Origin of the sequence: Sulfitobacter dubius, assembly GCF_027214245.1 — a bacterium.
GTDB classification, from domain to species: Bacteria; Pseudomonadota; Alphaproteobacteria; order Rhodobacterales; family Rhodobacteraceae; genus Sulfitobacter; species Sulfitobacter dubius_A.
Genome location: NZ_JAPWHM010000003.1, coordinates 281345 through 337530 on the forward strand (window position 1 = coordinate 281345; position 56186 = coordinate 337530).

The following is a 56186-nucleotide window of genomic DNA, read 5'->3' on the forward strand; positions in this document are numbered from 1 at the left end:
CATCAGTCGCGCATCGGGTGTTCTGGGCGATGCTGGTGCTTTGGGGCGCGGTCGCCACCATGCGCCTGCCGCTGCCGCGCGACCCGCGCATCTGGGCGGCCTTTTTGCTGATGGGGCTTTTGAACAATGTGATCCCCTTTTCACTGATGGCATGGGGACAGCTGCACATCCCCTCTGGCCTGACCTCGATCCTCAACGCCGCCACGGCGATCTTTGGCGTCTTGGCCGCCGCGATCTTTCTGGCGGATGAGCGGATCACCCCGCGCAAGGCGATTGGCGTCTGCCTTGGCTTTGCCGGGGTCAGCACCGCCATCGGTTTGGAAAACCTCACAAACTTCGATCTCGGCAGCCTTGCACAACTCGCCGTGCTGGGCGGGGCAATGTCCTATGCCATGGCCGGGGTCTGCGCGCGCAAACTGCTGCCGGGCCAACCGCCGCAACTTGCCGCCGCCGGGATGCTGACAGGGGCCACGCTGATCATGCTGCCGTTGGCATGGGCCGTCGAAGGGCCGCTGACGCTCGACCTTGCCCCGGCCACGCTCATGGCCATCGCCTATTATGCGCTGGCCGCCACCGCGCTGGCCTATCTGCTCTACTACCGCGTGCTGGGCATGGCGGGCAGCAGCAACCTGATGCTGGTAACGCTGCTGGTCGCCCCCGTGGCGATCCTGCTGGGCGCATGGCTGCGGGATGAGACCCTGCGCCCCGCCGCCTATAGCGGTTTCACCCTTCTCGCGCTCGGGCTTCTGGTGCTCGATGGCCGCATCTGGCGTCTGGTGAAACACTGGGGTAGTCAGGGGAAACGAAGTACTTAACCTTGGTGATACATGCTCTACCCCACGGCTGACGATTGGCGCGCGGCGCCGCGCCGCAAAGTTCTGATCTTTGGCATGTCGGGTCTGGGCAAGACCCATCTGTCCAGCCTGCTACGCGCCAGCGGCGATTGGTTTCACTACTCCATCGACTACCGCATCGGCACCCGCTATCTGGGCGAGCTTATCGCCGACAACGCCAAGGCCGAGGCGATGAAGGTGCCGTTTCTGCGCGATCTGCTGCTCAGCGACAGTATCTACATCGGCTCGAACATCACCTTCGACAATCTCTCGCCCGTGGCCACATGGCTGGGCAAACCGGGCGATCCGGCGCGTGGCGGTCTGCCGATGGAGGAATACGCCAAACGGCAAGGGGCCTTCCGCCGGGCCGAGATCAGCGCCCTTCAAGACACCGCCTATTTCGCCACCCGCGCCGAAGCGCTCTACGGATATCCGCATTTCATCTGCGACACTGGCGGATCAATCTGCGAATGGGTCGATCCCGAAGACCCGGACGACCCGTTGCTGCGGCAATTGGCCGAGGAATGCCTGCTGGTCTGGATCAAGGGCGACGAGGCCCATACCGAGGAACTCATCCGCCGTTTCGACAAAGCGCCCAAGCCAATGGCCTATCAGCCCGAATTCCTCGCCCGTGCATGGGCCGACTATCTGACCGAAAAGAACATCACCGAGGATGCGGTGAACCCCGACGATTTCATCCGCTGGACCTATGCCGCCGCCCTGTCGCACCGCCAACCGCGCTATGAGGCGATGTCGAAATGGGGCGTCACCATCACCCCTGCCGACATCGACACACTAAAATCTCCCGAAGACTTTACCGAGCTCATTGCCCGCCACCTGCCCGCGGGCGGTTGAACCCGCCCCGTCCAAGATTATCTGACTGCACTGGCTACCCCTGAAAGACCTGTCTCATGCCCATCAAGATCCCCTCCCGCCTGCCCGCCTTTGACGTTCTGCGCAACGAAGGGGTCATGGTGCTGGATGAGGAACTGGCATCGCGGCAAGACATTCGCCCCCTGCGCATCGCGCTGCTGAACCTGATGCCCAAGAAAATCCAGACAGAAAACCAGTTCGCCCGGCTGATCGGTGCCACCCCCTTGCAGATCGAACTGAGCCTCATCCGCATGTCCGATCACCAAGCCCGCAACACTGCCGCCGAACATATGGAAAGCTTCTATCGCCCTTTTGAGGAGATGAAGGCCGAAAAATTTGACGGGCTGATCATCACCGGCGCCCCGATTGAGCATCTTGAGTTCGACGAAGTGACCTATTGGGACGAGCTGCGCGAGGTGATGGAATGGACCCAGACCAACATCCACTCCACTTTTGGCGTCTGTTGGGGCGGCATGGCGATGATCAACCATTTTCATGGGGTGAAGAAATACATGCTGAGCGAGAAAGCTTTCGGCTGTTTCCGCCACCGAAACCTCGCGCCCGCCTCGCCCTATCTCCGCGGCTTTTCGGATGATTGCACCGTGCCCGTCTCCCGCTGGACCGAGATGCGCCAAGACGAGGTGAACGCGCACGCGGGCCTCACCACGCTTCTGGGCAGTGATGAGGTCGGCCCCTGCCTGATCGAAGACCCCGCGCACCGGGCGCTCTATGTCTTTAACCATTTCGAATACGACCGCGACACGCTGAAACAGGAATATGACCGCGACGTGGAAAGCGGCGTGCCGATCAACGTGCCCTGCAACTACTACCCCGAGGATGACCCCTCGCGCACCCCGGTGAACCGCTGGCGCAGCCACGCGCATCTGCTTTATGGCAATTGGATCAACGAGATATACCAGACCACCCCCTTCGATATGAATGAGATTGGCCATTAAACTGCTGCTTGCCCTCCTCCTCGGGCTGGCGCTGCTCACAGCGCTCGTCCAATGGCGCGCCGCGCGGCATGAGGCGCGGGCCGAGGCGAGCCATCCGCCCGAGGGCGAGATCATCACGGTGGATGGCCTGCCGGTCCATGCCAAGGTGATCGGCAGCGGGCCTGATCTGGTGCTGATCCATGGGGCCAGCGGCAACCTGCGTGATTTCACCATGGGCTTCGCGGAACGGCTGAGCGACCGCTACCGCGTCATCATGTTTGACCGCCCCGGCATGGGCTATACCGCCCGCTTGCCCGGTGCGCGCGGCGCGTGGAACCCACTGGGGGAATCGCCGCAAGAGCAAGCCGCGCTGCTGCAAAAGGCTGCCGACCAGCTTGGCGTCGAAAACCCCATCGTGCTGGGTCATTCCTTTGGCGGCGCTGTGGCGCTGGCTTGGGGGCTTCAGCGCACCAAGGACACCGCCGCGCTGGTGCTTGTATCTGCCGTGTCAGAGCCTTGGCCGGGCGGGCTGGGCTGGCTTTACAACGTCAGCGCCTCACGGCTTGGCGGTGCGCTGTTTATCCCTGCCGTCACCGCCTTTGTCCCCGAAAGCGTGGTACAAAGCAGTATTGAGGCGATCTTTGCCCCGCAGCCCGCGCCCGAAGGCTATGCCGATCACATTGGCACCGGGTTGACCCTGCGCCGCAGCGCCAGCCGCGCCAACGCCCAGCAGGTGCACCAGCTTCGCCCACATGTGGTTGAAATGGCCGCACAATATGACCGTCTGACCATGCCGGTAGAGATCATCCACGGCGATGCCGATACCATCGTGCCGATGCATATCCACGCCGAGGAACTCATCAAAGACATCCCCAACGGCGCGCTCACCCGACTGCCCGGCATGGGCCATATGCCCCATCACGCCGACCCGCAAGCGGTGGTCGACACAATCAACCGCGCCGCCACCCGTGCGGGTTTGCGTTAAGCGCCTTAACATCCCATATTGAAACAAGAACACCCGCGAGGAGCGCCCATGGACCTGCCCTTTGACGGCGCGATCAGCGCCTTTTTCGACAATGACGTCCCCGAGGACATTCGCCAAGCGATCCAGCGGGCCGACAAGGATGACATCCTCTCGCCCTCCTACCCGCATGACGAGCGCCTGTCGCGCAAGACCTATGAGCGCGACTACGAGCGGCTCCAGATCGAAATGGTCAAACTGCAATCTTGGGTGCGTGAGACCGGCCAACGGGTGGTCATGGTCTTTGAGGGGCGCGACGCTGCCGGGAAAGGCGGCACCATCCGCCGCATGCGCGAGAACCTCAGCCCCCGTTCCGCCCGTGTCGTCGCCCTGTCAAAACCGACTGAGACGGAACAGGGTGAGTGGTATTTCCAACGCTACATCAAACACTTGCCCACGGCGGGCGAGATGGTCTTCTATGACCGCTCGTGGTACAATCGCGGCGTGGTGGAAAAGGTTTTTGACTTCTGCACCCCCGCGCAACGTGCGCATTTCTTTGAACAAGTCACCCCGTTTGAGCAGATGCTCGTCGAAGATGGCATTCACCTGATCAAATTCTGGCTCAACGTGGGCCGGGCCGAGCAGTTGCGCCGCATGTTGTCGCGCGAATCCGATCCGTTGAAACAATGGAAACTCAGCCCCATCGACGTCAAAGGTCTTGCCAAATGGGAGGAATATTCGAGCGCCATCGCCGAGACCCTGCTGCGCAGCCATACAGATGAAACCCCTTGGACGGTGATCCGATCCGATGACAAGCGCCGCGCGCGGCTGGCCGCCATGCGCCACCTGCTGAACCGCTTCGACTATCCCCAGAAAGACGCCAAAGCGATTGGCAGAATCGACGATGAAATCTGCGGCGGGCCGGACATCTGGGATGCCTAAACGCGGCTACCATCACGGCAACCTGCGCCAAGCCTTGATTGACGCCGCCCTTGAGTTGATCGAGCAGCGCGGCCCCACGGGCTTTACCCTCTCCGAGGCTGCCAAACGCGCGGGCGTCACCCCGGCGGCAGTCTATCGCCATTTCGAAGGCCGCGAAGACTTAATCGCCGAGGCCGCGCATCAAGGCTATGATATCTTTGCCGAATTGATGGAATTCGCTTACGAATCCGGCCAACCCTCAGCGCTGAAGGCGTTTGAGGCCACGGGCCGCGCCTATCTCGCCTTTGCGCGCAAATACCCCGGCCATTACATCGCCATGTTTGAATCCGGCATCTCGGTCAACCGCACGCCGGAATTGGCCTATGCCGCCAACCGCGCTAATGGCGTGCTCGAACGCGCGGCATCCGACCTAAGCCAGCATATCCCCGAAGACAAACGCCCGCCAGCTTCGATGTTTTCGGCCCATATTTGGGCGATGAGCCACGGCGTGGTCGAACTTTTCGCCCGCAACTCCCCCGGCCGCGCCTCGCCCTTCCCGGCGGACGACTTGCTGGAAACCGGGATCGGGATTTACCTGCGCGGGCTGGGATTGGTCAGCCCCGACGAGTGAGGGCGGCGGCCCTCAGGCCGCCACCTTCATGTCTTGCATCACATCCGCCGCAATCTCAAACGAGCGCAACCGCGCCGCGTGATCGTGGATCTGCCCGGTTAGGATCACTTCATCAGGGCGGTGCTGTGTGATCAGCGCCTCTAGCTGGCGTTTCACCGTCTCAGGGCTGCCCACGGCGGACACGCGCAGCGCATGATCCACCCCCTGCCGCATCCCTGCGCCAATCTCGGCATCAATGTCGCGCACCGGCGCTGGCAGCTTGCCGGGACGGCCTGTGCGCAGACGGGCGAAGGCTTGCTGCATGGTGGTGCGCAGATAGGCGCCCTCTTCATCCGTATCGGCGGCGAATACGTTGACCGCCAGCATGAAGCGCGGCGCGGGGCAGGCTTCGGACGGTTTGAAATCACGACGGTAGATGGCCGTGGCCTCCTCCAACGCATCGGGCGCAAAGTGAGAGGCAAAGGCGTAGGGCAGCCCGAAATGGGCCGCCAGTTGCGCGCCGTATAGCGAAGAGCCGAGGATCCAGATCGGTACATGCGTCCCCTCACCCGGATGCGCACGGACGGGCGAGCGCGGATCGGCGTCGCCCAGATAGGCCATCAGCTCGGCCACATCATCGGGGAAGTGATCGCCGCCACTCATGCCCCGGCGCATCGCGCGTATCACCGCCTGATCGCCGCCCGGCGCACGGCCCAGCCCCAAATCGATCCGGTCGCCATGGATCGCAGCCAAGGTCCCAAACTGCTCGGCAATCGCCAAAGGCGCGTGATTGGGCAGCATCACCCCGCCTGCCCCAACGCGAATATGCTGCGTGTGATCCGCCACATGCCCCAGCAAAACCGATGTCGCCGCCGAGGCGATGCCCGGCATGTTGTGATGCTCTGCCATCCAGAAGCGGTGATAGCCTTTGGCTTCGGCCAATTGGGCCAATGCGACGGAATTGGCGATGGCGGTGGCGGTGTCTGACCCTTCGGGCACCGGGGCAAGGTCTAGAACTGAATACTGCATGACTGTCTCCTGTGTTGCGCTTGATATAGGCAGGGGCCGCCCCGCCCGGAACCACGGGGGCTGAGAAAAACCAACGACTTGGGCGAAATTTCCGTCGTTCACAATGTTATGTTCTAACGCATGCCAGATATGCGCAAACAGACCTTGCCGCCCCCCTATGGCGGGCCTATCCGAAGGGCCTTCACAACCTGACCTCGCCAGTCGCAGACAAGCCATGGTCCAACACTAGGCAAATGCCATGAATATCAAACACCTTATCGGGTTCGGCCTCACCGCCGGGCTGCTCTCTTCCGCCGCCTATGCGCAGGACAACATCACCACCGGTTTCGACCCGGTGATCGAAGACCGCGCCATGACCTCCATGATTGGCTGGACCGCAGGCGTCTCTGCCGCCACACGTTTCAACACGTCGGATGATTTCGATCACCTCGAAAACGAAGTCGAAGGCTTTGTCGAGCTGACTTACGGCGGCTTCCACACCGGCCTCAGCGCGACATCGCTCTACCAAGACCCGACAGATGACGTCGAGTTCGAAGCAAACCTCGGTTATGGCGCGGACTTCGGTCAGGGTCTCAGCTGGGATCTGACCTATGGCTATATCTGGCTGAACGATTCCGAAGACCACAGTGAAGAGATCACCGCGACGCTTGGCTTCCCCATCGGGCGCGACGCCTCGGGCGCATTCGCCGTGATCATCGACCCCGACAATGGCGAAAGCGATCAGGAAGTCGCGTTCGAAGCGCCCCTGTCCGAGCGTTGGACCGCCGTTGGCCTCATCGGCAACAGCGACCGTGACGACAACATCTATGCCGAAGCCGGTGCGGTTTACGACTTTGGCGATGGCGTCAGCTTTGAAGCGCTCTACGAAGACACCAACGATGGCGACGGCGTGTTGGGTTTTACCGTGAGCTACGAAATCGGCGGCTAAGCCGTTTCAGGTTCATGCGATCCCGGATCAGAGGCCGTTGCGGGAAACCGCAGCGGCCTTTTTCATGTCCAACAGCCACACATGCCAGCCCACAAACGAAAAAGGGCCACCCCGGAGGGCAGCCCTTTCGCAAAGTTGATCGGTAAGCTTAGCGCTTGGAGAACTGGAAGCTCCGGCGCGCTTTGGCCTTACCGTATTTCTTCCGCTCGACGACGCGGCTGTCACGGGTCAGGAAACCTGCCGCTTTCAGCGCACCGCGCAGGGAGGGATCATAAAGCTGCAGCGCCTTGGAGATGCCGTGCTTAACCGCACCCGCTTGACCGGACAGACCGCCGCCTTTGACAGTTGCGAACACGTCGAACTGACCTTCGGTGTTGGTGATGCCGAAAGGCTGCGCGAGGATCAGCTGCTGCACGGGGCGTGCGAAGTATTCGTTTTGCGGCTTGCCGTTCACGATAACCTTGCCGGAGCCGGGCTTGATCCAAACGCGGGCGACCGCGTCTTTACGTTTGCCGGTGGCATAGGCGCGGCCCAGTTCGTCACGAACCGGCTCACGCGGGGTCATTTCGGTTTCGGTGCCCTGCACGCCGCCGATGTTCTCGGTCACGGCTGCTTCGAGACCGTCGAGGGATTTGATTTCGTCAGCCATGCTCATGCACTCCGCGTGTTTTTCTTGTTCAAGGATTTAACATCCAGAACTTCGGGGCTCTGCGCCTCATGGGGGTGATCGCTACCTGCATAGACGCGCAGGTTGGTCATGATCTGGCGGCTCAGGCGGTTGCCGGGCAGCATGCGCTTGACCGCTTGGGTCACAACACGCTCAGGATGCGCGCCCTCAAGGATCTGTGCCTTGGTGCGCGACTTGATGCCACCGGGGTGGCCGGTGTGCCAGTAGAAGTGCTCTTCGCGCTTCTTGCCGGTCATCTGCACCTTGTCGGCGTTGATGACGATCACGTTGTCGCCGCAATCCATATGCGGTGTGAAGGACGGCTTGTGCTTGCCGCGCAGGCGCGTGGCGATGATCGAGGCGAGACGGCCCAGCACGACGCCTTCGGCGTCGATGATGATCCATTTCTTGTCGATATCTGCCGGTGTCGCAGAAAAGGTTTTCATGGATGAATTCCCGTTTAAGGTTGGTCGGAACGAGGAATCCCCGCCCGGTGTCTGATGGAGGGGTTATAATCACCTGCATCGCCGGGTCAAGCGCAGCAATCACGGATTATAATAGCGAAAACAACACTTTACAATTTAGGTATAATAATACCCCATATTTCTACACGCTGATCTGCTCTGGCGGATTGTCCAAGAGACAGCGCAGCCGCTGCATTGCCGCCTCGAAGGAGCGCAGCGAGACATGGGCGTTCACCGCGATACGTACCGCATGGGGCGCGCGGCCATCGCGCAGGGCGAATTCATCGGCGGAGCGGATCTGCACCCCCTGCGCCTCTGCCGCGCGACAGAACCCCGCCGCACGCCAGCCGGGCGGCAGTTGCAGCCATAGAAAGGGCACATCGCGCGACCATTGCAGCTCATGCCCGCCCAGATGGTTGACGGCAACCTCTACATATTCGGCCAGTCTTTCGCGGATGTCGGCACAGATGCCCTTTAGCCGCGGATCGGTCAGCAAAATGCGCGTCGCCTCGGCCAAGGGGCGCGCAAGGCCGAAATATCCGTATTCCGCCACCCGCCGCAGGTCCGCCGACCGCCCTGCCGGGGCCAGCGCAAAGCCGACTCGCAGTGCGGGCGTCAATTCCTTTGAGATCGACGAGACGTGCCAGACATGCTCAGGCCAGAGCGAGCGATAGCTCGGTGCGCGGGCTGCGCCCATGCGGTAGCAATCGTCCTCCAAAATCTCTAAGCCGTGCCGCTTGGCGACCTTCAGCAGCGCGCGCCGCCGTTCAAGGCTGGTGTGGCTGCCCGTGGGATTGTGCACTTCCGGCGTGGTGCAAAACACCTGCGCTCCGCTGTCGCGCGCGGCCTTGTCCAGCGCCTCGGGCAGCACGCCGTCTTTGTCCATCGCCACGCCGACCACTTCGGCGCGCAGCACCTCCGCCGCCCGCCGGAACCCCGCGTAGGAGAGGTCTTCGACCAGCATCACCGGTTTCGGCCCCGACAGGATGGCCTGAAGTACCAATACAATCCCACTTTGCCCGCCGTGCGACAGCACAACGTCGCGCTCACTCAGCGGGCCAAGGGACAGGTGCGACAGCCAGTCGACCACCGCTTGGCGCACCGGGGCATAGGCATCGCGGGTGGGATAGTTCATCAATTCTTCGCCCGGCACATCCGCCACCTGCCGCAGGGCGCTGCGGATCAGGGCCACTTGCCCCATATCCGGCAATCGTGGACTAAAGAGGCTCACCGCATCCGTATCTGAAATCTCTAACTCTTTGATCCAGCTATCTTGTTCGCGATTCCAGACATCTTCGCGGATGGCTGCCTGCGGCGGGGCGACAAAAGTACCCCGGCCCACTTCGGCCTCCAGCAGGCCCTCGTCAGTCAGAATGGTATAGGCGCGCGCCACGGTGCCGGGGGTGATCCCCAATTGCCACGCCAATTCCCGCACCGGGGGCAGCTTATCGCCAACCGCCAGCGCGCCGGAATTGATACCCTCGCGAATGGTCAGGGCCACGAGTTTGTACTTCGGTCCCTGCCCTTCGGCAAGGGTTGGCTGCCAAATTGTACCCATTACAATATTCCTGTGGTCAAATTGTATCGCACTTTGTACCCTTGTACCTGTAGGCTTTCTACACTTTGTGTCAATACAATTTCGCCAATACAAATTCAAGGAGTTCTCCCATGACACAGGCTCGCCCTATCAGCGCCGATGCAATGACATTGATGACATACCGCGCCCTGCCGGTCCCTGCGATGATCGCGCTGCGCTTTGCGGCGGTCGTGACCACATGGGCGGCCCGCCGACGCACCCGGATCGCGCTTGCCGCGCTAGAGCCATGGGAGCTTGAAGATGCGGGACTTACACCGGAACAGGCCTCGGCCGAGGCTTCCCGCGTGTTCTGGCAGGCGTAACTTCCCTGTGGCGTTCGCCAGACCTCTTCCTGGGCCGGGTTTTTCCCGGCCCTTTTTTCGTGTAAACCTAGGGCCATTGCCTGCCCGTGGGTCGGCGAACCAACCCCGGCTTGTACCACTTTATCTCTCAGCTATGATGAGCGCTCTCTAAGTCGAGCATAGGCCAACCAAATCGCCTACCCGCCCGAACGGGCAGGCGATGGCCCGGCGCCTGCGGCTTGTTCCGGCCCTTCGTCACCCCATAGACGCAGGCGGAATCGCATAGGTCAGGCTCGCCCGCGCCACCGGCTTATCCGACCCCTCGGAATAGATCAGCACATCCGTCACCGACAATTGCCGCCCCAGCTTGAGCAGCTTGGCATGAGCGACCAGCGGCACATCCGCCAGCGGCTTGCGCATGAAATCAATCGAGCAATTCGTCGTCACTGCCAACGCTTTGGGCCCGATCATCGCAAGCGTAACCAGATAGGCCGCCACATCCGCCAGTGCGAACATCGACGGGCCCGAGACCGTCCCGCCGGGCCGCAGATGGCGGCGGCTGGTCAGCAAACGCATGGTGATCTCATTCTCGGCGACGTGATCCACGGCGAAATCATCCGCCACCTGATCGAAAACCTCCCGCATGAAGGCTTCCAACGCCTCTGCATCCATCACCACGGCCATACTTGTCCTCCCTGTTGTCCTCGGCGTAACGTTGGCGCGACCAGCTTGGGAGGGCAAGGTGACAATTCTTGACGTTACGGCACAAGGGCCAATCACCCACCTGCGCATGAACGCACCCGAGCGATTGAACGCCCTGTCAGACGAAATGCTGGCCGCCCTGCACAGCAAACTCGACGCTTTGGCCGAAGATCGGCAAACCCGTGTCATTATCCTATCGGGCGCGGGCAAAGCCTTTTGCGCGGGCCACGACCTGCGCCAGATGACCGCCATGCGCCAAGCTGAGGATGGCGGAGCCGCCGCCTTCAAAGACCTCTTCGACCGCTGCGCTGCCCTCATGGCCCGCATCCAAAGCTTGCCGCAGCCCGTCATCGCCCAAGTCCATGGCATCGCCACTGCCGCAGGCTGCCAGCTTGTCGCCACTTGCGACATGGCCATCGCCGCCGAGGACACCCGCTTTGGCGTCAACGGCGTGAACATCGGCCTCTTCTGCTCGACCCCCATGGTCGCCCTGACCCGCAGCATCCCGCGCAAGCAGGCGTTTGAGATGCTGACCACCGGTGATTTCATTTCAGCCCCCCGCGCTGCAGAACTGGGCCTGATCAACCGCGCCGTACCGGGCGACCAACTGGCTACTGAGACCAACGCCCTAGCCGAAAAGATCGCTGCCAAACTCGGCACCGCCGTCGCCCACGGCAAAGGCGCCTTCTACCAACAGATGCACCTGCCCACGGACCAAGCCTATGCCTTCACCGGCGACGTTATGGTGCGCAATATGCTTGAGGCAGACACCCGCGAAGGCATCGACGCCTTCTTGGAAAAACGCGCGCCCGACTGGCGGCAGTAATTGTTTCCAAATCCGCGCAACAGTGTTGCCGCGCGGGGGCTGGCAAATCTGGCAAAATCGGGGCACTGTTATATTAGGGTACAGAAACCCTGATGATTTTGGGTCGCCGACGGCGGAAGGTCCCTCCGGGTCAGCCTCTCACTGACCGACCATTCCCGCAGCGGCGACCCCAAAACCATGCCCGGCCAAGCGCGCGTGCCGCGATATTTCAGCGCGCATCAGCCCGCCCCCGCTCTTGCCTGTTGCGCGCGAACCCGCCCTGCCCTACATCGCCCCCATGACAGATACATTGCACATCATCGGCGGCGGCATGGCCGGATCAGAAGCGGCTTGGCAAGCAGCGAACGCGGGCGTGGAAGTCGTGATCCACGAGATGCGCCCCAAGGTCGAGACCTTTGCCCACCAAACCGGGCTTCTGGGCGAGATGGTCTGCTCCAACTCCTTCCGCTCGGACGATGATGAGCAAAACGCCGTGGGCCTGCTGCATTGGGAAATGCGCGCCGCCAACGGCCTGATCATGGCCTGCGCCGACAAAAACCGCCTGCCCGCTGGCGGCGCACTAGCGGTAGACCGCGACCCCTTCGCGCAGACCGTCACCGACACGTTGCTCGCGCACCCCAATATCACCGTCGAATACGGCGAGATTTCTGAGTTGCCAAAAGACGGCAAATGGATCATCGCCACCGGCCCGCTGACCTCCGGCGCGCTGGCCGAAGCCATCGCCGCCGAGACCGGCGCCGAAGCACTGGCCTTTTTCGACGCTATTGCCCCCATCGTCTATTTCGACAGCATCGACATGTCCAAAGCCTGGATGCAGTCGCGCTATGACAAGGGCGAAACCGAGGAAGAGCGCACCGCCTACCTCAACTGCCCCATGGACAAGCAGCAATACGACGATTTCATTGACGCGCTGCTTGAGGCCGACAAAACAGAATTCCGCGAAGGTGAAACCGCCGGCTACTTCGACGGCTGCTTGCCCATTGAAGTGATGGCCGAACGGGGCCGCGAAACCCTGCGTCACGGCCCGATGAAACCGGTTGGCCTGACCAACCCCCACCAGCCCGAGATCAAGGCTCATGCCGTTGTGCAACTGCGCCGCGACAACAAGCTGGGCACGCTTTACAACATCGTCGGCTTCCAAACCAAAATGAAGTACGGCGCGCAGACGGATGTTTTCAAACGTATTCCGGGGCTTGAAAACGCGCGCTTTGCCCGTCTTGGCGGCATTCACCGCAACTCTTTCATCAACTCGCCCACGTTGCTTGACGACCAAATGCGCCTGCGCAGCCGCGACAATATCCGCTTTGCCGGGCAGATCACCGGCGTCGAAGGCTATGTCGAAAGCGCCGCGATGGGCCTGCTCGCGGGTCGCATGGCCGCCGCTGAGATCAAAGGCGGCAGCCTGCCAACCCCGCCCGACAGCACCGCCATGGGCGCGCTGATCACCCACATCACCGGCGGGGCGGATGCGAAAACCTTTCAGCCGATGAATGTGAACTTCGGCCTATTTCCGCCGGTCGAAGGGCTTAAATCGGGCCGTCGCGGCCGCAAAGACCGCTACAAAGCCTATACCGACCGCGCCAAGGCAGATTGGCAGGCATGGCTTGATCAAGGTTAATCCGTCCCGCGTTAACACTGGATCCTCCTGCCCATCCCCCATATCCTAGGGGAATGACAAAACATTATTTCGACAAAGCCTACGCGGCGCGGGACACGCAGGTGATCCGCAGCCTTTATGACGAATGGGCTGGCAGCTACGACGAGGATATCAAAGCGCAGGGCTATGCCGCGCCCGACCGCGCCGCTGCCACGCTCGCTGAATTTCTAGATGACAAAGACGCCCCGATCTTCGATATCGGCTGCGGCACAGGGCTGTCTGGCGCGGCCTTGAAACAAGCGGGTTTCACCACCATCGACGGCGGCGATGTCTCTGCCGCCATGCTGGCAGAGGCTCGAAAAAAAGATATATACCGCAATCTGTTAGAGCTCGAAGTTGATGCTCCTCTCCCCTTCGCGCCCGGCAGCTATGAGGCGATCAGCGCCATCGGCGTGATCGGCCCCGGAGCCGCGCCGATCACATTGTTCGACACGTTGATGCATGGATTACAAAAGGGCGGTAAGCTTTTGTTTTCCCTTAACGAAAAAGTGTTCGAAGATCGCGGCGCCTTGGGCATGATTCATGAGTGGACCGACTGCGGCGCGGCGATCCTGCTCTTTGCAGAGGAAGGCCCGCACCTGCCCGGCATCGACTTGAAGTCTACAGTCTATCTGATTGAAAAGAATTGACACTTACCACCAGATTTGCCCCATCCCCGACCGGTCCGCTGCACCTCGGCCACGCCTATTCGGCCCTCTTGGCCCATAATCTGGCCAAAGCAGCGGGGGGAAAGTTTCTGCTGCGGATCGAAGATATCGACCAATCCCGCGCGCGACCCAAGTGGGAGGCGCAGATCTACGAAGACCTCGCATGGCTTGGTATTGACTGGCCGCAGCCTGTGATGCGCCAATCCGACAGGATGGCGGCCTATCGCGGCGCCCTTGATGACCTCTGGGCGCGCGGCCTCGTCTATGCTTGCACTTGCAACCGTCGCGACATCGCCGCCGCCACCAGTGCCCCGCAGGAGGGCGCAGAGCCCGTCTATGGCCCCGACGGCCTGATCTATCCCGGCACGTGCCGTGACGCGGGCCACCCAAAAGCCTCCGGCGCGCTGCGGCTTGATATGCGTAAAACTTTGGCTTCTTTGGCTAATCGCGCGCTAAGCTTCACTGAAAACGGCCATGGCCCGAATGCCGAAACCGGAGCGATTACCGTCTCCCCGGATCAGCTTATCGCCACGGTCGGTGATGTGGTCTTGGCCCGGCGCGACATGGGCACGTCCTACCACCTTTCCGTCGTGCTCGACGATGCCGCGCAGGGGGTCACTCTGGTCCCGCGCGGGGCCGACCTTTTTGAGGCGACCTATATCCATGTTGTGCTGCAGGCTTTGCTCGACCTGCCAACGCCGCATTATCACCATCACCGTCTGATCCGGAATGAGGGCGGCAAACGGCTCGCCAAACGCGATGACGCCCGCGCCATCGCACTCTACCGTGAGAATGGAAGGACGCCCGAGGATATTCGTTCTATGGTAGGGCTTTAGCGAGCGGACTTAATCCACCGGCTTCATCAGTTCGACTTCTTCACCATCCTGAATCCCGGTGTAAAAGCAACTGCGCCGCCCTGTGTGGCAGGCGGGCCCGGTCTGGTCCACGAGCACCAACAGGCAATCGCGGTCGCAATCTATCCGCATCTCAACCAGTTTCTGCACATGGCCACTGGTTTCGCCCTTTACCCAGAACGCCTGCCGCGAGCGGCTCCAATAGGTCACCTTGCCGGTCTCAAGGCTGCGCGCGATGCTCTCTGCGCTCATCCAGGCCAGCATCAGCACCTCATGTGTCTCCGCGTCCTGCGCGATGGCGGGGATCAGGCCCGCCTCGTTGAACTGAAGGCTTGCAGGATCGAAAGTCATCGGGCACCTCGTGGAAATATTTGCATCTGTCTCTGCGGCGCTTATGTAGGGTTTCAGTACGAAAAGGAACAGCCCATGTCGGATGAGACGGACCTCATCAAGCTCTACTCCGCGCGTATCTTGGCGCTTACCGCAGAGATCCCGCATCTGGGCCGGATGGAGGCCCCGCAGGCCAGCGTGAAGCGCCGCTCGCCGCTGTGCGGTTCGACCGTAAGGGTCGATGTGCGCGTTGAGGAAGGCCGTCTGGCCGAGATGAAACAGGACGTGAAAGCCTGCGCCCTGGGGCAAGCGGCTGCGGCCGTTGTGGGCGGTGCAGCACCCGGTGCCTCGCTCACGCAGATCACAACTGCCCGCGATCAACTGCGCGCCATGCTCAAGGGCGAAGGGCCAGTGCCGGACGCCCCCTTTGACGGTTTCGAAGTGCTTACCCCTGCCACGGCCTATAAAAACCGCCATGCCTCCATCATGCTGAGCATCGAGGCACTGACAGAGGCGATGCAACAGGCCGAAGCCGCGGCGGAAGCTGGCGAGCGCTAAGCGCAGCCTGCCGCAGCCCACCTCCCCCAATATTAAAAAAACGCCGCACATCCTACGAAGGATGGCGGCGTTAGTCGGCGTTCCTCATGTTGGGACCCGCTTTGCCAGAGGCCGACGCGGACAGGCAAGTCGGTGCATCAAATTGGGACGGATGCAGCAGACAAAGCGGCATGAGAGCCTTTGGCAGAACTCAGATAAAGGCGGGCAGATGTAACCCAACGACCAGCATCACGATCAAAGCGGCGGCCCCTGCTGCATCTTGCAGCAATGTGGCCTGCGATCTGAGGGCGATAGATTTCAGGGCAGTGTAAGTCATCATCAGTACCTCCTTATCTTTGTTGCTCCTTTGTTCTCATTTTTACCCTTCCATGTAAAGAACTTTTTGCGAACATTCGCGAACATAAAGAGAGTACAGGCGCTAACCCACTGTTATCAAACGGATCGCCTCGTCCTGCCGCATAAGCCATAGCAGCAGCCTTACCGCCCTGCCGCGCGGCCCTTCGAGGGTGGGATCATCCATCAAAAGCTTTCGGGCATCCGATTGCGCCACCGCCATCAGGCCCGCTTGACGCTCCAGATCGGCCACGCGAAAGCGCGGCACGCCCGACTGCGCGGTGCCGATAAGATCGCCCGTGCCGCGCATTTCCAGATCGGTTTCGGCAATGACGAAACCGTCTTCGGATTCGCGCAGCACCTCAAGCCGTTGCCGGCCCGTATCGCTGAGGGGGGCTTGATACATCAAAAGACAGGTCGACGCCCCGGTGCCCCGTCCAACGCGGCCGCGCAGCTGGTGCAACTGCGCAAGGCCGAAAATCTCGGCCCGTTCCACCACCATGATCGTCGCATTGGGCACGTCCACGCCGACTTCGATCACCGTGGTGGCCACCAGCACCTTGGTCTCTCCCGCTTGAAAGGCACGCATCGCCGCGTCTTTTTCGACGGGCGGCATCTGCCCATGGACCAAGCCAACGACCCCTTCGCCCAACGCCGCGCGGAGCCGTTTGAACCGGTCTTCCGCTGCCGTCAGGTCGCTGACTTCGCTCTCTTCCACCAGCGGGCAAACCCAGTAGCATTGCCGCCCTTCGCTGATGGCGTGACGCATCCGGTCGATGACCTCATCCATCCTTGAGGTCGAGACCAGCGCCGTACGAATGGGCTGCCGCCCGGGGGGCTTTTCGTCGAGGATGGAAACATCCATATCACCGTATTGCGCCAGTGCCAAACTGCGCGGGATCGGTGTGGCGGTCATCACCAGCACATCGGCCAGCCGCCCCTTGCGGCCCAATTCCAGCCGCTGCCGCACGCCAAAACGGTGCTGTTCGTCGACCACCGCAAGGCGCAGATCGGCAAAGCTCACATCCGCCTGAAACACCGCATGGGTGCCGACGAGGATCTGAATATCGCCGCGTTCCAGTGCCGCGAGCTTGGCCCGCCGCTCTGCCCCTTTGTCGCGCCCGGTGAGGAGTTCCAGCACCACGCCCGCCTGTTCCGCCAACGGTTGCAGCCCCATAAGGTGCTGACGCGCAAGGATTTCCGTCGGCGCCATCAGCACCGCTTGCCCGCCCGCCTCAACGGCGCGCAAAAGCGCCATGAAGGCGACCAGCGTCTTGCCCGCCCCCACATCGCCCTGCAACAGCCTGTTCATGCGGGTCTCGCGACCCATGTCGGCGGTGATCTCTTCGACGGCGCGCTGCTGTGCGCCGGTGGGCCGATAGGGCAAGGAAGACAGTACCCGCTCTTGCAATCGCCCGTCGCCCCGGTTCGCCCGCCCCATCTTGCGCCGCTCATTCTGCCGCGCCAAGGCGAGGGTCACCTGATGGGCAAAAAGCTCATCATAGGCCAACCGCTCCCGCGCCGGGGCCGTGGCGGTGAGGTCTTGGGCGTTTTGCGGGTCATGCGCGGCCTCTGCGGCGGCGGCGAAATCGGGCCAAGCGGCCTGCGCCACCTGCCCGGGATCGGCCCATTCCGCCACCACCGGCAGCCGTTTCAACGCACCCCGGGTGGCCTTGTACATTAACTTTTGCGTCAGCCCAGAGGTGAGCGGATAGACCGGCTCAAAGTCAGGAATATCGCCCGCTTGATCTTCCGGCACGGCGAAATCCGGATGGACCATCTGCGCCATCCCGTCAAAAAACTCCACCCGGCCCGAAACAATGCGGCGGCTGCCTTCGGGCAATTGCCGCTGCCAATAGTCGCCGCGCGCGTGGAAATAGACCAGTTGGAAACTGGTCTGCGCATCCTCGACCGTGATGCGGTAAGCGCCGCCTTTGCTGCGTGCCGGACGGTGCGCGCCGATGGTGACGGCCACGGTGAGTGTCGCAGGCAAATGCGCGTCTTTCACACTGTCGCGCAGACGGCGGTCGATACCGGAGTGCGGAAGGGTAAAGATCAGATCGCGCGGCGCTTGGATGCCCAATTGGCCCAGCAATTGCGCTGTCTTTGGCCCCACCCCTTCGAGCGTTTCGAGCCCCGCAAAAAGCGGGAAAAGCTGTTCCGGTCTGCCGCTCATTTGCCTTCGATCAAGGCGAGCCAGCCATCTTCATCCATCGTCTCGACCCCCAGATCGGCGGCCTTCTTGGCCTTGGACCCCGCCCCCGGCCCGGCGACCAGAATATCGGTCTTGCCGCTGACCGAGCCTGAGACCTTGGCCCCCAAACGCTCCGCCCGGGCCTTGGCCTCGGCCCGGCTCATCTTCTCCAAAGTGCCGGTAAAGACGACGGTCTTGCCTGCGACGGGGCTGCCTTCGGTGTCGGGCCGTTCCGCCGGGATCACGGTCAGATGCGCCACCAGCCGGTCGATTGAGGCGCGCTCTGCCTCTTGCGCAAAGGCCGAAACCAGCGAACCCGCCATGACGCTGCCGACACCATCGACGCCGATCAGATCATCCCAAGCGGGGCCGTCGAGCCCGCGCGCCTCGGCCATGGCGGCCTCAAAACTGTCCCAATCGCCGTAGTGCAGCGCGATCAGGCTCGACGCCGCCTCGCCCACATGGCGGATGCCAAGGGCAAAGATCAGACGCGCCATGGGTATTTCACGGCGATCTTCGATGGCTTGAAACAGGTTATCCGCCGATTTCGGCCCCCAGCCTTCGCGGTTTTTCAACTGCTGCACGCCGCTGCCGTAACGCTCTTTCAAGGTGAAAATATCCGCAGGCTCCGCGATCCAACCGTCATGGTAAAACTGTTCGACCTGCTTGGCCCCCAGACCGTCGATATCAAATGCCTTGCGGCTGACGAAATGGATAAGCTTTTCGACGGCCTGCGCCGGGCAGATCAACCCGCCGGTGCAGCGCCGCACCGCATCGCCCGGCTCCCGGATCGCATCCGACCCGCATTCGGGGCAGGTGGTGGGATAGACAAAAGCCTCGGCATCAGAGGGACGTTGCGACAGGTCCACGTCGGCCACTTTGGGGATCACATCGCCCGCGCGGTAAATCTGCACCCAATCGCCGACGCGCACGTCCTTGCCGCCGCGGATTTCGGCGCCCTTGCTGTCGAGCCCTTTGATGTAATCTTCGTTGTGCAGCGTCGCGTTGGAGACGACGACCCCGCCCACCGTGACCGGCTGCAACCGCGCCACGGGTGACAAGGCACCGGTGCGTCCAACTTGAATGTCGATCCCCTCAAGCCGGGTCCAGGCCAATTCGGCGGCGAATTTATGGGCCACGGCCCATCGCGGGGTGGTGGAGCGAAAGCCAAGCCGTTCCTGAAGCGCGAGATCGTCGACCTTGTAGACGACGCCATCTATGTCATAGCCCAGCGTGGCGCGCTGCGCTTCGATCTTTTCGTAATGGGCGATCATATCGCTTGGCCCGTCACAAAGTGCGGTCAGAGGGTTGGTCGAAAATCCCAGTTCCGCCGATCGGTCAATCGCGCCCTTTTGCGTCTCAGCCAAGGGTTCCGAGAGCGCACCCCAAGCATAGGCGAAAAACTGCAATGGCCGGGCGCGGGTAATCTCTGCGTCGAGCTGCCGCAGGGAACCGGCGGCGGCATTGCGCGGGTTGGCAAAGGTTTTGCCGCCCCTTTCGGCCTGCCGCGCGTTCAGGGCCGCGAAATCGGCATGGCTCATATAGACTTCGCCGCGCACCTCCAGCAGGTCCGGCGCGTTCTTTAACTTTTGCGGGATGTTTTCAATGGTGCGGGCGTTGGCGGTAACATTTTCGCCCACCGCGCCATCGCCCCGCGTGGCGGCCTGCACCAGCACTCCCTTTTCGTAGCGCAGGGACAGCGACAGCCCGTCGATCTTGGGCTCAGCCGTATAGGCCAGGGGCGCATCCGCCCCCAGCCCAAGGTATTTGCGAATCCGGGTGTCGAACTCAGTGACTTCCTCCGCGTCAAAGGCATTGGCGAGCGAGAGCATCGGCACCGCATGCCGCACTTTGCTGAACCCTTCGGCGACCGGCGCGCCAACTTGCTCTGACGGGCTGTCAGCGCGCTTGAGGTCGGGGAAGCGCGCTTCGATCGCGGCATTGCGCCGTTTGAGCGCGTCATAGTCCGCGTCCGAAATTTCTGGAGCATCTTCCGCATGATAGGCGGTGTTCGCCGCGCTCAGAACCTCGGCCAGCCGGGCCAGCTCCGTCTCTGCCTGCGCTTTGGTCAGCGCTTTAACCTCGATCTGGGATGTCACGATCTGCCCCCGATATTGTCACCTGTGGCTTAGATAGGTGGCGATCAGGGGCAGGTCTAGCGATTTCAGGCTCGGTTGTTGGCAGTTCAGGCGCTGGCGGCCAGATCCATCTGCGCCGGTTCGGGATCGCGCAGCACATAGCCCCGGCCCCAGACAGTTTCGATATAGCTCTCTCCGCCTGTGGCTTGGCTGAGCTTTTTGCGCAGCTTGCAGATAAAGACATCGATGATCTTCAGTTCAGGCTCATCCATGCCGCCATAGAGGTGGTTGAGAAACATCTCTTTGGTCAGGGTCGTCCCTTTGCGCAGGCTCAGCAGTTCCAGCATCTGATATTCTTTACCGGTCAAATGCACGGGGCTGTCGTTCACGCTGACAGTCTTGGCATCAAGGTTCACGGCGACTTGCCCCGTCTCAATCACCGATTGGGAATGGCCTTTGGAACGGCGGATGATGGCATGGATCCGAGCCACCAATTCTTCGCGGTGAAACGGTTTGGTCAAATAATCGTCGGCACCAAATCCAAAGCCCCTGAGTTTATTTTCCGTATCGTCGGACCCCGACAGGATGAGGATCGGCGTTTCAATCCGCGCCAGCCGCAATTGGCGTAGCACATCATGGCCGTTCATATCCGGCAGATCGAGGTCGAGCAGGATCAAATCATAGTCATAGAGCTTGGCCAGATCGATTCCCTCTTCGCCTAGGTCGGTGGCATAGACGTTAAGATTCGCATGGGTCAGCATGAGTTCAATACTGCGAGAGGTCGTCGGGTCATCTTCAACTAACAATACACGCATTCGGTTTCTCCGGCTCATCTAGGACGATTGGCTAATCTTGAGCAAAAAAAGGTTAACTACCCGTTACCGATACTGGATAGGCTAGCTTAACAACTTAAAGTTGTCGATACTTTTTCAAGGAAGTGGCCTTTAGCGCGGCCTCTCCATGCTCTGTAACCGCGTGTAACCATTCCATAAATTCATCATCACTAATGCCATAACGCTCCAGCGCTTCGGATTGGGTGATCAGCCCATAGACCACCCCCCGCACCACCGCCGCCTTGCGCGAGGCGACCCACCTTCGCGTATCTGCACCGGGCAAATCGGCGCGCGACATCACGCTCCCGTCAGCGAGGGTAACAGACCGTGGCCCATCGACTTTTTTCAGGTACATCGCATCATCCGCCATTGTTCTGGCGGCCAATAACCCCCATCTGCCTTAACGCGGCGTGAAGCCTGCCCTTGTGACTAGGTAGGATTTTCCTATATTCGCGCACAAACTCCGGAGAGACCCATGGCCCTTGATCAGACACCGCCGCTCAATTCGCTTGGCTTTGCCAAGGCGCCCGCCGATACGCGCGTCGTCGTGGCGATGTCGGGCGGTGTGGACAGTTCCGTCGTGGCGGCCATGCTCAAGGACGAAGGCTATGACGTCGTGGGCGTGACCCTGCAGCTTTACGACCACGGCGCGGCGCTGGCCAAGAAAGGTGCCTGCTGCGCGGGGGTTGATATTCAGGATGCCCGCCGCGTGGCCGAGGAAATGGGCTTTCCGCATTACGTGTTGGACTATGAAAACGTCTTCAAGGACGCCGTGATCGATGAATTCGCCGACAGCTACCTTGGCGGTGCGACACCTGTGCCCTGCATCCGCTGCAACGAACGGGTGAAGTTCAAAGACCTGCTGGAAACCGCCAAGGATCTTGAGGCCGACTGCATGGCCACTGGTCACTATATCCAGCGCAAGATGGGCGAGAACGGGCCGGAGCTACACGCCGCTGCGGACGGCAACCGCGACCAGAGCTATTTCCTGTTCTCCACCACCGAAGAGCAGCTTTCCTATCTGCGCTTCCCGCTGGGCCATCTGCCCAGTAAGGATGACACCCGCAAGCTAGCCGCGAAATACGGGCTGGAAGTCGCGGATAAGCCCGACAGTCAGGACATCTGTTTCGTCCCCAATGGCGACTATGCCGCGGTGATCCGCAAACTACGCCCCGAGGCCGCCGATCCGGGCAATATCGTCGATACCGATGGCAATGTGTTGGCGAAACATGAGGGTGTGATCCACTACACCATCGGTCAGCGCCGGGGCTTGGGCATCGGCGGTCTGGCGGATCCGCTTTATGTGGTGAAGCTGGATGCTGAGCGCAAAGAGGTCGTCGTCGGCCCCAAATCCATGCTCGCCACCCGCAAGATCCCGGTGCGTGAGATCAACTGGCTGGGTGACGAGCCCCTGACCTCCCGGTCAGAGTGGAACATCGCCGTGCGCGTGCGCTCTACCCGCCCGCCGCGCGACGCAATCCTGCGCCCGATTTCCGAGACTGAGGCTGAGGTTGAACTGCTGACCGCCGAGGAAGGTGTTTCGCCGGGTCAGGCTTGTGTGTTCTATGACCCTGAAAGCACGCGCATCTTTGGCGGCGGCTGGATCCACCGAGGCTAAGCCTCCCTACAGCCGCGCCAAAACCGCGCGCGCGGCCCGCAGGCCCGGCGCCTCACCACCCTGCCCCAAGCGCTGCATCGTCAACGCCATCGCGTCCTTTTGCGCGCCCGGTGCCCGCAACACCTGCAAAACGCCTTCGGCAATGGGTCCGGGGCGGCAATTGGCACCGATGAATTCCGGCACCACGCGGGTTTCGGAGACGAGGTTAACCAGTGTCACCGTATCCACCCGCAGCATCCGCCCGATGATCTGGCGGCTGATCCAGTTCATGTCATAGGCGATGACCATTGGCGTGTTCACCGCAGCCAGCTCCAGTGACACGGTGCCCGAGGCCGCCAGCGCCACATCCGCCGCGCGGAAGGCGGCGCGTTTGGTGGCGGTGAACTCTTCGGACGCCATATCACGCGGGTCCAGCACCAGCGGGTTGCCTGCCCAATTGCGCGTCACCTGTTTGACCAAGGCCGCCACGGGGGCCGCCGCTGGCACCACGACGCGCAAGGCCGGCTCCGCCTCGACCAGCCGCGCGACAACCTGCTGGAACACTGGTGCCAGCCGGGTGACCTCGCCCCGGCGCGAGCCGGGCAACGCCAGCAACAGCGGTGCATCCGCAAGACGATGCTCGGCGCGAAAGGCCGCTGCAGCAGCATCGTCAGCAGTCGGCTCGGCCACCACCGGGTGCCCGACGAAATCGCAGGCCATGCCCGCCGCTTCCATATAGGGCGGCTCGAAGGGGAAAAGCGCCAGCACATGATCGACAGATCGGGCCATCTTCTCAGCCCGGCCGGGGCGCCATGCCCAGACGGTCGGGGCCACGTAATGCACTGTTCTGATGTCGGATTTCTCCTTCACCTTACGCGCCACGCGCAGCGAAAAATCGGGACTGTCGATGGTGATGAGCACATCTGGCTTGGTCTCAATCACCGCCTGCGCCGTCTCATTGATCCGGGCCATCAGCGCGCGGTATTTGGGCAGGATCTCCGCCAGCCCCATGACGCTCAACTCGTCCATGTCGAACCGGCTTTCCAACCCCTGAGCCATCATCATCGGCCCGCCGATGCCGTCGAATGTCACCTCGGGGCAAAGCTCTTTCAGCCCCGCCATTAGCGCGCCGCCCAACCGATCGCCCGAAGGCTCGCCTGCCAGAATGAACACCCTCATACCGTGTCTTCCTCTCGGACCCAGAGCACCAGACCAAGCTCATCAGCCAGCGCCACGCAGGCGTCACGTTCCAGCAGCATCACACCGCCCGCCTTAACCACCACGCCAGCCAGCCCCGCCGCATGGGCGGCGCGCAGCGTATCAGGGCCGATGGTGGGCAGGTCGATCTCGCGGATTTGGCCAGCCTTCGGGCCTTTGCAGAGCACTGCGCGCGCGCCCTGCATAGCCTCCGGCAGGGTTGCAAGCAGGTGATCCGTACCCCCGATGGCCTCGACCCCATAAACCTGGTCACGCCCGATCACGCAGGCCTGTCCGATGTCCAAGCTTGCCAAACCGTCCAGCACCGCCATGCCGCGCGCCGCATCCCGGCGCATTTGTTCGTCGGGCAGTTCGCGCGACAGTACACCGCTGTCGGCCAGCAGGTCGGGCACCAATTCGTCGGCCCCGACCACCCGCAGACCATGATCTTCGAAAATTGTCTTAATCACCTCAAGTGCGCCATTGTCGCCCGCTGCCAGTGCCTGTTTGAACTGCGGCACCAAGGGCGCTGTGCGCATGTCGAGCTTTGCCGGATCAAGCGTTGGTCGGTCGATTGCGCCGCAAAGGCAAACCTCGCGGATGCCCACGCCCAAAAGATGCGCCAGAAGGCTGCCCAGCGTCTCCAATCGAAAGGTCAGATCCGCCTTCAACCCATCCGGCGCACAGCCCTCATAGGCGCAGACCAAGGGCGGCTCGGCCTGCGCTGCCGCCACCCGTGCGGGCAAGCCGCCGCGTCCGGCGATCAGCGCAAGGCTCATTTCGGCGTCAGGAAATGGCGGCCCGTGTCGGCCATGACGAAATCAACGATCTGGCGGACATAATCGCTTTGGGTTTCATCCCCCAAACGCCGCGCCCGGTCCGAGAATGTCCCCTCGCCCTGCGCCAACATCTGGAACGCTGCCCGCAGCGCCGTGATGTCGCTACGTGCCACACCGGCGCGCTTCAGCCCGACAAGGTTCAACCCGTCCAGATCCCCGCGCGGCGCTTGCACAAGGCCGTAGGGGATCACGTCGTTCGTCACCATGGTCACAGCACCGATGATCGCACCCTGCCCGATGCGCACCCATTGGTGGATGCCCGACAGCCCGCCGATGATGACGTCATCCTCAAGCACACAGTGGCCCGCGACAGCGGCGGAGTTCACCACAATGACCCGGTCGCCCACAATCGCGTCATGCGCGATGTGACAGCCCGCCATGAACAGCCCGTCGTCGCCCACACGCGTCACGCCGCCACCGCCTTCGGTGCCGCAGTTCATGGTGACATGCTCGCGGATGCGGTTGCGCTCGCCTATGACCAGACGGCTGGCTTCGCCCTTGAACTTCAAGTCCTGTGGGATTTCACCGATCACGGCGAAGGGGAAGATCACCGTGCCTGCGCCGACCTCGGTCTGGCCGGTGACGATCACATGGGATTTAAGCTCCACATCCGCCTTCAGCACAACCTGTGGCCCTACCACGCAGAAAGGGCCGATCTTGACCGAAGGGTCGATCTGCGCGCCCTCTTCGATCACGGCACTGGGGTGAATATTGCTCATGCTGCGTCCTGTGGCAGGTCCAACATCGCCATGAACTCGGCCTCGGCGGCCATTTCACCATCAACGGTGGCCACACCGCCGAATTTCCAGATCTTCGCACCCGGCTTGCCGCGCAGAGTTTTCAGGTCCATCCGCAGCACATCGCCGGGGCCAACCTTGCGGCGGAACTTACATTTGTCGATGGACATGAAATAGATCAGCATGTCGCGGTCCTGCATGCCAAGGGCGGTGCCCACCATCACGCCTGCCGTCTGGGCCATGGCCTCAACAATGGTGACGCCCGGCATGATCGGCGTGCCGGGGAAATGGCCCTGAAAATGCGGCTCGTTCATGGTGACGTTTTTGTAGCCGACAGCACTCTCGGTGCCCTTGATCTCTTCGACCTTGTCGACCAGCAAAAACGGGTAGCGGTGCGGCAAGATGCGCTGGATCAACTGGATATCGGCGCGCAGCAGCTCTTCGGTCATGGACTGTCCTTTGTCTCAGAAGGTTGCTGAATGGCTACCAATTCAGGCGGCTGGGGGCAAGCATCCCCGCGGAGCGCGCGGATCAGTCGGCGTCGGTCAGCCCGGTTCCGATCGCCTCATCCAGCAGGGCAATCGCTTCATCCGTGACCTCAATCACCGAGGAAGAGACAAAGACCCGCCGCCGCTCAAGAATGACCGCCGCGTCGGAATTGCGCATCAACTGCTCAAGCACCGGGGCCGCGGCAGACAGGAACCGCTCGCGCTCAAGATCCAACGCCTCGCTCAGCGCCCGGTTTTTCGCCGCCTGCTCTGCCCTTGTGCGCTGGACCTTCTCGTCAAAGGCATCGGCCAGAAGCCGGAACTGAGCGGGCTTCATCTGCGACCGTTTTTCGGTGAGTTCGCGTTCTTCCGCCTCTAGGGCCGCCTCAATCTCGCGGTTTTCGGTGGCCAGCTGCTCACTCTCGGCTTCGATCTCGCGGGTGACGCGCTGGCCAAAGGCACTGTCGCGGAACAGGCGCTCAGAATCGATGGTCAGCACGGGGCTGATCACACCGCCCCGCGCGGGGGCTGGCGTGTTTGTTTGCGGCTCTGCCACAGGGGCCTGCTGCGCGAGGCCGGGGGTGACCCCGGCCAGCATCACCACCAAGGGGATGAGAGCGCGGCGCATGGGCTTAGAACGTGGTCCGCAGCGTGACCTCAAAGCTTTGCTCTTTGTCAAAGCTCTCTTTTTTCAGCGCGTCGGAGACGTTGAACTGAAGCGGGCCAAGCGGCGTGTCCCAGAAGACCGAGAAGCCAATCACGTGACGGAAAGAGCCGCCTTCACCGACGATGGTGCCGCCCGTGGTGTCAACATCGCTCAGATCCCACAGGTTGCCCACGTCATAGAAAACACCACCAGAGATGCCATATTCCTCGGGCAGACCCAGCGGGAATTCCGCCTCGAAACGGGCCACGGCAAAGAGGTTGCCGCCAAGTGCGTCGTCAACACCGTTGCTCTGATCGCGTGGGCCGATGCCGCCCGGCTCAAAGCCGCGCATGATCGACGGGCCGAGGATGAAGCGGTCAACCGCGCGGTTGGTGCCGCTGTTCCACGCCAGCGCACCGCCCTCAAGCGTGGCACGCAGGGTCACTTCCTCGTTAAAGATGCGCTTTTCGCCCGCGATCTTGGCAGTCGTCTTGATAAACTCGTTATCCCCACCAAGCCCGGCAAAGTCCTGCCCGAACTCGAACAGGATGCCCTGTGTCGGGTCCAGCCCGGTGCGGCGGGTGTCATAGGTGTAGGTGTAGCCGAGGGAGGAAGAGAACAACGCGCCTTCCGCGATTTCATTCGCGATGGTGGCGCTGTTATCCTCATCATCACGCTCCAGCATCTCGATCCCTTCGAGGGTATAGCGCGTCGACAGACGGCCATTCTCGCTTACCGGGAAGGTCAGGCTGGGCTGGAATACCAGACGTTCGGTGTCATAGCTGGTGTAAGACGAATTGGTTTCCGCATAATCAAGCTTGAGACCAAGCGCCACGTCACGCCCCAAAAAGCGCGGCTCGACAAAGGTCACGCCATAGCGCGTGGCATCTTCGGCGGTGGAGATCGACAGGTTCAGCCGCTGGCCGCGCCCGAGGAAGTTTTCCTCTTGGAAGCTGACTGCCACTCCGAAACCGTCGTTGTTCGAAAAAGAGCCGCCAAAGTTCAGCGAGCCTGTGGGCTTTTCTTCTACATCCACATCGATCACAACCTGCTCAGGGCTGGAGCCTTGGCGGGCGTTGACCTCTGCCGTCTCAAAATACTGCAGCGCGCGGATACGTTCTGCGGCTTGGCGAATTTCGCGCGGGTTGAACGGGTCACCCTCCACGCTGTCGAACTCGCGGCGGATCACCCGGTCAAGCGTGGTGGTGTTGCCTTCGATGTCGATCCGCTCAACAAAGATACGCTCGCCACGGGACAACTTGTAGGTCACGTTGAGCGACAGGTCACGGTCGTTGCGGTCGATCACCGGCTCGACGCGCAGGAAATCGACACCATCGCGGATCGCTTGGCGCTCGATCCGGGCGATGTCATTCTCGATCAGAGTGGGCGAGTAGATCACGCCGGGGCGGATCTTGAGCAGGTCACGGTACACGGCGGCGTTCAGACCCGGCACTTCGGACTCGACTGACACGTTGCCGAAACGGAACTGCTGCCCCTCGGTGATGTTATAGGCCACGAAGACGCCATCACGTTCTTCGGTCAGTTCGGCGTTGACCGCTTCGGTGCGCATGTCGACATAGCCGCGCGACAGGTAGAAATCCCGCAGCATCTGCTTATCGGCTTCAACCCGGCCTTCGACATAGGTGTCACGTTTGACCAAACGGCGGAACAGACCCGCCTGTTTGGTACCCAACACGCGGCGCAGGCGACGGTCGGAGTAGACGCGGTTGCCGACAAAGCTCAGACGCTCGATCTCGACGTTGTCGCCTTCGAAGATTTCGAACACCAGATCGACGCGGTTTTGATCGCGGCGGATGATGCGCGGCTGCACGCGGGCCGACAGACGGCCTTCGTTGCTATAGGCCTCGGCGATGGCGGCGGCGTCTTGCTCGGCTTGGCTGGGGTTGAACACCCGACGCTCGGTAGAACCGATAAGTTCGGCCAGCATCTCATCCTTGATGCGGCGGTTGCCCTCAAAGCTGACCCGGTTCAGCGTCGGCAGTTCCACCACCGTGATGACCAACGTGCCGCCCTGCGGCTCGATAGAAACGGATTCGAAAAGGCCCGAATTTTGCAGGTTCTGGTAGGCGTCGTTCAACTGCCCGCCCGACACCGCCTGCCCGCGCCCGATGCCAGCCCGCCGCAGAATGGCGCTGTCGCCGATCCGCTCGTTGCCTTCGATGACGACCGTGTTGAACTGGTATTGCTGCGCCTGCGCTTGGCTGCCCGGCACGAGCCATGCAACGGACAACATGACACAAAGCGATGCGCCCCGAAGGGTCTTGCCAACATTGCTGCGCTGCGCCCACTCGATGGGCATTCTGCCCTCGTTCCTCAGTCCCATTACACCGACCCGTTTTTTTACGACATTGTTGTCAACCTGACTACGCAGGTTAACGGGGTTTGTCAAAAGCAACGGCCGAGAAAATATACCATATCATGCGGCAAGTTGGGCCAGAATGACATCATGAGCCAAGATCGTGCAGCAGCACCCGATAAGGCACTCTATCACGTGCTCGCAAGCATTCAGAGAGAGGCGACAAAGGCCCCGGCAGAGAGCGCCGCTGCAATGGCCGCGGCAAAGAACGCACGGTCCCAGTTAAGGTCCAAAAGCAGGCTTAGGCCGCGGTATGATCCTTGTAACACGTGCATCACGGGTTCCTTCTTGATGAAAGATGACCATAGCCAAGGATTGCGGCACGATTTTGTTCAATTATGGCCATTTCAAGGCATTACGCCCTGCCCGTAAGGGCAAGGCGCAGGATGTCGTTCACTCTCAAGGGCGGCCCGGCCCTATGGGCAGAACAAGTCGTTCCCAAGCGCAAAGAGCATCAGGGTCAATACCAAGGCGATGCCCATGGTCATCAAGATCCGCAGTGCGCCATCGCTGGGCGGTTTGCCGGTCACAGCCTCATAGGCGTAAAACACCAGATGCCCGCCATCCAAGGCCGGGATTGGGAAAAGGTTCAGCAGACCGACCGCCGTGCTCAGCACCGCGATGAAATAGATGAAGGACTGCGCCCCTTGGCTCGCCATCGCGCCCGAGGTCTGGGCGATGCCCACCGGGCCGCTCAGGTTGCAGGTGCTGATATTGCCGACGATCATCTCGCGCAGGCCCGAGATTGACCCTGTGATGATGCGCCAAGTATTATCTAGGCCCGAGCTAAGCGCCTCCCCCACGCCGGGCGTATCGGTTGCGGGCACAAAGGCCATGCCGCCAACGATGCCGATGCGCAGATTTTGCTTGAAACTGCCGTCAGGCTGCGGCTCATCCGTGGCTTTGGGAACGAGGGTGAAAGGCAGGGTCTCGCCATCGCGCCAGACGGTCAACTCCTGCGGCGCCCCTTCGGAAGCCTCAACCACCTCTTTCAATTCCCCGAAGGCCACGATCTCTTGCCCATTCACCGCGGTGATCACATCGCCGCTGCGCAGACCGGCCTCTTGCGCCGCAGATTGCGGGGCGACGTTGCTGACCAGCGGCGGCATCAGATAGGGGCCGGGCACGGTCAGTTCTTCGCCATCGCGGGTTATGTCATAGCTCAGAACCGCTTCCTGCGGCAGGTTGGTCAGGAAATCGCCATAGCCTCCCCCGGCAGAGAGTGACGGCACCGGGGTGCCTTGGACTGCCCGCAGCACATCGCCCGGTTCCAACTCATATGCCGCATTCGGCAGATCGCGCAGCTCGCCCACGGTGAGCGGATCACGGGCGGTGCCTGCGGTCATCGCCACGGCGAAGAAGATAATGATCGACAGGGCAAAGTTGAACACCGGCCCCGCCGCGACGGTCAGCGCGCGGGCATAAAGCGGCGCGCCATGCATCGTGTGGCGCAGCGCCTCGGGGTCTTCGGCCAGCGCCTGCATCGCGGTTTCGTCCTTGCTGGAAGCCGCATTGGAATCGCCCGCGAATTTCACATAGCCGCCAAAGGGCAGCAGCGCGAACTGCCAGCGCGTGCCGCGCTTATCCATGCGGGAAAACAGCACCGGGCCGAAGCCCAGACTGAAGACATCCGCCTTGATCCCGGTCCAACGGCCAACGATGTAATGGCCGTATTCGTGGATCGCCACGATCACCGAAAGCGCCACGACAAAAGCCAATATCGTCCAGATCAGCCCGCCGAACTCCGGCAATAATCCCATGATGTCCAACCTGCTACCCTGCCCTTTTTTGAATTGCGGCCTCAGCAGCCTTACGTGCGAAATGGTCGGCTTGGCCCACCAAATCAAGTGTCATATCGTCGCTGCCCCGGCCCAAAGACGCGTCGGACGCGCGCGCGTCCAACACTTCCTCGACGATCTCGGCCATCTGGGTAAAGCGCAACTGCCCGCCGATAAAGCCATCCAGCGCCACTTCCTTGGCCGCGTTAAAGACCGCGCCCATGAGCCCGCCTGCCGCCATAACCTCCCGCGCGAGGCGCAGCGCGGGCCAGCGGGCGTCATCGGGGGCGGTGAAATCGAACCGGCCGATCTTGGTCAGGTCCAGCCGTTCCACCGGCAGGGGCGCGCGCTGCGGGTGGTGCAGCGCATAGCCGATCGCATGGCGCATGTCTGGCGGGCCGACGTGCGCCATCAGCCCACCGTCGCAAAACCCTACCAGCGCATGGATCATCGACTGCGGATGCACCAGCACTTCGATAGCCTCAGGCGATACGCCGAAAAACTCCCTTGTCTCAATGACTTCCATCGCCTTATTGAACATCGAGGCAGAGTCGATGGTGATGCGCTGCCCCATGTCCCAGTTCGGATGGCTCGAGGCTTGGTCAAGCGTCGCATTGGCGAGGTCTTCCAGCGGCCAATCCCGAAACGCCCCGCCGCTGGCAGTGATGATAACGCGCTCAACGGCGGCCATGTCTTCGCCGACCAACGCCTGAAACACGGCGGAATGTTCGCTGTCGACCGGCAGGATCGTCGCGCCATGGCGCTTGGCCTCGCCCATGATCAGCGCTCCGGCGCAAACGAGCGATTCCTTATTGGCCAGCGCCAGCGTGCCGCCTTGGCGCAGGGCGGCCAGACCCGGTGCCAGCCCTGCGGCACCGATGATCGCGGACATGGTCCAATCCGCCGGGCGCGATGCCGCCTCTGTAATCGCCTCGGACCCCGCCGCTGCCTCGATCCCACTGCCGCTGAGCGCGTCGCGCAGATCGTCCAACAGGTCTTCGCGGGCAGTGACCGCGACCTCGGCCTTCAACGCTTTCGCGTCCTCGGCCAGTTGCGTGATATTGCCCGCGCCGGTCAGCGCCACTACGTGATAACTGTCAGGCCTGCGCCGGATCAGATCAATCGTGTTCTGACCGATGGACCCGGTCGCCCCCAGTATCGAAATTTTGCGTGGCATGGCGGGTTAATTCACGCCCGGCGGGAAGCCGATCAGCGGCCCAACAATCAGCAAGAACACCGCAGCGCCCAGCATCCCGTCAAAGCGGTCCAACAGGCCACCATGACCAGGAATCAGCGCCGAGCTGTCCTTGACACCCATTTTGCGCTTCATACCCGATTCCGCCATATCGCCCATTTGCGAGGCCATCGACAGCGCGACCGAGATGCCAACGAGTTGCAGGCCAAAGCCGGTGTTGAACGAGAAAATCAGCCCGACAACAGCCGCCCCGACCCAGCCCGACGCGGTGCCGGACCATGTTTTCTTGGGGCTGACCTTTGGCCAAAACTTGGGCCCGCCGATGGCACGGCCGGCGAAATAGCCCACCACATCGGTGACCACGACCACCAGCACCAGCCACATCAACCAGCCAAAGCCCATGTCATCGCGCAGTTGGATCAGGCCAAAGCCCGCCAGCAGGATCATGGCGGTAAAGCTCATGTAAAGCGTGCGGTTGGCCGCCAGCAGGCCAAATCCCAAAAGCGCAGGTGCCAGCAGCAGCGGCAGGCCAAAGCCTACCGGCAGATAGACCGACGCCAACACCGCCGCGCCCGTCACCAGCCCAAGCTGCCAAGAGGCCGCCTGACCGGGGCCGCGCAGCATTCCGACAAGTTCCCAAACCATCAGACCGCAGACCAGCGCCACCAAAAGGTGAAAGGCAACGCCCCCCAACCAGATGCCCAGCAGACCGATCAGGATCATCGCACTGGCCGACAGCATCCGCGCCCGCAGGTCGGACCATTGTTCAGGTGATTTCATCGCGCTTCTCCTTAGGTCTTGACCGCACCGAACCGCCTGTCACGCCCGCCATAGGCGGCGCAGAGCCGGGCGAATTCCTCGCGGGTGAAATCCGGCCACAGCGTGTCGATGAACTCATATTCCGCATAGGCCGATTGCCACAGCAGAAAGTTCGAAATCCGCGCTTCGCCGCTGGTGCGGATCACCAGATCGGGGTCGGGCAGCACATGGGTATCGAGGTAGCGCGGCAGGGTCTCTTCGTCCACGCTGTCGGGGTCAAGTTTGCCGCTGGCGACATCTTGGGCCAAACGATGCGTGGCGCGGGCCACCTCATCGCGGCCGCCGTAATTCAGCGCAATCGTCAGATTGATGCGGGTGTTATGCGCGGTGTGATCCTCAAGCTCTCCCATCAGCTTGATGAGCTTGTCATCCAGCCGGTCGCGGTCCCCGATGAAACGGACCCGCGCGCCATATTCGCTGAGGCTGCGCATTTCCTTGGAGATATAGCGCCGAAACAGCGACATAAGCCCCGCCACTTCGACCTGCGTGCGTTTCCAATTCTCGGTCGAGAAGGCAAAGATCGTCAGATACTCCACCCCCACATCGGGGCAGCACTCAACGACCTCGCGCACCCTCTTGGCACCGGCGTGGTGCCCAAAAAGCCGGGGCCGCCCGCGTTGGGTGGCCCAACGGCCATTGCCGTCCATGATAATCGCCACATGGCGTGGCCCGCCGGGTATCGTTTGGGGCTGGGTTTCGGCGGTGCTCATGTCTCGACCTTTTCTTTCAAGTTCTATGTCCCTGCGCGAAAGCGCGGGTCAGACTTGCATGATTTCGGCCTGTTTCGTCTCAAGCTGGTCGTCGATGAGGGTGATGAAGCGGTTGGTCAGGTCTTGCACTTCGCCTTCCCAGATTTTCTGGTCATCTTCGGACATCGCACCGTCGTTCTTGGCTTTCTTGATCTGGTCCATCCCGTCGCGTCGGATGTTGCGGATCGAAACGCGGGCGTGTTCGGCATACTGCCCGGCAACCTTGGTCAACTGGGTGCGGCGCTCTTCGTTCAGCTCAGGGATCGGCAGCATGATGATGGTGCCATTGAGCTGCGGGTTGATGCCCAGACCGCTTTCGCGGATGGCTTTTTCAACCTTACCAACAAGACCTTTGTCCCAAACGTTGATCGTCACCATGCGCGGCTCGGGCACGTTGACGGTGCCGACTTGGTTCACCGGGGTCATCTGGCCGTAAGCCTCAACCATCACCGGCTCCAGCATGGAGGCCGAGCCACGCCCTGTGCGCAGCGATGCGAACTCGGTCCGAAGCGACGCAATTGCGCCGTTCATCCGCCGTTCAAGATCATCGGTATCGAGCATAAATTCGTCTGACATGGCGAGGCCTGCTTGTTGTTTCCTTGCGTTACGGCTTTCTAACGGTGGCGCGGCGCTTTCACAACTGCCCATTATATCGCCACCATCTGACAACCGCGCCCCCTTGCGAGGGGCGCGGCGACCTCGGGCCAATCGCCCCGCCGTAGGACGATCCCCGCGCTGTGGTGCGCGTCTTAACCGACGCGGGTGTAAGTACCCTGCCCCGCCAAAATGCCTTGGAAGCCGCCCGGCTCGTCCAACGAGAAGACGATGATCGGCAGGTTGTTGTCCCGCGCCAGCGCGATGGCAGAGGCGTCCATCACGCCAAGCCGCTTTTGCAGCACGTCGTCATAGCTTACCATGTCATAGCGTTTCGCGTCGTCGAACTTGGCCGGATCCTTGTCATAGACGCCATCGACCTTGGTGCCCTTAAAGATCGCCTCGCAAGACATTTCATTGGCGCGCAGGGTCGCAGCGGTGTCGGTGGTGAAATAGGGGTTGCCGGTGCCTGCGGCAAAGATGCAAACGCGCTTCTTCTCAAGGTGGCGCACAGCACGGCGGCGGATGTAAGGCTCGGCCACTTCGTTCATCGTAATGGCCGAAATCACCCGTGTGTGGATGCCCAGACCCTCAAGCGCGGACTGCATCGCCAGCGCGTTCATGACCGTGGCGAGCATGCCCATGTAATCCGCCGTCGTCCGCTCCATCCCCTGCGCCGAGCCTTGCAGCCCGCGGAAAATGTTGCCGCCACCGATCACCATGCAGATCTCGACGCCCAGACTGTGCACCGATTGCACCTCGCGGGCGATGCGTTCGACGGTTGGCGGATGCAGACCATAGCCGAGGTCACCCATCAGCGCCTCCCCGGAAATCTTTAGCATCACGCGATTAAAGGAGACTTGGGGGGTGTCTTGGGACATCGGGCACACCTTATTATTTCACCAACCGGGGGAGATTTGAGCCTTGCGGCGGTGAAGGGTTTTCATTTCGCGCCAAAATGTCGCAAATACGCCCAAGGTTCAATGCGGGACGTAAGGAAGACGCAAAGAAATGCCGGATATTCCCAAGGCCCAGATGGATGCCCTGTTGCAAGACCTGCCGCCCGAGCGGCCTGTGCTCATCGCCGGGCCGACCGCCAGCGGCAAATCTGCCCTGGCACTCGCCATTGCCGAGGCGCAGGGCGGTGTGATCGTGAACGCCGATGCCAGTCAGGTCTACGCCCCGCTGCGCATCATCAGCGCCCGGCCCTCAGCCGAAGAAGAGGCCCGTGCGCCGCATCTGCTCTATGGTCATCTGGCCGAGGATGCACCCTATTCCACCGGCCATTGGCTGCGCGAGGTGGCCCCGCTGCTGGGCGGCGATCAGCGGGTGATTATCACCGGTGGCACCGGGCTTTACTTCGCGGCTCTGACCCAAGGATTAGCTGAGATACCGGAAACTCCGCCAGAGGTCCGCGCCCAAGGCGATGACATGACGCTCGAAGACCTGTTGGCGCAACTTGATGCCGAGACCGCCGCAGGCATCGACCAGCGCAACCGCGCGCGGGTACAGCGCGCTTGGGAAGTGTTGCAGGCCACCGGGCGCGGCCTGTCGGACTGGCAGCGCAATACCGGCGCGCCGCTCTTGCCGCTCGCGGACTGCCTGCCGATTGGTTTCGATGTTGAGCGGGATTGGCTGAACGCCCGCATCGCACAGCGCTTTGACTTGATGCTGGAACAAGGCGCCTTGGAAGAGGTTGCCGCCCTCCGCCCGCGCTATGACCCATCGCTGCCTGCCCATCGCGCCATCGGCGTGCCGGAACTGATCCGCCACCTTGACGGCGATTGGCCACTGCACCGCGCCCGCGAAGCCGCCGTGGTTGCCACCCGGCGCTTCGCCAAGCGGCAGCGCACTTGGATGCGCAGTAAAATGGCAGATTGGCATCGGGTGACGCCGCAATAACCGCAGGGCGCATACAGTTTCTTGCGTTATTCCAACCATCCGATAGCCTGACGTCGTAGATTGGCCCGACAGGGTTGCCATTTCTCGACGAAAGCGCCGCGTGCCCCAAACGCAGATACAAACCCAGACCTTGGCCCAGCTTTCGGCGGGGCAAGATTGGCGGCTGACCCTCGCCCATGAGCGCGACCACCATCTTTTGATCTGGATCACCCGGGGCCAGGGTCGGTTGCTGCTGGATGGGCAACGCCGGGGCATCAGCCCCCATAACGCGCTCTGGATACCCGCGCGATCACTCTTTGCGCTGGAGCTGGGGTATCAATGTCTGGGCCATGCGGTGCTGATACCGGAAGACCGCGATGTGCGTTTGCCCGAAATGCCGCGCCAGTTGCGCATCCGCGACGGTGTGGCCCAATCCGAAATCGCGGCCCTGATCGAACAGACCCAGAGGGAGGTTCAGCAAGGCCGCCCCCTGCAGCAAGACGCACTTAAGGCTCAGGTTGCGCTGATATCGGTATGGCTCCGCCGTCAGATCATGTCGGACGAACACGCCGCCCCCCGGCCCAAGGCCGGCGACAGGCTCAGCGCGCGGTTCTGCGCCCTGATCGCCCAGCGCGCGCCCAAGGGTGGCAGCATGGCCGATCACGCAGCAGAACTGGGCGTCACGCCGACCCATCTGACCCGGGCCGTCAAAGCGGCCACCGGCAAATCCGCCGCCGATCTCTTGACCGAACGCAGTTGCCATGCTGCCCGGCGTCTGTTGGCCGAAACCGATCAAACAGCCGCCGAGATCGCAGCCTCTCTGGGCTTTGGCTCCGCTGCCTATTTCACCCGTTTCATGCAGCAGCACAGCGGCCTTCCCCCCAGCAAGCTGCGCTGACCCCTGTCCGAATTGTCGCTTTCAGACCCTTAGAATGTCGCAAAAACTCCCTCAAACGGCTCAGCCGAATGTTGACGCGCGACCAATTTCCATGCCTCATGGGCGAACCGCTTTGCAAAGAGCCGGATAAACGGCCAGGCAGATGACGCTAAAAACGCCTTGCCTTAAGGCCCTAGTGCCATAACTCAACAAGGCGGCAAAAATCTGCCGCGAACAGAACCGGCGCTGTCACGGCGCCGCACGAATTAAAAAGGCCAAAAAGGCCGCATCGTCGGGCCAAGTCACCGCCCGACCCTGCTACAGGGGACCACATGGGACTATTCATTTTGCGCCGGCTGGGTGTGATGATGCTGACGGCGCTGTGCCTGACGTTCATCGTATTCTGGCTGACCAATCTCTATCCGAACCTTGAAAAACTCGCCAAAACCCAAGGCAATTTTCGCATGTCAGACGAGGCCGTGGCCAGCTACCTTGAAAGCCGCGGCTATTTGCAACCCACCGTCGACAAGTTCGGCGAATGGCTGGGCGTGTTGCCCGGATGGGTCACAGAAGGCGACACGCCGGAAGAGACCTTTGGCCGCTGTTTCGCCCCCGGCACCCCGGTAGAGGCGCGTCCCACTCGCTGCGGCATCCTGCAAGGCGATTGGGGGTTTTCGACCGTCTTCAAGGAGCCCGTAGGCGAAACCGTCCTGACCCGCCTCGCCCTCACCGGCAAGTTGATGTTCTGGGTGCTGATGCTGATGGTCCCCTCGGCGCTGATTGTCGGTGTGCTGGCGGGGATGCGCGAAGGCTCCAAACTTGACCGCTCGCTCTCGACTTTCTCCATCGCTACCACGGCGACGCCAGAATATGTCTCGGGCGTGATTTTCATCGCGGTACTGGCCTCCTCGCGCTTTGGCCTCTCGCCGCTTCTGGCGGAATGGGGCTGGATCGACAGTAAAACCCTGTTTCTCGGCTCCGCCACGTCTGCCATGAAAGACGCCAACTTCTGGAACTTCTTCCTGCCGGTGCTGACCATCTCGCTCTACGGCATGGGCTATATCGCGCGGATGACGCGGGCCTCGATGACTGAGGTGATGACCGCGCAATATATCCGTACCGCGCGGCTAAAGGGCGTGAAATTCTCTGAGATCGTGCTGAAACACGCCCTGCGCAACGCGCTGATCGCGCCCTTCACCGTCATCATGCTGCAAATCCCATGGTTGTTGAACGGTGTGGTGATCGTGGAGACCCTGTTCAATTACAAGGGCTTCGGCTGGCTGCTCGTTCAAGCGGCGGCCAATAACGACATCGAACTGCTGCTCGCCGTTTCGGTCGTGTCGGTCATCGTCGTTCTTGTAACGCAGTTGATCTCGGATATCGGCTACGTCTTCCTCAACCCGCGCATTCGCATTTCATAAGGGAGCATGGACATGGAACAACTGACATGGACCGGGTCTCTTGCGGGGCTCAATATCATCTTCCTCGGCCTTTGCGTGATGCTGGCCTTGGCTGTCGCGGCGCAGATTGTCGTTTCGTTCTTTCCCGCCAGTGACGCGCAAGAGATCAACCCCGATGGCACCGTCGCCCGGAGGGGCGGGCTGGCAGGCGGGTTGAACCGCGCGGTGATCCTACTGTTTGCGCTGCTGATCCTCGTGCTGCTGATCTATATCGTCGCCGGTGCCTTCATGGGGCCGCAAGCGGGCATCTTCGGCGGCATGTCGCAGCAGATGCTGCCGGTCTGGATCGCACTGATCCTGACCTTCGCCGTCTCCATCCACTTCAAACGCCGCCTTGGCCTCTACGGCAAGCTTTTCGACAGCACCGTGGGGATGATCGGCTTTGCCATCGTCATGTTCTGGGTCTTCACCGGAGTCTTTGGCGGGTTGTTCGACCTGCTGGTGACCCACGACAGCCTCAGCCAAACGTCGGGCATGAAGAACAAGCTGCCCGGCACCCCGCTGCGCAGCCCCGATGAGGGCGAATACCCGTGGTTCCTGCTTGGCGGTGACAACCTTGCCCGCGACGTCTTCTCACGGCTGATCAAGGGCTCTTGGGTCGTGGTGCAGATCGCGCCCTTGGCGACACTCTTTGCCTTCATGGTGGGGATCACGCTGGGCCTGCCTGCGGGCTACTACGGCGGGCGGCTGGATACGATCCTCAGCTTTCTGGCGAACCTGATCCTCGCGTTCCCGGTCATCTTGCTGTTCTACCTGCTGGTGACGCCTGAGATCGTGCTGACCGGCATCCCGAACTATATGGCCGTGTTCTTGTTCATCTTCCCGCTGATCTTCCTCGCTGTGCTGCTGAACTCACGCTATTACACGCAGCCATCGTTCCGCACGCCTCTGTTGATCGTGGTGCTGGGCATTGTCGGCTGGCTGTACCTATCGCTGGTGTCCACCGACGGCGCGATCGTGGCGACCGACACCTACCGCATCCCCGGATTGCCGAGCATGATCGACCTCTTTGATATCGACCCCGGCGTGCTGGTGGTCTTTGTCTCGGTCGTCTTCGTGAACTCGCCCACGGTGTTCCGCATCGTGCGCGGCCTCGCGCTGGACATCAAAACGCGCGACTATGTGGCCGCCGCCCAAACCCGCGGCGAAGGCCCGTGGTACATCATGCTGTGGGAGATCCTGCCCAATGCCCGTGGCCCGCTGATCGTCGATTTCTGCCTGCGCATCGGTTATACCACGATCCTTCTAGGCACTTTGGGCTTCTTCGGTCTTGGGCTGGAAAGCGAAAGTCCAGATTGGGGCAGCACGATTAACGCAGGCCGCCGCCTGCTGTCGCTGTATCCACACGCGGCCATCGCGCCCGCGCTTGCACTTCTGAGCCTCGTGCTGGGTCTGAACCTACTGGCCGACGGCCTGCGCGAAGAGTCCTTGCGCGATTAATAAACGTCATCCGGGGGCACTTCCCCCCGGATCCTTTTGATCCCCCGACTGGGAGAGACAAATGCCAAAAACTGATTACGACGGCCCAATTCTTGAGATCAACAACCTGTCGATTTCCTTTTTCACGCGGCTGCGAGAGATCCCCGCCGTGATGGATTTTTCCGTGGTCGTGCAACCGGGCGAAGCCGTGGGGCTGGTCGGCGAAAGCGGCTGTGGCAAATCCACCGTGGCGCTGGGCGTGATGCAAGATCTGGGCCGCAATGGCCGGATCGTCGGCGGCTCCATCAAATTCAAAGGCCGCGACCTCAGCGAGATGAGCCCCGAAGAGCTACGCGACATTCGCGGCAGCGAGATCGCGATGATCTATCAAGAGCCGATGGCCAGCCTCAACCCCGCCATGCGGATCGGCAAACAGTTGATGGAAGTGCCGATGATCCACGCGGGCATGTCCGAGAAAGAAGCCCATGCGCGTGCGCTTCAAGTGGTCACGGATGTGAAACTCCCCGACCCCGAACGCATCCTGAAAGCCTATCCGCACCAACTCTCGGGCGGGCAGCAGCAACGTATCGTCATCGCCATGGCGTTGATGTCCGAACCCTCGCTCCTGATCCTCGATGAGCCGACCACAGCGCTCGACGTGACCGTCGAAGCGGCGGTTGTGGATCTGGTCAAGGACTTGGGTAAGAAATACGGCACCTCGATGCTGTTCATCTCTCACAACCTCGGGCTGGTGCTGGAAACCTGCGACCGTATCTGCGTGATGTACTCAGGCGAAGCGGTGGAGAAAGGCTCCATCCACGATGTCTTCGACGAGATGCAGCACCCCTATACGCAGGCGCTCTTCCGTTCGATCCCGCTGCCCGGTGCCGACAAGAACGCGCGCCCCCTTGTGGCCATTCCCGGCAACTTCCCCCTGCCCCATGAACGCCCGCCCGGCTGCAATTTCGGCCCCCGCTGCGACTATTTCGTGCCCGGCCGCTGCGACGCCGCGCCGATCCCGATGGAGACCGTCCCCGGCAATGACCGGCACGAAACCCGCTGCATCCGCTTCCAAGAGATCGACTGGCAAGCGCCGCTGGAACTGGCCGAGGTCAAGGAAAAGGGCGATGTTGGCGAGGTCGTCCTCAAGATGGACAAGCTCAAGAAATACTATCAGGTCGCGGCCAATGCCATGTTCGGCGGCGGCAATACCAAGGTGGTCAAAGCCAACGAATCCTTGAGTTTCGAAGCCCATGAGAGCGAAACCCTCGCCATTGTCGGGGAATCAGGCTGCGGCAAATCCACCTTCGCCAAGGTCCTCATGGGGCTTGAGACGGCGACCGAGGGGCACATCTACCTTGACGGCAAAGATATTGGCGGGGTGCCCATTGACGACCGCACGACCAAGAACGTCGCCGATGTTCAGATGGTCTTTCAAAATCCGTTCGACACGCTGAACCCTTCCATGACCGTCGGGCGGCAGATCATCCGCGCGTTGGAAATTTTCCGCATCGGCAAGAATGAGAAAGAGCGCAAGCAGCGGATGCTGGAACTGCTTGATCTGGTGAAGCTGCCGCGAGAATTCGCAAACCGCATGCCGCGCCAACTTTCCGGCGGGCAAAAGCAGCGGGTCGGCATCGCCCGTGCCTTTGCGGGTGACGCACGGATCGTGGTGGCGGATGAGCCTGTCTCGGCGCTGGATGTGAGCGTACAGGCGGCGGTGACCGACCTGCTGATGGAGATCCAGCGCGAGCAGAAGACGACGCTCTTGTTCATCAGCCATGACCTTTCCATCGTGCGCTACCTCAGCGACCGGGTGATGGTGATGTATCTGGGCCATGTGGTGGAATTGGGCGACACCGATCAGGTCTTCTCGCCGCCCTATCACCCCTATACCGAGGCGCTGCTGAGTGCCGTGCCGATTGCAGATACCAAGGTAAAGAAGAAACACATCGTCCTTGAGGGCGACGTGCCCTCGGCGATGAATCCACCGCCGGGCTGCCCTTTCCAAACCCGCTGCCGGTGGAAATCACAGGTACCGGGGGACCTTTGCGAACGGGAGGTGCCGCCGATGGTCACCATGGCGGACGGGCACCAGATCAAATGTCACCTCTCGGCCCAGCAATTCGCCGAGATGGAGCCGGTGATCGAAGTGGGCACGGCAGCAGAATGAAAAAGGCGCGGCTCCGAAGAGCCACGCCTGCTCCCTCAGGCGGTCTAAGGGGGGAACGGCCTGAGGTAATCGTGATCCGGTTTTAGGGGCCGGATTTAGGGATCAACAGCCGAACCGGCTGTGTTCACATTTGCCAGACCTTCGGCCACAACATCGGCAAAGGTCGACACGAGCGCCACGTAGAATTCGGTCTCAGACGGCGGCACGTTGACATAGCCTTCGGGTGCGATGTCTTCGCCGCTATAGGCCGAGACCTTTACCGGGAAGCTTAGACCAGCGTTGTCACCGGTGGGGCTTGTGATATCAACAACGCCTTCCAACTCGTTGAATTCTTTACTGTCGGGCAACATGGTCGCACCGTTAAGAGAGATCTTGCGGATATCGATCTTAATCTGCGGATCGGCACCATCGCTGCTCAGCGGCACACGCTCTGCCACTTCGGCGCGCAGGTCTTCTTCCAGATCAGGATAGAAGTCCATGGCGTTGCTCTCTGCAGCCGCGCTGACAGAGGATTCAACGTCGATTTTCGAGACCATGATCTTATCTTGGGCAAAAGCAGAGCTGCTCAGCGCAATAACGCTTACACCGGCGGCAAGGGCGATATTTTTCATATTCGTCAGCATGTCGTTCTCCTTTGATCTTTTATCTCTGAGGCGAGAATTTCTCGCTGCAAAGTTTCTGATCAAAGAACCCCAAGATCGCCCCAGCGGTTCCCTAGGGCGCCGGGCCGAGGGGGCATAGGCACGTGGAAATAGGCGGACAAACGCCCACCGCGCCATACAGACCCATAGATATCAATGGCTTAGCTGCCAGTGATCACTTTAACGTAATTCCGCGTTTCTTTATAGGGGGGGACGCCCCCGTATTTCTTAACCGCCCCCGGCCCCGCGTTATAAGCCGCCAGCGCCAGCTCCCAACTGCCGAAAGCGCGGTACTGTATTTTGAGGTAGCGCGCGCCGCCTTCAAGGTTCTGCACCGGATCGGTCGGATCGACGCGCAGCGCCTGCGCGGTCTGGGGCATCAGTTGAGCCAATCCCATCGCCCCCTTGTGCGACAGCGCCTTGGGGTTCCAACCGCTTTCCTGCTGAACCAGCCGTAGAAACAGATCAACCGGGATACCATGCCGGGTCGCCGCCGCGCGGGCATGGGTCAGAAAGGCCCCTTTATAGGAACCGTTGTATTTCGGCGCATCCCATTTCGTTGGGGTAACCACCTTGGGCGGTTGCAGCCGAACGGAGGCGGAATATTGCTTGGACGCGCGGTTATCGAGGATGCTTTTCTGAGAAGAAAACAAACCCGCGCGGTTTTTGCTGGCAAACATATCGGCAGCCGCCGGCGCTGCCCCCATCGCGATCATCCCGGCCGCCGCCAAACCTACCGCGGCCAGACCGGCCATACGTCCCGTCTTTCGCATCTCTGCCCCCTGCCGTTGCATTGCGCGCAGTATACCCAAAACCGCGCGGCCTACCAGCCCCCGGAAACCGGCCCGCCACGCGGGGTGCCATGATGGGCGGCGAGGTGGGAAAGCCGGTGTCATCCGGCGGACAACCGCGATATAAACGGCCGAATTGGGCGCGCTCGGATTCGCGCCCGACGCAATGACACAGCAATGACAAACGAGGGGGCAAGATGGCCGGCTCAGTGAACAAAGTGATCCTTATCGGCAACCTCGGGCGCGACCCCGAGGTGCGGTCGTTCCAGAACGGCGGCAAAGTGTGCAACCTGCGCATCGCCACCTCGGAAACATGGAAAGACCGCAACACCGGTGAGCGCCGCGAGAAGACCGAATGGCATTCGGTGGCGATCTTCCAAGAGGGGCTCGTCCGCATCGCCGAGCAGTACCTCAAGAAGGGCTCCAAAGTGTATATCGAAGGCCAGTTGCAAACCCGCAAATGGCAAGACCAATCCGGCGCGGACCGCTATAGCACCGAAGTGGTGCTACAGGGCTTTGGCGGCACGCTGACCATGCTCGACGGTCCCGGTGGCGCCGGGTCCGGCGGTGGTGGTGGCGGCAGCTACGGTGGTGGCGGCGGTGGCGGCTACGGTGGTGGCGGCAATGACTACGGCGGCGGCTTTGACAGCGGCCCGTCCTCCTCGGGCGGCGGCAGCGGTGGTGGCGGCGGCGGCAGCCGTGATCTCGATGACGAGATCCCATTCTAAGTTAGACTTTTGGGCGGGGCGCTGTTGCGCCCTGCCCGCCTTTGGCGACACCACGAGATTACCACCGGGCCCGGAATCAAGCCGAAGGCGCCGGGCCATTGCCTGCCCGCCCCCCGGGTAGGCGATTTAGTGAGGCTGAGCGTCACCTCGCTAAACACACATCATAGCTGAGAAATAAAGTGGTATAGAGCGAGCCCTAGATCGCCGACCCGCGGGCAGACGATCGCCCTTTGCAATCAGCCTCGACGCCGCGCCCTCAGCCGAGCGCATCCCGCAGCAAGCTGATCACCTCAGCGTTCTCAACCTCAACCCCCGCAAAGGCTTGGCCGATGCCGCGCGCCAGAACGAAACGCAATCGGCCATCGACGACCTTTTTGTCCTGGCTCATCAGGCGCAGCAACTCTTCGGCCTCTGGCAGGTCGCCGGGGATATCGCGCAGGTCGGTCTTCATGCCCATTTGCGCCAGATGGGCGCGCAGGCGGCTGGGGTCTTCCTGCGGGCATAGGCCCAGCCGCGCGGAAAGTTCAAAGGCCAGCGCACAGCCAATCGCCACCCCCTCGCCATGCAGCAGACGGTCGGAATAGCCCGTCGCCGCCTCAAGCGCATGGCCGAAAGTATGCCCGAGGTTGAGCAACGCGCGGTCGCCCTGCTCGGTCTCGTCGCGTTCCACGATATCGGCCTTCATCTGGACCGACCGGCGCACCGCTTCGATCCGAGCTTCCATATCGCCCGCCGCAAGGGCTGGCCCCTGCGCCTCAAGCCAATCAAAGAAATCCGCATCGCCCAGCAGCCCGTATTTCACGACCTCGCCATAACCGGCGAGGAAATCGCGACGCGGCATGGTCCCCAACACCTCGGTATCGGCGAGCACGAGGCTGGGTTGGTGGAATGCCCCGATCAGGTTCTTGCCTTGGCTTGCGTTGATCCCGGTCTTGCCACCCACCGAACTGTCGACCTGCGCCAGAAGCGATGTGGGGATCTGCACAAAACGCACCCCGCGCCGCAGCACGGCGGCAGCAAAGCCTACCAGATCGCCGATCACCCCGCCGCCAAAGGCCACGACGATATCGCCGCGCTCCACCTGTTCGTCGAGCAGCCAGTCGACCGAGCGCTGAAGATTGGCCCAATCCTTGGTCCCCTCTCCGGGCGTAAGTTCCAGCGCCGACATCGCGATGCCCTCGGCGGCCAACCCGTCCCGCAGCGTTTGCAAATGCAACGCGGCCACGCGGCTTTCGGTGATGACGGCCACCCGCTTGCGGCGCAGCAGCGGCGCGATCAGCGCGCCCGCATCGGCCAGCAACCCCGGCCCGATGATTACATCATATTCCCGCCCCGGCAGGGCCACGGATACCGTCTCACGCATCCAACTTCTCCAAAACATCCGGCCTTGTCAGCAGCTTGTCGATCACCCGATTGGCCATGGCGTCAATCGACAGGCGCGGATCACAGCGCACCGACAGATCCGCCAGCCGGTAAAGCGGCACCCGGTCGCGGTAGAGCGCGGTCAGCGTGGCCTTGGGATCAGCCGTGCGCAGCAGCGGACGGCTGTCCTTATAACGCACCCGGTTCCACAGCAGATCAAGGTCCGCATCCAGCCAGAGCGCCACACCGTAAGCCCCGATATTGTCGCGATTCACCTCGGCCAGAAACGCCCCGCCGCCGGTGGACAGGATGCAACGTTCCTCTGCCAGCAGCCGGGCGATGACCTCTGTCTCGCGTTTGCGAAAGAACGGCTCTCCGTCGCGGGTAAAGATTTCGGGCACGCTCAGATTGGCCGCCGCCTCAATCTCGGCATCGCTGTCCAGAAAGGGCGCACCCAGCTTGGCCGAGACCGCACGCCCCACCGCCGTTTTGCCCGCGCCCATCATGCCAACCAGCGCCACCGTCTTGTTCAGACGGTAACGGGGCGGCATTTCTTCGCCATCGGTTATGCTGTGCTTAATTCCGCTCATTTTTCTCTGAATGACGTGATCTTGCCGGAAAGGCCATATATAGTTTGGCAAAATAGCAGAATTCCGGGCAGGCATTAATCATGGGTAAACTTTTTAAGCTTTTGATATTTCTATTGATTGTCGGCTTCATCGGGCTGGTGGGCTATGCCTACGTCGGGCCCTTCTTTGGCGTAGACTTTTCGCCCGAACAGATTGAGACACGCCAGCCCGTCACGCTGACAGCGGATTGAGCGGGGTGGCAAACGCGCTGTCAAAACGCGGTTTGGCCCTTTGCGCTGCGTTGATCTGCTCGGTCAGTGCCAGCGCCCTGCTGGCCGAATCCGACGAAGACCGCAATCTGGGCCGCGATTCGCGCAAAACCTCAGCGGCCCGGGAACAAGAAAAGCCCCCCGCCGCCAATGACCAACCGCTTTCCGTGATCGACTGGCTCGGGGCGCAATCGCCGCCTGAAAACCGCCCCAAACGCCCGCCCAATCCGGGCCGGGTGGCGGAACCGCCTGTCGCCAACAACGCTTTGCCCCCCGAGGTGCAGGTCACCCCACTGGGCGATGGCGCGCCGCGCCGCATCGGGCTGGTGCCCGGTTCGGTCACCGGGCTGCGTGGGGACATCTGGATGGGCAGCGATACGACCGCCCTGATAGAGCGTATTCGCAACCTGCCCGACCTGCATCTGCCCGCCGCGCAGGCCCTACTCTATACCGTGCTTCTGGCCGAGGCGCAGGCCCCGCAGGGCGAGGCGCGCAATGGCGATCTATTGGCGCTGGCGCGGGGCGAAAAACTGATGGAGCTAGGCGCGCTCGATCCGGCGCTGTCGCTGATCGAACAGGCTGGGGTGACCACCTCGACCGCGCATTTCGACCTGTGGATGCAGCTTTCCCTGCTCACCGGGACCGAGCATCGCGTCTGCGAGCGGCTGATGAAATCTCCGCATCTGACCCGCGACTATGGCACACGGATTTTCTGCAACGCCCGCGCAGGTAATTGGGAAAACGCGGCCCTGACCTTTGGCTCGGCCCAAGCGCTTGGCCTCTTGCCAGAGGCGCAGCTCGAACTCTTCGACCGTTTCCTGAACCCGGATTTCTACGAAGGGGCTGAGCCGCTGCGCGTGCCGCGCCAGATGGACCCGATGACCTTCCGCTTGTTTGAGACCATTGGCGAGCCGCTGCCCTCCAACATTCTGCCCCGCGCCTATGCAGTGGCCGATCTGCGCGACATCGCCGGATGGAAAGCCCAGCTTGAAGCCGCCGAGCGTCTGACCCGCGCGGGCGCCCTGCCCGACAACCTGCTGCTGGGGCTATATACAGACCGCCAGCCCGCCGCATCGGGGGGCGTCTGGGACCGTGTCGCGGCGCTGCAACGCTTTGAGACAGCCCTGCGCACCAGCAGCGCCGAGGCAGTGGCCAAGACCCTGCCGCCTGCATGGGAAGCGATGCGTGAGGCCTCTCTCGAAGTGGCCTTTGCCACGCTCTTTGCCGAACCGCTCTCGACCATGCCGCTTGCGGGCCATGCCGCGCGTCTGGCGCGGGATGTGGCGCTGCTGTCGCCCAATTACGAGGCCGCCTCGACATGGGTGATCGGCAAGTCCCCCGAAGACGAATTGCTGCGCGCCGTTGCGGTTGGCGATGCCCCCGAAGGCCCCGCCCCGGATGCGCCTTTGGCCGCCGCGGTGCACGATGCTTTCGCCAATCCCACCCCGCGCGCCGACCTGATGGCGCTGGCGCGGGACAAGGAATTGGGCATGGCGATTTTGCGCCTATTGTCGCTCTTGCATGACGGGGCGAGTGGTGACACATCGGCGCTTCGCGACGCCCTAGCCACCCTGCGCGCCCTCGGGTTGGAAGACACCGCCCGGCGTGCCGCTTTGCAGATTGTATTGCTCCAGCAATGATGATGTCCCAGACACCGACCTTTCATTGGATCTCCAGCTTTCTGGAGGCCGCCGCCGCCGAACAGGGTGCCGCCACCAATACGCAGCTGGCCTATGGCCGCGACCTTAAGGATTTCGATTCCTTTCTGGCGCAGCGGAACCATGATTTCCTAACCGCCAGCCGCGGCGAGGTCGAAGATTACCTCGTCTACTGCGATGCCCAAGGGCTGGCTAAATCCACCCGCGCACGGCGTCTGTCGGCGATCAAACAGCTCTACCGCTTTGCCTTTGAGGAAGGGCTGCGCGAAGATAATCCAGCGGTGCAAATTGCCGGACCGGGGCAAGACAAACGTCTGCCCAAGATCCTCTCCGAGGAAGAGGTCGACCGGCTTTTGGATGCTGCGCGCAACTCTGGCCGGGCGCTGGCGGACCAGCTGCGCAACACCTGCCTGATGGAACTGCTCTATGCCACCGGCATGCGGGTCAGCGAATTGGTCAGCCTGCCGGTCAGCGCTGCGCGCGGCGATCCGCGCCTTCTGCTGATTTCGGGCAAGGGGGGCCGCGAGCGGCTGGTGCCGCTGTCGGAGCCTGCGCGCGACGCGCTGGCGGCATGGCTGGTGGTGCGCGACAAGGCGGATGAAGTGGCCCAAGCCAAGGGCAAACCGCCCGCACGGCATCTCTTCCCGTCGCGCGGGGCAACGGGCCATCTGACGCGGCATCGGTTCTATCTGTTGATCAAGGAATTTGCCGTGACCGGGGGCGTGCCCCCTGAAAAGGTCACGCCGCACACCCTGCGTCATGCCTTTGCCACGCATCTGCTGGCCAATGGCGCGGATCTGCGCGCGATCCAGACCATGCTGGGCCATGCCGATGTGGCCACGACCGAGATCTATACCCATGTGCTAGAAGAGCGCCTGTCGGACCTCGTGCTGGAGCGTCACCCTCTGGCCAAGGACGGCACGCGCAACCCCGGTGGCAATACGTCTTCCGACGGCCAGTAACCGCTTTGCAGCGCGTCGGCATAGGCGCGCGGCAGACCGGCCTTTGTCATGTCCGCCACGGCCCCTGCCACATCATAGCTAAGCCGATGGAACGTCACCTCTCCCCCGTCCAACACGGCCACCCGCGTTTGCTGGCCGCCGTCGTGAGGCGGCATGCCGATCACGCCCGCATTGATCCAGCGCCCCCGCGGCGTCTTGCGGATAAAGGGCAGACCGGAATGCCCGGCAATGATGTGATCGACGGGGCCAACGACTTCCTCCAGCGCCTGCCACTCCTCCTCAAACACCGCCTCGGCACTTTCAGACCAGATGAATCGCGCCACGTCGCGCACCCCGCCGTGGATCACGCCATAGCGCTGCCCGTGATGCTGAAACACCGCCACATCCGGCAGTGACCCCATCCACGTCTTCGCCTCCGCATTCAACGCCCGCGCGGCATGGGCGTACCACGCGCCCGCCAGCATGTCGCAGCTGCTGCCCGGTGCAAATCCGCAGCCGCAATCCTCGGCCCCGCTGGCCAGCTGCAACTCGCAATTCCCGGCCACCACGGCACAGCCAAGCGCCCGGATCGCCGCCACGCTTTCGCTTGGCGCACCGCAGTAGGCGACGATATCCCCGGTGCAGATCATCTGATCCCCAGAGACCCCCCGCGCCGTGGCAAAATCTGTCAGCGCCTTTACCGCCTGAAGGTTGGAATAGGGCCCGCCGAACAACAGCAGCGGTCCGTCCAGAACCCCAAGGTCTCCCCAGTTGATTTTCGCCTGCATCGCACCACCCTGCACTGTCGCAACCCTTGAATGACGCAGCCCCTGCGCCCATAACAATCACACACATAATGGATGGATTTAGACCTCATGGAAACGGGCCCCGCCCTTTTTGACACCGCTTTCTGGATCAGTACCGGAATTATCCTTTTTCTCCTTGTCCTGTCAGGCTTCTTTTCGGGGTCCGAAACGGCGCTGACCGCCGCCTCGCGCGGGAAGCTGCGCGCGCAGGCCGACAAAGGGGCAAGCGGGGCAATACGGGCGCTCAAAATCACCGAGGATAACGAGCGGCTGATCGGTTCGGTCCTTCTGGGCAACAACTTGGTCAACATCCTTGCCGCTTCCATGGCGACGGCGCTGTTCACCCGGCTTTTCGGCGAAAGCGGCGTGGCGCTGGCGACGCTGGTGATGACGCTTCTGGTGCTTGTCTTCTCAGAGGTGCTGCCCAAAACTTATGCCATCACCAACGCCGAAACGGCGGCGGCGCTGGTCTCGCGCCCGATCAGCATCGTAGTGCTTGTCTTCTCGCCCGTGGTGACGGCGGTGCGCTATTTCGTGCGCGGGGTGCTGCGGCTTTTCGGCGTTCAGATCGACCCGGACAGCAACATTCTGGCGGTCCGAGAAGAGATCGCCGGAGCCTTGCAACTGGGCCATTCCGAAGGCGTGGTCGAAAAGGAAGACCGCGATCGTATCTTGGGCGCGCTCGACCTGCGCGAACGTGCGGTCGAAGAGGTCATGCTGCACCGTTCGGGGATTGAGATGATCGACGCGGCGTCTGACCCGACCGACATCATGGAAAAATGCCTGCAATCCAACCACACCCGCCTGCCCGTCTTCCGCGATGATCCGGAAAACATTATCGGCGTGATCCATGCCAAGGACCTGCTGCGGGCCATGTACAAGCTGATCGGCGGCCCCAACGGCAATGCGGCGGCGCTCAAAGGGTTCAACGTGGCCGATGTGGTGATGAAACCCTATTTCGTGCCCGAAACCTCCACCCTTGATGAGCAGATGCGCCAGTTCCTGCGCCGCCGCACGCATTTTGCGCTGGTGGTGGATGAATATGGCTCCCTGCAAGGGCTGATCACACTCGAAGACATCCTCGAAGAGATCGTAGGCGAGATTACAGACGAATTCGACCCCGACGCAGATCACCCGCTCAAACAGTCCGAGGATGGGCATCTGATGGTCGAAGGGGCCATGACGATCCGCGATCTTAACCGCGCCACTGACTGGTCCCTGCCCGATGACGAGGCCAATACCGTGGCCGGGCTAGTGATCCACGAAGCGCAGATGATCCCCACCGTGGGGCAGGTGTTCTCTTTCCACAACTTCCGGTTCGAAGTGATGGAGCGGGACGGCAACCGCATCACTCAGTTGAAAATCCGCCCCCTCTGAGTTCCGCTTAGTCCGGTGTCTCCACCGCCGCGCGCACCTCTTTGCATGCGGCGGACCAAATACGCGCCCGGTCAGGGCCAAAGGGCACCTCTTCGAAAGCGCGGCGCAGGTGGTTCTCTGCCGCGTCCCGGGCAGAGGCGGCAAGACCGGGGTCAGGGTGCTGCATCAGCCCGGCCAGCACCTCTTGCAAGGCCATCTGCACCTCAACGACTGAGGCCCCATCGCGGGCCAGCGCGCCAAAGCCGTCTTCGATCAGCGCATCCGACGGGATCGGCGCGATATGCAGGTTGGACAAGTTGATCTTGCCGCCCGGCTTCGCCTCGTCCGAATAATAGGACAGGATGCGTCCGATGCGGGTGATGACATCAATCGCAGTGCCACCGTCGTTGATCCCCGGCGACAGCGCTTTGGAGGCGACCTCTCCCAGCACTCGCAGGCCAAAGCGCGGGTCTTGGTCAAAGGTGCGCAGATCGCCCAGTTGCACGGTGTCGAAGACCTTTTGCTCAAGGCTGTCCCAATCGTGCTCTGCGTCCTTTGGGCTGCCCTGCTGGGTCACCATGACCAAAGGCTCTCCGACAAACACGAAATCGCCGATGCGCCGGGTAAGATAGATCGCCACCCCATGATCGCGCGCCTGCTGGTCCAGCGCCTCGGGGTAAATATGTTTGATATAGCCGCTTTCAGGGGCAAAGATCGGGCGGGCGTTTTCCGGCGCGGGGCCGGTCAAAGGGTGCCCGCCCATGCAGGGCGTCTTTAGCCGCTCTTTAAACAACGAGGTGGTGACGGCTTCAATCTGGCGCGTGGTGTCGATCAGGCTGCCGAAACTTTGCAGGTGAAGCACCCAGCGGATCAGAAAGATCACGATGATCGCCAGCACCATCACTGTCGTCAAGAACAGAACGAAAGAGCGTTCGTCGACATAGATGCCCAACTCGCGCATGATGATGGCCACCAATGCATAGACATAGGCCCCGATGAAAACGGCAAGGGTGTTCTGCGTGGTCCGGTCCTGAATGATCAGCCGATGCGCCCGCGGCGTGAACTGGGCCGAGGTAGAGCGGTAGACCGTGACCATGATAGTGATCGAAAAGATCGTAACCGCAAGCATCGCATCCGCGATGATCTGCAAAAGCCGATCCGCCGCCTCGCCCGTCAAACGTGTGGCGACTTCCTTGGGCACCAAGGGTTCAAACAGCTGCGTCATCCCGAGGGCGACAAAGGCCAGCAGTCCCATGACGACCACCCGCACCCAGAGTTTACGAGAATATTCGCGGGCTTTGCGAAACAGTGTGTGCGGGATCAGGTCTTTGATGTTCATGAACCAAGGGTAGCACGAAAAAGCGCCCTGCCAACGGTGGTTTAGCAGGAATTTTCAACCTTTGGCGCCGCTGATATCTGACCCGTGGCAAGGCGCAAGAAAGCACTTATCCCCGCGCGCTGCGCCCGGTAGTCTGGCGCCATGACAAAAGCCTCTTTGCCTGTGATCCTCCTTGCTGCCGGTGCCTCCTCCCGGATGCGCGGGCGCGACAAATTGATGGAAGACGTGGACGGCCAGCCGCTATTGCGTCGTCAGACGCGGTTGGCGCAGAGCGTCGGCCCCGTGACCGTTGCCCTGCCGCCCGCGCCGCATCCGCGCTACATGGCACTGACCGGGCTGGATATCACGCCGCTTCCCATCCCCGATGCGGCTGAGGGCATGGGCGCCAGCCTGCGCCGAGCCTTTGCGGCCCTGCCCCCGGACACGGCGGCGGCCATGGTGATGTTGGCCGACATGCCCGACCTAGAGCCCAGCGATCTGGCCCGCCTTTCGGCCTCGGTCGATCTAAGCAGTGAGACGTTGGTCTGGCGCGCGGTGACAGAGGATGGCAGGCCGGGGCATCCGATCATCTTTGCCGCCGCGCTGTTTGACCAACTCAAACGGCTGAGCGGCGATGATAGGGGCCGCGCGGTGGTGCACGGCGCAGGCGCGCGGGTGCAAATGGTGCCCCTGCCCGGTCATCGCGCGCGGCTCGACCTTGACACGCCCGAAGACTGGGCCGCCTGGCGAAAGCCGCAGGAATAACCCCACAAAAGAAAACGGGGCGGTCCCCCGCCCCGTTTTCAAGCTGCATCGCGTCCCGCCTGCGCGGGATTATTTCACCAGCAAGCTGGCCTCGTGCTTTTTCAGCGACCGGCGGGCGGCGGTGTAGCCTTCGATGCCGTCCTGTGTCGCAAGCTCGGGGAAGAGTTCGAGGATTTCGTTGCGTTGCTCTTCGCCGATACCGGCCAGCGACATGTCACCAGGCTGGAAGCTCTCGGTCCATGTGCCATCCGACAAGATCACCTCATGGCGGTCGAACATCACGTGGATGTAGGTGGTGCCAGAGACCTCGACCACGTCGATACCCTCCATGCCGGTCAGGTGCTTCGCCGCGACCAGCACTTCACGCTCTTCGAAGTAGAGTGCTGTTTTCTCGTTGGCGACCAACACGCGGTGGTTGGGGCTGACCATCATGTCACGCTCGGGCAGTGCATTGCCAAGCGCGCCCTTACGGATCAGCACCGGCTTGAGATGGGCGGCCATTTCGAACTCGGCCCCGGTCATCTCACGTGCGCCGACCCAACGGATCGTTTGGATTCCGTTGTCGCGGGTGATGACCCGGTCGCCGACCTCAAGCGCCTCGACACGGACCTCACCACGCGGTGTGGCGATCTTGGTGCCCGGTGTGAAACAGGGGATGATGACATTTTCGATCTCGACAAAGTTCAAACGCCCGGCATCGCTGCCGTCTTCGTTGAAGTAGTCAACAAAACCGTCTTCGCGATCATCAGAGGTATAGGTAACCTCTAGGCGGCCACCCTCAGGGGCCGAGCCGCGCAGATCAAGCGTGTCATAGTCCACACCAGCGCTGCCACCGTCGACATCATCGCCCGCGTTGACGTTAACGAAGGTATCTTGATCGGCACCGCCGGTCATCACGTCGACACCTGCACCACCGTCGAGCAGATCGTCGCCCTGACCGCCTTGCAGCGTGTCATCGCCCTCGCCGCCCATCAGCGTGTCGTTCTCGCCGCCACCGTCGAGCAGGTCATCGCCTTCGCCGCCGACCAGCAGGTCATCGTCACGGTTGCCACGCAGCGTGTCGTCACCGGTGCCACCGTCAAGCTCGTCATTGCCCTGACCGCCCGAGATGCTGTCGTCGCCCTGACCGCCGAGCAGCGTGTCGTTGCCGGTGTTGCCTTCGATGATGTCATCGTCGATCTGACCGTCGATGTAGTCATCGCCAGAGCCGCCGCGCAGCATGTCGGCGTCATCGGCGCCATAGATCACGTCATTGCCCGAGCCACCGTCGACGGTATCCATCCCGTTGTTGGTGACACGGTCGGGGGTGAAGGGGTTGGACGCATCTTCTTCGTCGGGGATGTCGAGCACATCAAGGCCGAGGTCGGGATCATTGCCGGCAAAGATCGTGTCATTGCCAGCACCGCCAAGGATGCTGTCGTTGCCCTCGCCGCCGACGATACGGTCGTCGCCATCGCCGCCATCAACGATATCGTCGTCGATGCCCGCGTCGATCACATCATCGCCGGTGCCGCCGGTGATGGTGTCACGGTCGTCGCCGGTCGAAATGGTGTCATTGCCAGCGCCGCCATCGACGGAGTCGCGGTCGTTCTCAGGATCGGCATCGGGGTCAAAGCTCAAGCTGTCGCTGTCGCTTTCCGGGTAGCCCAGATCAGGCGCGATATCGTCGTTGCCGGTGGTGATCATGTCGTCACCGTCACCGCCGTCGACCACGTCAGAGCCCGCACCGGCCTCGACGATGTCATCGCCGTCGCCCGCCAGAATGGTGTCGTCACCGTCGCCTGCGCGGACATAGTCGTCATCGCCTTCGGCACCGGGCAGGATCGCGTCGTCGTTGTCGATCATGTCGCCATCGGGGTCGCCGGTATAGGCGGTGTCGATCAGATCGTCGCCTGCGGTGCCGTCGACATAGCCGTCACGGGTCGGATCGCCGTCACCCACGGTGACAGTCACAGTGCCTTCGTCGGTCAAACCGTCGGGGTCGGACACGGTGTAGGTGATCGTCGCGTCGCCGGTGAAACCGTCGTTGGCTTCAAAGGTGATGGTGCCGTCGTCGTTGATGGTCACGGTGCCATCGTCGCTGGAGGCAGCTGCAACGCTCAGCGTGTCGCCGTCAACGTCAGTGTCGTTTTCCAGAACCGGGATCACAACCGCATCGGTGCCGGTGGTGCTGGCCGTGTCGTCGTTTGCGACGGGCGCGTCGTTCACCGGGTTTACGGTGACATTCACAGTGCCGGTATCGGTGCCGCCGTTGCCGTCATCCACAGTGTAGGTGATGGTGGTGTCACCGTTGAAATCTGCGTTCGGCGTGAAGGTCAGCGTGCCATCGTCGTTGATGACCACATCCCCGACGGGGCAGCTTGCCATGGTGATGGTCAGCGTATCGCCATCACTGTCGCTGTCATTGCCCAGCACGTCGACGGTGCCGGAGGTGTCTTCGTCGATCTCAAGCACATCGTCTTCAGCCACTGGCGCGTCATTGCCGCCGCCTGCTGGCTTGTCGTCGTCGAAGATCACGTTGTCGATCGCGCCGGAGCCTTCGAAACGCACTTCGAAGCGCGACACGCCGTCGATGTTGAACTGAACGAACCGTTCACCGCCGTCGCCGGTGGGCTGAACGTAGTGGTTCTGGATCACGTCGCCATTGTCATCGTAAAAGATGACACGGGTGCCCTCGCCGCTGGTCTCTTCGATGTCTTTGAAGGTGACGCCCTTCATGCGCACCATGTCATCGAAATCAAAAAACAGGCTGCCGCCGCCGGCGTTGTCGTCCGGGTCGCTCTGGTCGCCATCTTCGGAAACGATCAGCAGACCTTCCAGCGTGTCGGAGGCCAGATCGTTGTCGCCACCCGTGGGGTTGGCGCTGTCAAAGATCATCGCATCGCCAGAGCCGCCGCTGGCCGAAACCGTAACGCCCAGGTCCGCATATTCGTCGTCAATGATGGTGCCTGCGCTGAACGCGTTGAAATCAAGTGTTCTAATCATTGTGAATTCTCCTGAGCGGTGTTGCACGCGGCGCGCAACGCGGCCGTCTTGGAAGTGGAT

General features: G+C 61.9%; 56 protein-coding genes (1 of these 56 cut by a window edge). 25 read left to right on the forward strand and 31 right to left on the reverse strand.

The annotated features are described in order from the left end of the window. The 6 genes in view from O4H31_RS08425 to O4H31_RS08450 are tightly spaced (at most 56 nt apart) and all read left to right on the forward strand, a layout consistent with a single transcriptional unit that may run on beyond the window. Nucleotides 1-815, forward strand: partial view of a DMT family transporter gene (locus O4H31_RS08425; protein ID WP_269344763.1) — the 3' portion only. The gene continues 118 nt to the left of window position 1, outside the view; only the last 815 of its 933 coding nucleotides appear in the window; its start codon lies off the left edge, out of view; it ends in the stop codon at nt 813-815. 12 nt (nt 816-827) lie between these two features. Next, complete coding sequence (locus O4H31_RS08430; protein WP_269344765.1) at nt 828-1688, forward strand: ATPase; 861 nt, start codon at nt 828-830, stop codon at nt 1686-1688. 56 nt (nt 1689-1744) lie between these two features. Further along, entirely contained in the window at nt 1745-2662 is a 918-nt protein-coding gene (gene metA, locus O4H31_RS08435) for a homoserine O-acetyltransferase MetA (RefSeq protein WP_269344767.1), read from the forward strand. Further along, nucleotides 2646-3626: an alpha/beta fold hydrolase gene (locus O4H31_RS08440; protein WP_269344769.1), complete on the forward strand. Its 981-nt coding sequence runs from the start codon at nt 2646-2648 to the stop codon at nt 3624-3626. Before metA ends, O4H31_RS08440 begins: the two co-directional genes overlap by 17 nt. 48 nt (nt 3627-3674) lie before the next feature. Further along, nucleotides 3675-4544, forward strand: a complete 870-nt coding sequence (gene ppk2 / locus O4H31_RS08445) for a polyphosphate kinase 2 (protein ID WP_269344771.1) — start codon at nt 3675-3677, stop codon at nt 4542-4544. Further along, nucleotides 4537-5154 (forward strand): TetR/AcrR family transcriptional regulator, encoded by a 618-nt coding sequence (locus tag O4H31_RS08450; protein WP_269344774.1) that lies wholly within the window; start codon nt 4537-4539, stop codon nt 5152-5154. The genes ppk2 and O4H31_RS08450 overlap by 8 nt, the downstream gene beginning before the upstream one ends. Before the next feature lie 12 nt (nt 5155-5166). Here O4H31_RS08450 and O4H31_RS08455 read toward each other — a convergent pair whose 3' ends face one another. Beyond that, nucleotides 5167-6162: an LLM class flavin-dependent oxidoreductase gene (locus tag O4H31_RS08455; RefSeq protein ID WP_269344776.1), complete on the reverse strand. Its 996-nt coding sequence runs from the start codon at nt 6160-6162 to the stop codon at nt 5167-5169. 238 nt (nt 6163-6400) lie between these two features. Here O4H31_RS08455 and O4H31_RS08460 point away from each other — a divergent pair, with 238 nt between their 5' ends. Beyond that, nucleotides 6401-7090, forward strand: coding sequence for a hypothetical protein (locus tag O4H31_RS08460; protein ID WP_259944527.1), 690 nt, complete (start codon nt 6401-6403; stop codon nt 7088-7090). A gap of 148 nt (nt 7091-7238) precedes the next feature. Here O4H31_RS08460 and rpsI read toward each other — a convergent pair whose 3' ends face one another. The 3 genes from rpsI to O4H31_RS08475 form a co-directional block, all read right to left on the reverse strand. Beyond that, nucleotides 7239-7739 (reverse strand): 30S ribosomal protein S9, encoded by a 501-nt coding sequence (gene rpsI, locus O4H31_RS08465; protein WP_067629875.1) that lies wholly within the window; start codon nt 7737-7739, stop codon nt 7239-7241. Between the two features lie 2 nt (nt 7740-7741). Further along, nucleotides 7742-8203 (reverse strand): 50S ribosomal protein L13, encoded by a 462-nt coding sequence (rplM, locus tag O4H31_RS08470; protein ID WP_067629878.1) that lies wholly within the window; start codon nt 8201-8203, stop codon nt 7742-7744. A 160-nt stretch (nt 8204-8363) separates the two neighbouring features. Continuing rightward, nucleotides 8364-9779: a PLP-dependent aminotransferase family protein gene (locus O4H31_RS08475; RefSeq protein ID WP_269344782.1), complete on the reverse strand. Its 1416-nt coding sequence runs from the start codon at nt 9777-9779 to the stop codon at nt 8364-8366. A 110-nt stretch (nt 9780-9889) separates the two neighbouring features. Here O4H31_RS08475 and O4H31_RS08480 point away from each other — a divergent pair, with 110 nt between their 5' ends. Further along, nucleotides 9890-10120, forward strand: coding sequence for a DUF1127 domain-containing protein (locus O4H31_RS08480; RefSeq protein ID WP_269344784.1), 231 nt, complete (start codon nt 9890-9892; stop codon nt 10118-10120). A 234-nt stretch (nt 10121-10354) separates the two neighbouring features. Here O4H31_RS08480 and O4H31_RS08485 read toward each other — a convergent pair whose 3' ends face one another. Next, the gene (locus O4H31_RS08485) at nt 10355-10783 is read right to left on the reverse strand and encodes a PaaI family thioesterase (RefSeq protein WP_269344786.1); all 429 of its coding nucleotides are present in this window, start codon (nt 10781-10783) and stop codon (nt 10355-10357) included. Nucleotides 10784-10841: 58 nt separating this feature from the next. Between O4H31_RS08485 and O4H31_RS08490 the strand changes: the two genes are divergently transcribed. From O4H31_RS08490 to gluQRS, 4 genes are all read left to right on the forward strand, one after another. After that, nucleotides 10842-11627 (forward strand): enoyl-CoA hydratase, encoded by a 786-nt coding sequence (locus O4H31_RS08490; protein ID WP_269344788.1) that lies wholly within the window; start codon nt 10842-10844, stop codon nt 11625-11627. Between the two features lie 277 nt (nt 11628-11904). Beyond that, the gene (gene trmFO / locus O4H31_RS08495) at nt 11905-13245 is read left to right on the forward strand and encodes a methylenetetrahydrofolate--tRNA-(uracil(54)-C(5))-methyltransferase (FADH(2)-oxidizing) TrmFO (protein WP_269344790.1); all 1341 of its coding nucleotides are present in this window, start codon (nt 11905-11907) and stop codon (nt 13243-13245) included. A 53-nt stretch (nt 13246-13298) separates the two neighbouring features. Then, nucleotides 13299-13913 (forward strand): class I SAM-dependent DNA methyltransferase, encoded by a 615-nt coding sequence (locus O4H31_RS08500; protein WP_269344792.1) that lies wholly within the window; start codon nt 13299-13301, stop codon nt 13911-13913. Beyond that, entirely contained in the window at nt 13910-14767 is an 858-nt protein-coding gene (gluQRS, locus tag O4H31_RS08505; RefSeq protein WP_269344794.1) for a tRNA glutamyl-Q(34) synthetase GluQRS, read from the forward strand. The genes O4H31_RS08500 and gluQRS overlap by 4 nt, the downstream gene beginning before the upstream one ends. Nucleotides 14768-14776: 9 nt before the next feature. Here gluQRS and hisI read toward each other — a convergent pair whose 3' ends face one another. After that, nucleotides 14777-15136 (reverse strand): phosphoribosyl-AMP cyclohydrolase, encoded by a 360-nt coding sequence (gene hisI, locus O4H31_RS08510; protein ID WP_259944544.1) that lies wholly within the window; start codon nt 15134-15136, stop codon nt 14777-14779. 75 nt (nt 15137-15211) lie between these two features. Between hisI and O4H31_RS08515 the strand changes: the two genes are divergently transcribed. Continuing rightward, nucleotides 15212-15673, forward strand: a complete 462-nt coding sequence (locus O4H31_RS08515; protein WP_269344797.1) for an iron-sulfur cluster assembly scaffold protein — start codon at nt 15212-15214, stop codon at nt 15671-15673. Nucleotides 15674-15863: 190 nt separating this feature from the next. Here the strand turns inward: O4H31_RS08515 and O4H31_RS08520 are convergent, their stop codons facing one another. The 5 genes from O4H31_RS08520 to O4H31_RS08540 all read right to left on the reverse strand — a co-directional run bounded on the left by O4H31_RS08520 (nt 15864) and on the right by O4H31_RS08540 (nt 21466). After that, entirely contained in the window at nt 15864-15992 is a 129-nt protein-coding gene (locus O4H31_RS08520) for a hypothetical protein (RefSeq protein ID WP_259944545.1), read from the reverse strand. 99 nt (nt 15993-16091) lie between these two features. Beyond that, nucleotides 16092-18182, reverse strand: a complete 2091-nt coding sequence (recG, locus tag O4H31_RS08525; protein ID WP_269344800.1) for an ATP-dependent DNA helicase RecG — start codon at nt 18180-18182, stop codon at nt 16092-16094. Next, a complete protein-coding gene (gene ligA, locus O4H31_RS08530) occupies nt 18179-20299 on the reverse strand; it encodes an NAD-dependent DNA ligase LigA (protein WP_269344802.1) in 2121 nt (706 codons plus the stop codon). The genes recG and ligA overlap by 4 nt, the downstream gene beginning before the upstream one ends. Before the next feature lie 86 nt (nt 20300-20385). After that, nucleotides 20386-21093 carry a response regulator transcription factor CtrA gene (gene ctrA, locus O4H31_RS08535; protein ID WP_067626480.1) on the reverse strand — a complete coding sequence of 236 codons (708 nt, stop codon included), beginning with the start codon at nt 21091-21093 and terminating at the stop codon, nt 20386-20388. A 94-nt stretch (nt 21094-21187) separates the two neighbouring features. After that, nucleotides 21188-21466 (reverse strand): DUF1153 domain-containing protein, encoded by a 279-nt coding sequence (locus O4H31_RS08540; RefSeq protein WP_269344807.1) that lies wholly within the window; start codon nt 21464-21466, stop codon nt 21188-21190. A gap of 120 nt (nt 21467-21586) precedes the next feature. On the opposite strand from O4H31_RS08540, the gene mnmA reads away from it, so the two are divergent. After that, entirely contained in the window at nt 21587-22729 is a 1143-nt protein-coding gene (gene mnmA / locus O4H31_RS08545) for a tRNA 2-thiouridine(34) synthase MnmA (RefSeq protein ID WP_269344809.1), read from the forward strand. Nucleotides 22730-22735: 6 nt separating this feature from the next. Here mnmA and lpxB read toward each other — a convergent pair whose 3' ends face one another. The 13 genes from lpxB to pyrH all read right to left on the reverse strand — a co-directional run bounded on the left by lpxB (nt 22736) and on the right by pyrH (nt 35008). Further along, entirely contained in the window at nt 22736-23887 is a 1152-nt protein-coding gene (gene lpxB, locus O4H31_RS08550) for a lipid-A-disaccharide synthase (protein ID WP_269344811.1), read from the reverse strand. Further along, on the reverse strand, nt 23884-24684 hold the full coding sequence (locus O4H31_RS08555) for an LpxI family protein (protein ID WP_269344813.1): 801 nt from the start codon (nt 24682-24684) through the stop codon (nt 23884-23886). The genes lpxB and O4H31_RS08555 overlap by 4 nt, the downstream gene beginning before the upstream one ends. Further along, a complete protein-coding gene (lpxA, locus tag O4H31_RS08560) occupies nt 24681-25463 on the reverse strand; it encodes an acyl-ACP--UDP-N-acetylglucosamine O-acyltransferase (RefSeq protein WP_243262962.1) in 783 nt (260 codons plus the stop codon). The genes O4H31_RS08555 and lpxA overlap by 4 nt, the downstream gene beginning before the upstream one ends. After that, nucleotides 25460-25930: a 3-hydroxyacyl-ACP dehydratase FabZ gene (fabZ, locus tag O4H31_RS08565; RefSeq protein ID WP_067939985.1), complete on the reverse strand. Its 471-nt coding sequence runs from the start codon at nt 25928-25930 to the stop codon at nt 25460-25462. The genes lpxA and fabZ overlap by 4 nt, the downstream gene beginning before the upstream one ends. Before the next feature lie 82 nt (nt 25931-26012). Then, nucleotides 26013-26597 carry an OmpH family outer membrane protein gene (locus O4H31_RS08570; protein WP_269344818.1) on the reverse strand — a complete coding sequence of 195 codons (585 nt, stop codon included), beginning with the start codon at nt 26595-26597 and terminating at the stop codon, nt 26013-26015. A gap of 4 nt (nt 26598-26601) precedes the next feature. Further along, entirely contained in the window at nt 26602-28935 is a 2334-nt protein-coding gene (gene bamA, locus O4H31_RS08575) for an outer membrane protein assembly factor BamA (protein WP_269344819.1), read from the reverse strand. 206 nt (nt 28936-29141) lie between these two features. Next, the gene (locus O4H31_RS08580; protein ID WP_260009468.1) at nt 29142-29267 is read right to left on the reverse strand and encodes a hypothetical protein; all 126 of its coding nucleotides are present in this window, start codon (nt 29265-29267) and stop codon (nt 29142-29144) included. 141 nt (nt 29268-29408) lie between these two features. Continuing rightward, on the reverse strand, nt 29409-30761 hold the full coding sequence (gene rseP, locus O4H31_RS08585) for an RIP metalloprotease RseP (RefSeq protein ID WP_269344822.1): 1353 nt from the start codon (nt 30759-30761) through the stop codon (nt 29409-29411). 4 nt (nt 30762-30765) lie between these two features. Beyond that, entirely contained in the window at nt 30766-31947 is a 1182-nt protein-coding gene (gene dxr / locus O4H31_RS08590) for a 1-deoxy-D-xylulose-5-phosphate reductoisomerase (protein ID WP_269344824.1), read from the reverse strand. Between the two features lie 6 nt (nt 31948-31953). Further along, entirely contained in the window at nt 31954-32745 is a 792-nt protein-coding gene (locus O4H31_RS08595; RefSeq protein ID WP_269344826.1) for a phosphatidate cytidylyltransferase, read from the reverse strand. 11 nt (nt 32746-32756) lie between these two features. Further along, a complete protein-coding gene (gene uppS, locus O4H31_RS08600; RefSeq protein WP_269344828.1) occupies nt 32757-33494 on the reverse strand; it encodes a polyprenyl diphosphate synthase in 738 nt (245 codons plus the stop codon). Nucleotides 33495-33542: 48 nt separating this feature from the next. After that, the gene (frr, locus tag O4H31_RS08605) at nt 33543-34109 is read right to left on the reverse strand and encodes a ribosome recycling factor (RefSeq protein ID WP_007120421.1); all 567 of its coding nucleotides are present in this window, start codon (nt 34107-34109) and stop codon (nt 33543-33545) included. Between the two features lie 173 nt (nt 34110-34282). Next, nucleotides 34283-35008: a UMP kinase gene (gene pyrH, locus O4H31_RS08610; protein ID WP_067628872.1), complete on the reverse strand. Its 726-nt coding sequence runs from the start codon at nt 35006-35008 to the stop codon at nt 34283-34285. 130 nt (nt 35009-35138) lie between these two features. Here pyrH and miaA point away from each other — a divergent pair, with 130 nt between their 5' ends. The 5 genes from miaA to O4H31_RS08635 all read left to right on the forward strand — a co-directional run bounded on the left by miaA (nt 35139) and on the right by O4H31_RS08635 (nt 41937). After that, nucleotides 35139-36029 carry a tRNA (adenosine(37)-N6)-dimethylallyltransferase MiaA gene (miaA, locus tag O4H31_RS08615; protein ID WP_269344832.1) on the forward strand — a complete coding sequence of 297 codons (891 nt, stop codon included), beginning with the start codon at nt 35139-35141 and terminating at the stop codon, nt 36027-36029. A gap of 100 nt (nt 36030-36129) precedes the next feature. Next, on the forward strand, nt 36130-36906 hold the full coding sequence (locus O4H31_RS08620) for a helix-turn-helix domain-containing protein (protein ID WP_067628869.1): 777 nt from the start codon (nt 36130-36132) through the stop codon (nt 36904-36906). 311 nt (nt 36907-37217) lie between these two features. Beyond that, a complete protein-coding gene (locus tag O4H31_RS08625) occupies nt 37218-38306 on the forward strand; it encodes an ABC transporter permease (RefSeq protein WP_269344836.1) in 1089 nt (362 codons plus the stop codon). Nucleotides 38307-38318: 12 nt separating this feature from the next. After that, nucleotides 38319-39785: an ABC transporter permease gene (locus tag O4H31_RS08630; protein WP_269344838.1), complete on the forward strand. Its 1467-nt coding sequence runs from the start codon at nt 38319-38321 to the stop codon at nt 39783-39785. 61 nt (nt 39786-39846) lie between these two features. Beyond that, on the forward strand, nt 39847-41937 hold the full coding sequence (locus O4H31_RS08635; protein ID WP_269344840.1) for an ABC transporter ATP-binding protein: 2091 nt from the start codon (nt 39847-39849) through the stop codon (nt 41935-41937). A gap of 95 nt (nt 41938-42032) precedes the next feature. On the opposite strand, the gene O4H31_RS08640 is transcribed toward O4H31_RS08635, so the two are convergent. Next, nucleotides 42033-42560 carry a hypothetical protein gene (locus O4H31_RS08640; protein WP_269344842.1) on the reverse strand — a complete coding sequence of 176 codons (528 nt, stop codon included), beginning with the start codon at nt 42558-42560 and terminating at the stop codon, nt 42033-42035. A gap of 179 nt (nt 42561-42739) precedes the next feature. Next, complete coding sequence (locus O4H31_RS08645; RefSeq protein ID WP_120352218.1) at nt 42740-43285, reverse strand: lytic transglycosylase domain-containing protein; 546 nt, start codon at nt 43283-43285, stop codon at nt 42740-42742. 281 nt (nt 43286-43566) lie between these two features. On the opposite strand from O4H31_RS08645, the gene O4H31_RS08650 reads away from it, so the two are divergent. Continuing rightward, on the forward strand, nt 43567-44097 hold the full coding sequence (locus O4H31_RS08650; RefSeq protein WP_269344844.1) for a single-stranded DNA-binding protein: 531 nt from the start codon (nt 43567-43569) through the stop codon (nt 44095-44097). A 256-nt stretch (nt 44098-44353) separates the two neighbouring features. On the opposite strand, the gene aroB is transcribed toward O4H31_RS08650, so the two are convergent. Next, nucleotides 44354-45460, reverse strand: coding sequence for a 3-dehydroquinate synthase (aroB, locus tag O4H31_RS08655; RefSeq protein ID WP_269344847.1), 1107 nt, complete (start codon nt 45458-45460; stop codon nt 44354-44356). Continuing rightward, nucleotides 45453-46049, reverse strand: a complete 597-nt coding sequence (locus tag O4H31_RS08660) for a shikimate kinase (protein WP_067940723.1) — start codon at nt 46047-46049, stop codon at nt 45453-45455. The genes aroB and O4H31_RS08660 overlap by 8 nt, the downstream gene beginning before the upstream one ends. A gap of 80 nt (nt 46050-46129) precedes the next feature. On the opposite strand from O4H31_RS08660, the gene O4H31_RS08665 reads away from it, so the two are divergent. The 3 genes from O4H31_RS08665 to O4H31_RS08675 are packed head-to-tail and all read left to right on the forward strand — an operon-like array spanning nt 46130 to nt 48917. Beyond that, nucleotides 46130-46279, forward strand: coding sequence for a hypothetical protein (locus O4H31_RS08665; protein ID WP_007120408.1), 150 nt, complete (start codon nt 46130-46132; stop codon nt 46277-46279). 5 nt (nt 46280-46284) lie between these two features. Then, nucleotides 46285-47937, forward strand: coding sequence for a hypothetical protein (locus O4H31_RS08670; protein WP_331283700.1), 1653 nt, complete (start codon nt 46285-46287; stop codon nt 47935-47937). Next, nucleotides 47934-48917, forward strand: coding sequence for a site-specific tyrosine recombinase XerD (locus O4H31_RS08675; RefSeq protein WP_419723590.1), 984 nt, complete (start codon nt 47934-47936; stop codon nt 48915-48917). The genes O4H31_RS08670 and O4H31_RS08675 overlap by 4 nt, the downstream gene beginning before the upstream one ends. Here the strand turns inward: O4H31_RS08675 and O4H31_RS08680 are convergent. After that, the gene (locus tag O4H31_RS08680; RefSeq protein WP_269344859.1) at nt 48854-49684 is read right to left on the reverse strand and encodes a metallophosphoesterase family protein; all 831 of its coding nucleotides are present in this window, start codon (nt 49682-49684) and stop codon (nt 48854-48856) included. The genes O4H31_RS08675 and O4H31_RS08680 overlap by 64 nt on opposite strands. 87 nt (nt 49685-49771) lie before the next feature. On the opposite strand from O4H31_RS08680, the gene O4H31_RS08685 reads away from it, so the two are divergent. Beyond that, nucleotides 49772-51079 (forward strand): HlyC/CorC family transporter, encoded by a 1308-nt coding sequence (locus O4H31_RS08685; RefSeq protein ID WP_067623667.1) that lies wholly within the window; start codon nt 49772-49774, stop codon nt 51077-51079. A gap of 7 nt (nt 51080-51086) precedes the next feature. Here O4H31_RS08685 and O4H31_RS08690 read toward each other — a convergent pair whose 3' ends face one another. Further along, nucleotides 51087-52397: a DUF2254 domain-containing protein gene (locus O4H31_RS08690; RefSeq protein WP_269344863.1), complete on the reverse strand. Its 1311-nt coding sequence runs from the start codon at nt 52395-52397 to the stop codon at nt 51087-51089. A gap of 141 nt (nt 52398-52538) precedes the next feature. Between O4H31_RS08690 and O4H31_RS08695 the strand changes: the two genes are divergently transcribed. Continuing rightward, entirely contained in the window at nt 52539-53141 is a 603-nt protein-coding gene (locus O4H31_RS08695) for a nucleotidyltransferase family protein (RefSeq protein ID WP_269344865.1), read from the forward strand. Nucleotides 53142-53210: 69 nt separating this feature from the next. Here O4H31_RS08695 and O4H31_RS08700 read toward each other — a convergent pair whose 3' ends face one another. Continuing rightward, a complete protein-coding gene (locus O4H31_RS08700; protein WP_269344867.1) occupies nt 53211-56126 on the reverse strand; it encodes a Hint domain-containing protein in 2916 nt (971 codons plus the stop codon). Nucleotides 56127-56186: the final 60 nt, after the last annotated feature.

Excerpts from the sequence above, each read along its gene's own strand:
- O4H31_RS08480 (WP_269344784.1), top strand. The coding sequence starts at position 9,890 with ATGACACAGGCTCGCCCTATCAGCGCCGATGCAATGACATTGATGACA.
- O4H31_RS08630 (WP_269344838.1), top strand. The coding sequence starts at position 38,319 with ATGGAACAACTGACATGGACCGGGTCTCTTGCGGGGCTCAATATCATC.
- O4H31_RS08625 (WP_269344836.1), top strand. The coding sequence starts at position 37,218 with ATGGGACTATTCATTTTGCGCCGGCTGGGTGTGATGATGCTGACGGCG.
- O4H31_RS08430 (WP_269344765.1), top strand. The coding sequence starts at position 828 with ATGCTCTACCCCACGGCTGACGATTGGCGCGCGGCGCCGCGCCGCAAA.
- O4H31_RS08650 (WP_269344844.1), top strand. The coding sequence starts at position 43,567 with ATGGCCGGCTCAGTGAACAAAGTGATCCTTATCGGCAACCTCGGGCGC.
- O4H31_RS08555 (WP_269344813.1), bottom strand. The coding sequence starts at position 24,684 with ATGAGCCTTGCGCTGATCGCCGGACGCGGCGGCTTGCCCGCACGGGTG.
- lpxA (WP_243262962.1), bottom strand. The coding sequence starts at position 25,463 with ATGAGCAATATTCACCCCAGTGCCGTGATCGAAGAGGGCGCGCAGATC.
- O4H31_RS08500 (WP_269344792.1), top strand. The coding sequence starts at position 13,299 with ATGACAAAACATTATTTCGACAAAGCCTACGCGGCGCGGGACACGCAG.
- O4H31_RS08690 (WP_269344863.1), bottom strand. The coding sequence starts at position 52,397 with ATGAACATCAAAGACCTGATCCCGCACACACTGTTTCGCAAAGCCCGC.
- O4H31_RS08570 (WP_269344818.1), bottom strand. The coding sequence starts at position 26,597 with ATGCGCCGCGCTCTCATCCCCTTGGTGGTGATGCTGGCCGGGGTCACC.
- lpxB (WP_269344811.1), bottom strand. The coding sequence starts at position 23,887 with ATGAGGGTGTTCATTCTGGCAGGCGAGCCTTCGGGCGATCGGTTGGGC.
- aroB (WP_269344847.1), bottom strand. The coding sequence starts at position 45,460 with ATGCGTGAGACGGTATCCGTGGCCCTGCCGGGGCGGGAATATGATGTA.
- frr (WP_007120421.1), bottom strand. The coding sequence starts at position 34,109 with ATGTCAGACGAATTTATGCTCGATACCGATGATCTTGAACGGCGGATG.
- O4H31_RS08635 (WP_269344840.1), top strand. The coding sequence starts at position 39,847 with ATGCCAAAAACTGATTACGACGGCCCAATTCTTGAGATCAACAACCTG.
- O4H31_RS08595 (WP_269344826.1), bottom strand. The coding sequence starts at position 32,745 with ATGAAATCACCTGAACAATGGTCCGACCTGCGGGCGCGGATGCTGTCG.
- O4H31_RS08675 (WP_419723590.1), top strand. The coding sequence starts at position 47,934 with ATGATGATGTCCCAGACACCGACCTTTCATTGGATCTCCAGCTTTCTG.
- ppk2 (WP_269344771.1), top strand. The coding sequence starts at position 3,675 with ATGGACCTGCCCTTTGACGGCGCGATCAGCGCCTTTTTCGACAATGAC.
- O4H31_RS08640 (WP_269344842.1), bottom strand. The coding sequence starts at position 42,560 with ATGCTGACGAATATGAAAAATATCGCCCTTGCCGCCGGTGTAAGCGTT.
- metA (WP_269344767.1), top strand. The coding sequence starts at position 1,745 with ATGCCCATCAAGATCCCCTCCCGCCTGCCCGCCTTTGACGTTCTGCGC.
- recG (WP_269344800.1), bottom strand. The coding sequence starts at position 18,182 with ATGAGCGGCAGACCGGAACAGCTTTTCCCGCTTTTTGCGGGGCTCGAA.
- O4H31_RS08580 (WP_260009468.1), bottom strand. The coding sequence starts at position 29,267 with ATGCACGTGTTACAAGGATCATACCGCGGCCTAAGCCTGCTTTTGGAC.
- O4H31_RS08485 (WP_269344786.1), bottom strand. The coding sequence starts at position 10,783 with ATGGCCGTGGTGATGGATGCAGAGGCGTTGGAAGCCTTCATGCGGGAG.
- hisI (WP_259944544.1), bottom strand. The coding sequence starts at position 15,136 with ATGACTTTCGATCCTGCAAGCCTTCAGTTCAACGAGGCGGGCCTGATC.
- O4H31_RS08665 (WP_007120408.1), top strand. The coding sequence starts at position 46,130 with ATGGGTAAACTTTTTAAGCTTTTGATATTTCTATTGATTGTCGGCTTC.
- pyrH (WP_067628872.1), bottom strand. The coding sequence starts at position 35,008 with ATGTCCCAAGACACCCCCCAAGTCTCCTTTAATCGCGTGATGCTAAAG.
- O4H31_RS08685 (WP_067623667.1), top strand. The coding sequence starts at position 49,772 with ATGGAAACGGGCCCCGCCCTTTTTGACACCGCTTTCTGGATCAGTACC.
- rpsI (WP_067629875.1), bottom strand. The coding sequence starts at position 7,739 with ATGGCTGACGAAATCAAATCCCTCGACGGTCTCGAAGCAGCCGTGACC.
- O4H31_RS08475 (WP_269344782.1), bottom strand. The coding sequence starts at position 9,779 with ATGGGTACAATTTGGCAGCCAACCCTTGCCGAAGGGCAGGGACCGAAG.
- O4H31_RS08540 (WP_269344807.1), bottom strand. The coding sequence starts at position 21,466 with ATGTACCTGAAAAAAGTCGATGGGCCACGGTCTGTTACCCTCGCTGAC.
- O4H31_RS08695 (WP_269344865.1), top strand. The coding sequence starts at position 52,539 with ATGACAAAAGCCTCTTTGCCTGTGATCCTCCTTGCTGCCGGTGCCTCC.
- O4H31_RS08520 (WP_259944545.1), bottom strand. The coding sequence starts at position 15,992 with ATGATGACTTACACTGCCCTGAAATCTATCGCCCTCAGATCGCAGGCC.
- miaA (WP_269344832.1), top strand. The coding sequence starts at position 35,139 with ATGCCGGATATTCCCAAGGCCCAGATGGATGCCCTGTTGCAAGACCTG.
- O4H31_RS08680 (WP_269344859.1), bottom strand. The coding sequence starts at position 49,684 with ATGCAGGCGAAAATCAACTGGGGAGACCTTGGGGTTCTGGACGGACCG.
- O4H31_RS08645 (WP_120352218.1), bottom strand. The coding sequence starts at position 43,285 with ATGGGGGCAGCGCCGGCGGCTGCCGATATGTTTGCCAGCAAAAACCGC.
- O4H31_RS08515 (WP_269344797.1), top strand. The coding sequence starts at position 15,212 with ATGTCGGATGAGACGGACCTCATCAAGCTCTACTCCGCGCGTATCTTG.
- ctrA (WP_067626480.1), bottom strand. The coding sequence starts at position 21,093 with ATGCGTGTATTGTTAGTTGAAGATGACCCGACGACCTCTCGCAGTATT.
- O4H31_RS08455 (WP_269344776.1), bottom strand. The coding sequence starts at position 6,162 with ATGCAGTATTCAGTTCTAGACCTTGCCCCGGTGCCCGAAGGGTCAGAC.
- O4H31_RS08660 (WP_067940723.1), bottom strand. The coding sequence starts at position 46,049 with ATGAGCGGAATTAAGCACAGCATAACCGATGGCGAAGAAATGCCGCCC.
- O4H31_RS08460 (WP_259944527.1), top strand. The coding sequence starts at position 6,401 with ATGAATATCAAACACCTTATCGGGTTCGGCCTCACCGCCGGGCTGCTC.
- fabZ (WP_067939985.1), bottom strand. The coding sequence starts at position 25,930 with ATGACCGAAGAGCTGCTGCGCGCCGATATCCAGTTGATCCAGCGCATC.
- bamA (WP_269344819.1), bottom strand. The coding sequence starts at position 28,935 with ATGCCCATCGAGTGGGCGCAGCGCAGCAATGTTGGCAAGACCCTTCGG.
- trmFO (WP_269344790.1), top strand. The coding sequence starts at position 11,905 with ATGACAGATACATTGCACATCATCGGCGGCGGCATGGCCGGATCAGAA.
- O4H31_RS08450 (WP_269344774.1), top strand. The coding sequence starts at position 4,537 with ATGCCTAAACGCGGCTACCATCACGGCAACCTGCGCCAAGCCTTGATT.
- mnmA (WP_269344809.1), top strand. The coding sequence starts at position 21,587 with ATGGCCCTTGATCAGACACCGCCGCTCAATTCGCTTGGCTTTGCCAAG.
- uppS (WP_269344828.1), bottom strand. The coding sequence starts at position 33,494 with ATGAGCACCGCCGAAACCCAGCCCCAAACGATACCCGGCGGGCCACGC.
- rplM (WP_067629878.1), bottom strand. The coding sequence starts at position 8,203 with ATGAAAACCTTTTCTGCGACACCGGCAGATATCGACAAGAAATGGATC.
- O4H31_RS08440 (WP_269344769.1), top strand. The coding sequence starts at position 2,646 with ATGAGATTGGCCATTAAACTGCTGCTTGCCCTCCTCCTCGGGCTGGCG.
- O4H31_RS08700 (WP_269344867.1), bottom strand. The coding sequence starts at position 56,126 with ATGATTAGAACACTTGATTTCAACGCGTTCAGCGCAGGCACCATCATT.
- dxr (WP_269344824.1), bottom strand. The coding sequence starts at position 31,947 with ATGCCACGCAAAATTTCGATACTGGGGGCGACCGGGTCCATCGGTCAG.